40 protein-coding genes and 1 tRNA gene (2 of these 41 only partly in view) are annotated in these 57671 nt (G+C 55.4%); 20 read left to right on the top strand and 21 right to left on the bottom strand.

From position 1 onward, the window contains the following. The 3 genes from SH421x_RS16300 to SH421x_RS16290 form a co-directional block, all read left to right on the top strand. Window positions 1–839, top strand: partial view of a Gfo/Idh/MocA family protein gene (locus tag SH421x_RS16300; RefSeq protein ID WP_488850477.1) — the 3' portion only. The gene continues 145 nt to the left of window position 1, outside the view; the window shows 839 of its 984 coding nt (coding positions 146–984); its start codon lies off the left edge, out of view; the stop codon is at window positions 837–839. 71 nt (window positions 840–910) lie between these two features. Continuing rightward, a complete protein-coding gene (locus SH421x_RS16295) occupies window positions 911–2359 on the top strand; it encodes a Gfo/Idh/MocA family protein (RefSeq protein ID WP_488850474.1) in 1449 nt (482 codons plus the stop codon). Window positions 2360–2521: 162 nt separating this feature from the next. Next, window positions 2522–3559 (top strand): LacI family DNA-binding transcriptional regulator, encoded by a 1038-nt coding sequence (locus tag SH421x_RS16290; RefSeq protein WP_488850472.1) that lies wholly within the window; start codon window positions 2522–2524, stop codon window positions 3557–3559. A gap of 228 nt (window positions 3560–3787) precedes the next feature. On the opposite strand, the gene SH421x_RS16285 is transcribed toward SH421x_RS16290, so the two are convergent. Next, on the bottom strand, window positions 3788–4780 hold the full coding sequence (locus SH421x_RS16285; RefSeq protein WP_488850470.1) for an N-acetylglucosamine-6-phosphate deacetylase: 993 nt from the start codon (window positions 4778–4780) through the stop codon (window positions 3788–3790). A gap of 17 nt (window positions 4781–4797) precedes the next feature. Further along, complete coding sequence (locus SH421x_RS16280; RefSeq protein ID WP_488850468.1) at window positions 4798–5547, bottom strand: glucosamine-6-phosphate deaminase; 750 nt, start codon at window positions 5545–5547, stop codon at window positions 4798–4800. A gap of 810 nt (window positions 5548–6357) precedes the next feature. Between SH421x_RS16280 and SH421x_RS16275 the strand changes: the two genes are divergently transcribed. From SH421x_RS16275 to SH421x_RS16255, 5 genes are all read left to right on the top strand, one after another. Then, window positions 6358–7293 (top strand): DUF1559 family PulG-like putative transporter, encoded by a 936-nt coding sequence (locus SH421x_RS16275; RefSeq protein WP_488850466.1) that lies wholly within the window; start codon window positions 6358–6360, stop codon window positions 7291–7293. Between the two features lie 53 nt (window positions 7294–7346). Then, on the top strand, window positions 7347–7751 hold the full coding sequence (locus SH421x_RS16270) for a hypothetical protein (protein WP_488850464.1): 405 nt from the start codon (window positions 7347–7349) through the stop codon (window positions 7749–7751). Window positions 7752–7806: 55 nt separating this feature from the next. Continuing rightward, complete coding sequence (locus SH421x_RS16265) at window positions 7807–8751, top strand: DUF1559 family PulG-like putative transporter (protein WP_488850462.1); 945 nt, start codon at window positions 7807–7809, stop codon at window positions 8749–8751. Between the two features lie 90 nt (window positions 8752–8841). Continuing rightward, window positions 8842–9246 carry a hypothetical protein gene (locus SH421x_RS16260; RefSeq protein WP_488850460.1) on the top strand — a complete coding sequence of 135 codons (405 nt, stop codon included), beginning with the start codon at window positions 8842–8844 and terminating at the stop codon, window positions 9244–9246. A gap of 109 nt (window positions 9247–9355) precedes the next feature. Beyond that, entirely contained in the window at window positions 9356–10645 is a 1290-nt protein-coding gene (locus SH421x_RS16255; RefSeq protein WP_488850458.1) for an NRAMP family divalent metal transporter, read from the top strand. A 385-nt stretch (window positions 10646–11030) separates the two neighbouring features. On the opposite strand, the gene SH421x_RS16250 is transcribed toward SH421x_RS16255, so the two are convergent. After that, window positions 11031–11933, bottom strand: a complete 903-nt coding sequence (locus SH421x_RS16250) for a fructose bisphosphate aldolase (protein ID WP_488850456.1) — start codon at window positions 11931–11933, stop codon at window positions 11031–11033. A 185-nt stretch (window positions 11934–12118) separates the two neighbouring features. Continuing rightward, window positions 12119–12718 carry a DUF6940 family protein gene (locus SH421x_RS16245; RefSeq protein ID WP_488850454.1) on the bottom strand — a complete coding sequence of 200 codons (600 nt, stop codon included), beginning with the start codon at window positions 12716–12718 and terminating at the stop codon, window positions 12119–12121. Window positions 12719–13332: 614 nt separating this feature from the next. Between SH421x_RS16245 and SH421x_RS16240 the strand changes: the two genes are divergently transcribed. The 7 genes from SH421x_RS16240 (at window position 13333) to SH421x_RS16210 (ending at window position 24507) form a co-directional block, all read left to right on the top strand. After that, entirely contained in the window at window positions 13333–14703 is a 1371-nt protein-coding gene (locus tag SH421x_RS16240) for a Gfo/Idh/MocA family protein (protein WP_488850452.1), read from the top strand. A 248-nt stretch (window positions 14704–14951) separates the two neighbouring features. Further along, a complete protein-coding gene (locus SH421x_RS16235) occupies window positions 14952–16058 on the top strand; it encodes a choloylglycine hydrolase family protein (RefSeq protein WP_488850450.1) in 1107 nt (368 codons plus the stop codon). A 535-nt stretch (window positions 16059–16593) separates the two neighbouring features. Next, entirely contained in the window at window positions 16594–17610 is a 1017-nt protein-coding gene (locus SH421x_RS16230; protein ID WP_488850448.1) for a DUF1559 family PulG-like putative transporter, read from the top strand. A 77-nt stretch (window positions 17611–17687) separates the two neighbouring features. Continuing rightward, complete coding sequence (locus SH421x_RS16225; protein WP_488850446.1) at window positions 17688–18254, top strand: hypothetical protein; 567 nt, start codon at window positions 17688–17690, stop codon at window positions 18252–18254. A gap of 329 nt (window positions 18255–18583) precedes the next feature. Further along, entirely contained in the window at window positions 18584–19879 is a 1296-nt protein-coding gene (locus SH421x_RS16220; protein ID WP_488850444.1) for an aminopeptidase P family protein, read from the top strand. Between the two features lie 518 nt (window positions 19880–20397). Next, entirely contained in the window at window positions 20398–23034 is a 2637-nt protein-coding gene (locus SH421x_RS16215) for a PSD1 and planctomycete cytochrome C domain-containing protein (protein WP_488850442.1), read from the top strand. A gap of 15 nt (window positions 23035–23049) precedes the next feature. Next, on the top strand, window positions 23050–24507 hold the full coding sequence (locus SH421x_RS16210; protein ID WP_488850440.1) for a DUF1501 domain-containing protein: 1458 nt from the start codon (window positions 23050–23052) through the stop codon (window positions 24505–24507). Window positions 24508–24600: 93 nt separating this feature from the next. Here SH421x_RS16210 and SH421x_RS16205 read toward each other — a convergent pair whose 3' ends face one another. Then, window positions 24601–26181, bottom strand: a complete 1581-nt coding sequence (locus tag SH421x_RS16205; protein WP_488850438.1) for an AAA family ATPase — start codon at window positions 26179–26181, stop codon at window positions 24601–24603. Window positions 26182–26731: 550 nt separating this feature from the next. Between SH421x_RS16205 and SH421x_RS16200 the strand changes: the two genes are divergently transcribed. Continuing rightward, on the top strand, window positions 26732–27331 hold the full coding sequence (locus SH421x_RS16200; RefSeq protein WP_488850436.1) for an REP-associated tyrosine transposase: 600 nt from the start codon (window positions 26732–26734) through the stop codon (window positions 27329–27331). A gap of 346 nt (window positions 27332–27677) precedes the next feature. On the opposite strand, the gene SH421x_RS16195 is transcribed toward SH421x_RS16200, so the two are convergent. From SH421x_RS16195 to SH421x_RS16150, 10 genes are all read right to left on the bottom strand, one after another. Continuing rightward, complete coding sequence (locus SH421x_RS16195; protein ID WP_488850434.1) at window positions 27678–28400, bottom strand: YebC/PmpR family DNA-binding transcriptional regulator; 723 nt, start codon at window positions 28398–28400, stop codon at window positions 27678–27680. Window positions 28401–28596: 196 nt separating this feature from the next. Beyond that, window positions 28597–29397: a hypothetical protein gene (locus tag SH421x_RS16190; RefSeq protein ID WP_488850432.1), complete on the bottom strand. Its 801-nt coding sequence runs from the start codon at window positions 29395–29397 to the stop codon at window positions 28597–28599. 30 nt (window positions 29398–29427) lie between these two features. After that, window positions 29428–30492 (bottom strand): methyltransferase, encoded by a 1065-nt coding sequence (locus SH421x_RS16185; protein WP_488850430.1) that lies wholly within the window; start codon window positions 30490–30492, stop codon window positions 29428–29430. Window positions 30493–30539: 47 nt separating this feature from the next. Further along, window positions 30540–31448 (bottom strand): dihydrodipicolinate synthase family protein, encoded by a 909-nt coding sequence (locus SH421x_RS16180; RefSeq protein WP_488850428.1) that lies wholly within the window; start codon window positions 31446–31448, stop codon window positions 30540–30542. Between the two features lie 30 nt (window positions 31449–31478). Next, window positions 31479–33209, bottom strand: a complete 1731-nt coding sequence (gene araD, locus SH421x_RS16175; protein WP_488850426.1) for an L-arabinonate dehydratase — start codon at window positions 33207–33209, stop codon at window positions 31479–31481. 380 nt (window positions 33210–33589) lie between these two features. Further along, the gene (locus SH421x_RS16170) at window positions 33590–35278 is read right to left on the bottom strand and encodes a GntP family permease (protein WP_488850424.1); all 1689 of its coding nucleotides are present in this window, start codon (window positions 35276–35278) and stop codon (window positions 33590–33592) included. A 332-nt stretch (window positions 35279–35610) separates the two neighbouring features. Further along, the gene (locus tag SH421x_RS16165) at window positions 35611–36987 is read right to left on the bottom strand and encodes a DUF1552 domain-containing protein (RefSeq protein ID WP_488850422.1); all 1377 of its coding nucleotides are present in this window, start codon (window positions 36985–36987) and stop codon (window positions 35611–35613) included. A gap of 34 nt (window positions 36988–37021) precedes the next feature. Then, entirely contained in the window at window positions 37022–39307 is a 2286-nt protein-coding gene (locus SH421x_RS16160) for a DUF1592 domain-containing protein (protein ID WP_488850420.1), read from the bottom strand. A 214-nt stretch (window positions 39308–39521) separates the two neighbouring features. Beyond that, entirely contained in the window at window positions 39522–40562 is a 1041-nt protein-coding gene (locus tag SH421x_RS16155; protein ID WP_488850419.1) for a nucleoside hydrolase, read from the bottom strand. A gap of 249 nt (window positions 40563–40811) precedes the next feature. Beyond that, window positions 40812–42575: an MJ0042-type zinc finger domain-containing protein gene (locus tag SH421x_RS16150; RefSeq protein ID WP_488850418.1), complete on the bottom strand. Its 1764-nt coding sequence runs from the start codon at window positions 42573–42575 to the stop codon at window positions 40812–40814. A 253-nt stretch (window positions 42576–42828) separates the two neighbouring features. Between SH421x_RS16150 and SH421x_RS16145 the strand changes: the two genes are divergently transcribed. After that, on the top strand, window positions 42829–43269 hold the full coding sequence (locus SH421x_RS16145; protein WP_488850417.1) for a hypothetical protein: 441 nt from the start codon (window positions 42829–42831) through the stop codon (window positions 43267–43269). 14 nt (window positions 43270–43283) lie between these two features. On the opposite strand, the gene SH421x_RS16140 is transcribed toward SH421x_RS16145, so the two are convergent. Further along, on the bottom strand, window positions 43284–45581 hold the full coding sequence (locus SH421x_RS16140) for a prenyltransferase/squalene oxidase repeat-containing protein (RefSeq protein ID WP_488850415.1): 2298 nt from the start codon (window positions 45579–45581) through the stop codon (window positions 43284–43286). Window positions 45582–45941: 360 nt separating this feature from the next. On the opposite strand from SH421x_RS16140, the gene SH421x_RS16135 reads away from it, so the two are divergent. Further along, window positions 45942–46015 (top strand) — tRNA-Met (locus SH421x_RS16135). On the opposite strand, the gene SH421x_RS16130 is transcribed toward SH421x_RS16135, so the two are convergent. From SH421x_RS16130 to SH421x_RS16110, 5 genes are all read right to left on the bottom strand, one after another. Next, window positions 45997–46287: a hypothetical protein gene (locus SH421x_RS16130; RefSeq protein WP_488850414.1), complete on the bottom strand. Its 291-nt coding sequence runs from the start codon at window positions 46285–46287 to the stop codon at window positions 45997–45999. The two genes, SH421x_RS16135 and SH421x_RS16130, sit on opposite strands and share 19 nt — an antisense overlap. Before the next feature lie 117 nt (window positions 46288–46404). Continuing rightward, window positions 46405–49602, bottom strand: coding sequence for an efflux RND transporter permease subunit (locus SH421x_RS16125; RefSeq protein ID WP_488850413.1), 3198 nt, complete (start codon window positions 49600–49602; stop codon window positions 46405–46407). After that, the gene (locus SH421x_RS16120) at window positions 49599–50882 is read right to left on the bottom strand and encodes an efflux RND transporter periplasmic adaptor subunit (protein ID WP_488850412.1); all 1284 of its coding nucleotides are present in this window, start codon (window positions 50880–50882) and stop codon (window positions 49599–49601) included. Before SH421x_RS16120 ends, SH421x_RS16125 begins: the two co-directional genes overlap by 4 nt. 357 nt (window positions 50883–51239) lie before the next feature. Then, window positions 51240–54203 carry a protein kinase domain-containing protein gene (locus SH421x_RS16115; RefSeq protein ID WP_488850410.1) on the bottom strand — a complete coding sequence of 988 codons (2964 nt, stop codon included), beginning with the start codon at window positions 54201–54203 and terminating at the stop codon, window positions 51240–51242. Window positions 54204–54245: 42 nt separating this feature from the next. Then, window positions 54246–54875, bottom strand: a complete 630-nt coding sequence (locus SH421x_RS16110; RefSeq protein WP_488850409.1) for a sigma-70 family RNA polymerase sigma factor — start codon at window positions 54873–54875, stop codon at window positions 54246–54248. Window positions 54876–55198: 323 nt separating this feature from the next. Between SH421x_RS16110 and SH421x_RS16105 the strand changes: the two genes are divergently transcribed. Both SH421x_RS16105 and SH421x_RS16100 read left to right on the top strand, forming a co-directional pair. Continuing rightward, entirely contained in the window at window positions 55199–55759 is a 561-nt protein-coding gene (locus SH421x_RS16105; protein ID WP_488850408.1) for an ECF-type sigma factor, read from the top strand. A 126-nt stretch (window positions 55760–55885) separates the two neighbouring features. Continuing rightward, window positions 55886–57671, top strand: the 5' portion of a protein-coding gene (locus SH421x_RS16100) for a serine/threonine protein kinase (protein WP_488850407.1). The gene runs 617 nt beyond the window's last position; the window shows 1786 of its 2403 coding nt (coding positions 1–1786); its start codon is at window positions 55886–55888; its stop codon lies off the right edge, out of view.

Here is a 57671-nt window from a genome sequence, read left to right as displayed (position 1 = left end):
AGAACCCGCTGCCCGAGTTTGCCGATGCGAAGATCGTCGCCGCGTTTCCCGGGGGAAGTCCTGATCTGCCGACCAGCGCCGATCGGATCGAAGGGTTCACCAAACAAGTCTCGGAGATGGGAATCGAAATTGTTCCCTCGATTGATGTACTGCTGAAAAAAGTCGACGCCGTGATTATGAACAGTGTCGACGGACGCGTTCACTTGGCGCAAGCTAAGCCGGTGCTGGAAGCAGGCCTGCCGCTGTTTGTTGACAAGCCGATCACCGCTTCGCTGGCCGAAGCGCAAGAGTTGTTTGCGATTGCGAAAAAGACGGGGACTCCGGTCTTCTCTTGCTCGACGCTTCGCTATTGTGACGAAGTGCAAAAGCTAAGCAAAGAAAATGTCGCCGGCAACATCGTTGGCTGCGTTGCTTACAGCCCCTGCAAGCTAGATCCTACCCATCCCGACTTCTTTTGGTACGGCGTCCATGGAGTCGAAACGTTGTTTACCGTGATGGGGCCAGGCTGCGTCAGCGTTGAACGCACCCAAGCTGACGGAGTAGAAGTCGCGACCGGCGTTTGGAAAGATGGCCGCGTCGGCACATTCCGCGGAATTCGCGATGGCGCCGCTGGTTATGGTGTGCTGGTCTTTGGCAAGAAGAAGGTCGAGTTGGTTCCGATTCGTGCTGGTTACGACAAATTAGTAGCTGAAATCGTTCAATTCTTCCGCACCAAAAAGGCTCCGATTTCGCCGGAAGAAACGCTGGAAATTGTCGCATTCATGACCGCTGCGGATGTCAGCCGCGACTCAGATGGCAAAAGCGTTTCGCTAGAAAGCGTGATGCAGAGCAGCAAGTAACGTCGGCTTGAGACATACTATTTTATTCACACGCTTCCGCTCGTTGGAACTTCTTCCGCAAGGAACATCGCATGGTATCTGTCAATCGTCGCCAGTTTTTAGCCGCCGCATCGGCAACAGCCATCACCTCAATGACGTCGAGTGCTCGATCCGCCGAGGCGAATGATGAGCTTCGCATCGTTGTGATCGGCGTCAACAGCATTGGCAATACGCACCTGAACGGCTTTCCGCAGATACCCGGCGTAAAAGTAGTTGGCGCATGCGACGTTGACAGCGCCGTGTTAGGGAAGCGGACAGCAGAGTTTGATAAGAAGTTTGGTTATGGGCTGAAAAAGTACGACGACCTCCGCCGCGTCTACGATGATCCGAATGTCGACGCGGTGGTGTTGGGCGTGCCGAATCATTGGCACGGCTTGGGCACGGTCTGGGGATGTCAGGCCGGTAAGGATGTTTACACCGAGAAGCCTTGCTCGCACAACATTTGGGAAGCAGGCCAAATGGAGAAGGCGGCCGAAAAATATGACCGGATTGTGCAGATCGGTATCCAACGCCGCAGCTTTAAGCACCTGCAAGACTTCTTTAAAGAAGTCCATGAAGGGGCCCTCGGCAAGATTAAAAACGTCAAGGGTTTGTACCTGTCGCGTCGCGAGTCGATCGGCCGACCAACCTCGGCTCCGAAGCCGCCGTCCACGGTCAATCATGACCTGTGGTGCGGACCTGGATCGACCAAGCTAGACCGCGCCAAATATCACTACGATTGGCACTGGTTCTGGGATTATGGTAATGCCGAATTGGGCAACAATGGTCCCCACATCCTGGATCTTTGTCGCTGGGCCATTGGCGCCGAAGAATTTCCGACTAGCGTGACCAGCGTCGGTGGACGTTACGCCTGGGACGACAATGGACAGACGCCCAACACCCATTTGTTGCGTTACGAATACGCTACAGCGCCAATCACCTTCGAGATTCGCGATCTGCCGAGCGCGACCGGCAAAAAGGATACTTGCCAGTATAAAGGGCTCAGCTATGGCATCGTCATCGAAGGTGAGGAGGCGACTTATCTGGGATTTGATACCGGTAAGGTAGTCGATCCCGACGGAAAAACGATTCGCGAGATCAAGGGAACCACCGGACCAGATGGCGGACGTCAACTGCATCGCGAGAACTTTGTCAAAGCGGTTCGCTCGCGGAAAACCAGCGATTTGAACTGTGCCGTGCGAGCCGGGCATCTTTCGAGCGCCCTCTGTCATCTGGGGAACATTTCGCACCAGACCGGCGAGTCACTTCCGCTGGCTTCTCTGGCCGAACGGGTCCAGGATCAGCCGCTTTTGGCCGACGCTGCGACGCGAATGACCGAGCATTTAGCGGCCAACGGTATTGATCTCGCCTCGGCAGGGGTGCAAATGGGGCAAACCTTGGCGATTGATCCGAAAACGGAGAAATTCCCCAAGAATGAGGCCGCAAACCAACTGCTGCGACGCGAGTATCGAGCGCCATTCATCGTTCCCGAGCAGGTTTAATCGGCTCGATTAACGTCCACGGCCCGTCGTAATTCTTCGGCGGGCTTGCTGGAAGTGCTGTCTATTCCGTATTCTGGAGGGCTTGCGAAAATGACTCGCGGCCCGAAAACGGCGGACGACGGTGTCTGCGTTGGCTGGCCAGCCTTGGCAAGTTAGAAGTGCATGGCCGAAGAAGAACGAAAAGTTCGACTCGTCGATATCGCCAACCAGGCGGGCGTTTCCCGCGCGGCGGTTGGACATATTCTGAATAACTCAGGCCTTGATAGCGTCCGAGTCTCCGAGGCGACACGGCAGAAAGTGCTGAAGATCGCCGAGGATCTCGATTATCGGCCCAATCGCGCCGCCCAGCGGTTGCGTGGAATGCCGACAAAGATCATCGGTGTCGTGCTGGATACCGTGAACCTGGCGGTCTTTTCGGCCCGGTTGTCGGCGATCGAAGCCGAAGCGCATACCCGGGGTTACCGGTTGATGATCGGCCAAGCGCATCACGATCCGGCCGAAATCAAAACATACTTGGACGATTTCGCCGATCACGGCATGGACGCGATCCTGTGCATGTTTGACGTGATGCAGGATATTCGGCCCAAATTAAAGAAGGTCTTCCGCGAGCGGAGTCACATCATTCTCCACTCGTCGCCGATTTTGAAGTCGCAGTCCTGCGTACGAGTTGAGACCTCGTCGGCGATTGAGCAACTGGTCGATCATCTGGCTGATCGCGGTCGCAAACGGGTTGCAATTCAATTGTGGTCTCCGTCCGATCAACTGATGTCGATTCGGTGCGACGCTTGGAAAGCGAATGTTAAGCGGCGCAAACTAGCGACCAGCGACTCGCTGATTTGGACCAATCCCGAAGCGACGCAAAAACCCTCGCGCGATGCGATCGACGATTGTATTCAGAAGTTGGTCGTCAAAAACAAAGCAGATGCGATCATCGCCTCGAACGACGAATGGGCAGTGCGTATCATGCAAGGCTTGCACCGTCATGGTTACTCAGTTCCAGGCGACTTGGCCGTGACCGGCTATGACAATCTGGATATCGCCGACGTCATTGAGCCGGGATTAACCACCATTGACCAATGTCACGCCGCCTACGCCAAAGCGGCGCTCGACCTAGTCGAAGAATCGCTGCAAGGCGAGATCCCCGCAGCAAAGCGAGTCCGCGTGATCCGGCCCGAGTTGATCATCCGCGAGTCGACCTAGCGATCGGCTGGGTTGCCCACGGGAAAGATGGGAAACGAAGGCTGAAAATTATTGGGCGCCAAGTTCTTACCACCTTTTCGCGGAATGAGCCGGTCTGAAGACATTCGACAATCCCCGTTTGACGAATACACTAGCCCGCAGCGAAAGCAAGGGAATGCGTTTGATGCAGTCATGAATGACGAGGTCGTTTCGTCATTTTGGTTTCGACATTCGTCATTCAAATCCCAACTACGGCGCCGTCGCCGGATGAGCGCCATTCTTCACGCCGTTGCTATTGACCGCCAATCGCGGGGGAGCGGGGATTGTCATCCCAAGCAGACGCCGTGGATTTAAGCGGGTCAGGCGATCGATTTCGACGGCAGTCAGGCCGACATCGCGCCGCAAATTGTCAGCCATGCGCTGCATCGTGGTGGCCGAACCGACCAAGTGGCTGTCATCTTCTGCGCGGGGAACACCATCTTCGCCGACCAACACCTGCTGGTCGCCCAGCGGATACAAGCCGGGCCCACAACCAGCGGCTGAGATCGCATCAGAGACGATAAAAGCTCGATCGATGCCGATGATCTGCAGGTAATTTTTCAGCGCGAAGAACGGCACGTGCGCTCCGTCGGCAATCAAGCCAAAATAGAGCTGATCGGCACGACTCAGAGCGCGTTGGATGATATTGTCATGGCGATCCATCAGCCGCGGACAACCGTTGCCCAAATGGGTAAACATCGAAAGCCCGGCGTCAATACAGGCGTCCAACTGGTCCAGCGATGCATTCGTATGTCCGGCCGAGACGATGAGCCCTTGCTTGGCCAGACGCCGCGTGACGTCTTGGTCGGGATCTTGTTCCGGCGCCAGCGTGACGATGCGCGTAAGTCCGTCGGCTGCGTCCAGCAACAGCGCCATCTCTTCCCAGGTTGCCTCTTTGGCATGTTCCAGCGGATGAGCGCCGACATAGCCGATCTCGGTGCTGATAAACGGCCCTTCGATATGAAAGCCGGCAATCATGCGGTTGATGAGCGGATCGGCCAATCGCAAGTGGACGATTTGCGTTAGCCGAGCGGCCATGCGCGCGATGTCATCGGTGATGATCGTCACCAGCACGCCGCCGACGTTGTCACGCTCTAACGCGGCGCAGGCGCTGTGGAGATCCTCGGCGGACATGTCGTCTTGGTTAAAGTCGATGCCGTAATAGCCGTTGATTTGCAGGTCGAAGAACTTGGAGTCAGGCATGCGGTGTTCCAGGCGTTCTAGAGGGTCGATGAGGCGGCCAATTCAGCAGCGGAAGCTTTGTCGAGAAACAACGAGATTTCTGCATGCGATTGGAGGATGGAGGCAGGAACCGTAGGAGTAATGGGGCCTTCCACGGTATTGCGAACCGCGATTGCTTTTCGCTCGTCAGGGACGCTGCAAATAATCGATTTGGTGCGCAGGATTTGCTGGCAAGACATGCTAATCGCTTCCTTCGGCACATCGTCTAGTGTAGCGAACCAACCTTCGCCGGCCTGCTGCTTTCGACAAGCTTCGTCCAACTCGACCACCAAATAGGGTGAATCGGTGTCAAAGTCAGCCGGTGGATCGTTGAAAGCCAAGTGCCCATTCTCGCCGATCCCGACAAATGCGACATCGATCGGATATTGGGCGATCAGCTGACCCAATCGCTCACAAACCTGCTGCGGATTGGGATCCGAGCCGTCCACGTAGTGGAATGCTTGCAGCGGCACTTGTTCGACAAAGCGTTCTCGCAGGTAACGCCGGAACGAGGCGGGGTGCTGATCGCTCAGCCCTAAGTATTCATCCAGATGAAAGCCGGTAACGCAGCTCCAGTCGATATCTGGCTCGGCGATCAGCGCGGCTAACGTAGCGAACTGGGAGGCTCCGGTGGCGACAATGATATTGGCGCAACCTTTGTCGGCAATCGCGCTGCGGATCTGACTAGCGCCCTGGCGAGCCGCTGCGACACCCAACTGCGAAGCGTCGTCAAAGATGTGGATATTCATGCAAGTAGGTGGAGTTTTCTGAGGAAATCGAGAGGTCTGGCGTAAAGCATTGCTTCGCCTTGTGATGTCACGCGATATCATTTTTGACATAATTTGTATCGAAGTCAACCGAATTTCTTGGTGATGTCACCAGAAGAAGTTGCTGGAAATAGTCATTATGGGGATCGCTTTGCGCAATGCCAAGCATCGGGCCAAATATTGCGCAAACTTAGGAAAAATGAGGACTAAATCCAAGAAATTGTTTGCCGCTGTGATATCACCTGATATCATTTTGGGTGTCAAACAGACAAAAAATCAACGTCGGATTCCCCCGCGGACGCCGGCGCCTTTTCAAAAATGCGGACATCTCCTCCAGTCAGCCGCCATCATGTACTGCCCAATTTTCGAGCGATCTCAAAACGCGAACGACGAAGGCGTGAGCAGTTTTTGCCCAGCGGGAATCCGCTGTCGCAAGATATTTTCAACGCTGAAGCAGGAGAAACGGGAATTCAAACCGTGACCATCGACACGATTTAAATCAGCGCAAGCGAAACGGCGCATGGTTTGCTTCATTAGTTTGCTTGATATTTTTCAGTCGGTTGCATTGTGAACTGTAGCTACTGCGTCAAATGAATCGTTTTAGTTTGACGCGGCGCCTAAAAAATCAGAGTCACCGCTTTTAGGTGGTCTCCAGTCACCGATGCGAGCGATTTTTTTAGCCCAGTAAGATATCACCTGACATCATCCTCGTCTCGCGACCACAAAGCGACGAGCACGGCAGCATGCAACGGCGTGTAGATCCATTCATTCAATCGTTTTTGGAGTTGGCTAATGAAAAGATCTCAAGGCTTCACCCTGGTTGAACTGCTGGTGGTCATTGCGATCATCGGCGTGTTGATTGCGTTGCTGCTGCCGGCGGTGCAACAAGCCCGCGAAGCGGCTCGGCGGATGCAGTGCAGCAACAATCTGAAGCAGTTGGGACTTGCGTTCCACAACTATCACGACACCTACGGCCAATTCATGCAGGGCGGTTTTGCCGCAGGCGGGATTGTTAGCTATCCCATGGGCTGGGTTCCTCGTCTGTTTCCCTTCATCGAGCAAGGGACGCGGCTGGATGCGATGAACGCGCTGAATCCGAACTACCTGGTGACAAAAACGCCGTATCGTCTGCACAACCAAGACAATCCGATCTTTGGTCCGGTTCCAGGGATTTGGTGCCCCTCGTCGGCGCTCGGTGAAACGGCGTCGGATCATCCGGTGAACAGTTACACCCCCTACGCCGACATCCAAGGCGCGTTGCACTATCGGGCCAACGGCGGCTCGGTCGACGTTGATTTTCATGCCGCGACCACCTCTGGCCGCGATGGCTATACCTCGTCCGGAATTTTGTACCCGAAGAGCAATACGCGGTTTGGCGATATTGTCGACGGGACCAGCAATACGATGCTGCTAGGAGAAACGTCGAGCCGTGAGAATTGTCCGAAAGCACCCTACGACAGTTTTGGCGGGATTCAGCCTTGGACGTGGGGATTCTTTTATTACAGCGATCAAGAGTGGTTGATGATCGATCACAAGATGGTCCAGTTTCCGATCAACTACACCGGCACGATCACTTATAACAACACGCCCTATTCCAGCTATCACCCCGGCGGCGCCATGTTCGCTAATTGTGACGGCAGCGTCCGGTTTTTGGCGGAAACGATGAGTCTCAACACGCTCAAGGCGCTGGCGACACGAAAGAATGGCGAGGTCATCTCCGAATTGTAAACGCAGCAGACTTTTCCAACTCTTCGTTTCTCTTATCTGACGGCTTTAGATTTATGAATCGAAAAACAATTCTCCAATGCGTGCTACTCGCCGCCCTGTCGGGATTGATCGGCTGCGGGCATGACGGGCCAGAGATGGGACAAGTTTCCGGCGTGGTCACCTACAAGGGAAAACCGGTGCCGGTGGGGACCATTACTTTTATCCCCGAGGTGGAGTCGTTGCCGGTTGCGTATGCCGAAATTCAATCGGACGGCGCCTATCGAGCGGCGACCAAGGAGTACGGCGACGGTGTTCCCGTCGGAAAGCATCGCGTGATGATCATGGCCGTCGAGCATCCCGGCCCGGAGATTCCCTTTATCGCGCACCTGCCGATGAAATTCAGCAGCGATCAGACATCAGGCTTATCGGCCGATGTCCAAACCGGCGAAAACAAAATCGATTTCGCTATCGAGAAATAAAACGTTCTTATCAAAGCAGTTACTCATCAATTTTATTTTCATTTGAGGTTCAGATATGAAACGCAATCAAGGATTTACTCTGGTTGAATTGCTGGTCGTCATCGCGATCATCGGCGTCTTGATCGCGTTGCTGTTGCCGGCCGTGCAACAGGCGCGCGAAGCGGCTCGCCGCATGCAATGCAGCAACAACCTAAAGCAGTTGGGTTTGGCGTTCCATAACTATCACGATACCTATGGCCGCTTCATGACGGGCTGCTGGGACATTGCGACACTTCCGACCTATCCGATGGGATGGGTTCCGCGGCTCTTTCCGTTTATGGAGCAAGGGACGCGGTTAGATGCGATGAATGCTCTTAATCCCAACTATCTAGTGACGAGGTCTCCCTACCGTAGTCATAACCAAAATAACCCGATTTTCGGCGCTGTTCCGAACATCACTTGTCCCTCTTCGCCGGTGGGTGAATTGGCGGCTGATCAACCGCCGTCTTCGAACTTTCCGTATCAGAACATTCAGGGAACGCTCCACTATCGGGTCAACGGCGGTTCGTACGACGTTGACTATAACGCTCCGAACAACTCATCATACCCTGGGTTTTCGACGTCGGGGATTCTGTATCCTAATAGTAAAACAAGGTTTGGCGACATCGTCGACGGCACGACCAACACGATGTTAGCCGGTGAAACTTCCAGCACCAAAGGCTGGCCGATATCTCCGTCGAACATGATTACCGGATTCGGCGGCCATAAGCCGTGGGTTTGGGGTTTCTACCGTTACAGCGGTCCCGATTGGTTGATGATTGATCATAAGATGGTGCAGTATCCCATTAATTACAGCGGATCCTTTGGCACCAATTCCACTCCCTTTTCCAGCTATCATCCTGGCGGAGCGCTATTCGTGATGTGTGACGGCAGCGTTGCCTTCTTGCCGGAAACGCTGAGCCTCGATTTATTGAAAGCCTATGCAACGCGCAAGAATGGTGAAGTTAGTTCGGGGCTATAGATCAAGCTCGTGCCGTCAGTGGGTTGCGGCGTTGCCGTAACCCAGTCGTTATTTCTAATCACGGCTTATTTTTCCTAGTGATGAACGAATATGATGAACTCAAAATATTTGCTTACCGGATTGGTCGCGGCGATTGCGATCTTCGGACTGGGCTGCAGCCGGCGCGGTCCAGAAATGGGCGAAGTAACCGGAACGGTGACCTATCAAGGAAGCCTGTTGCCCACCGGCACGATTTTGTTCATTCCCGAACAATCCGATTTGCCTACTGGCTACGCTCAAATCCGCGAAGATGGTACTTATGAAGCAGCGACGCAAGAGTATGGAGTTGGTATTCCCGTTGGTAAGCACCGCGTGATGATCACGGCGGTAAAGGATCAAGGCCCCAATGCGCCAGTCAAAGAACTGTTACCCTCCAAGTACAGCAGCGATCGGCAGTCTGGCCTTACCGCCGAGGTGGCGGCCGGAGAGAATAAGGTCGACTTTACATTGAAGTAAAGCGACGTTAGACAGAGTAGCAGTAAATACCCCACTCAGAATCACACCTCTCTATCGACCGATGGCCAGCAGGCATCGGTCGATCACTTCGTTTAAAGGCAAGTACGGAATGTCGGAAGCGACTGTAGAAAAACAAAGCGGATTTTCTTTGCTTCGGATCCTCAAAGCGATTGGACCAGCGATCATTGTCGCGTCGGTTGTGTTAGGGCCTGGCAGCATCTTGTCAAACTCGAAAGTCGGCGCGGCTTACGGGTATGACATGATCTGGGTCTTGGCGATCGCGTCCATCTTTATGGCGCTGACGGTCTTCTTGGCCGCAGTTTTGGGGATCAGTTACAAAGAGACGCCGTTTACCGAGATCTCGACTCGCTTGGGGCGCCCGGTGGCGATCGTGACCGGAGTCGTCTTCTTTTTAATCACCAGTTGTTTTCAATTCACCAATAACTTAGCGATTATTGATGTGGTGAATATCGCGACGGATTCGGCAGGAGCATCGGCCCCCACTTGGCTGTCTCAGTATGGTTCGCTGGTCGCGATCGTCTTGGTAAATCTCGGGTTGATTTGGGCGTTGTATGGCAGTAGCACGCCATATCGATTTATTGAAAAGCTGATGATGCTGATGGTTGGTCTGATGCTGTTGGGGTTTGTCGTCAACTTAATTGTTGTGCAACCTTCCGTGACCGGCATCTTGGGAGGCTTAATTCCTAAACTGCCTGACGGCGAGGTCTCGCCCGAGAACATCGTCATGCTGGTGGGGATGTTTGGCACCACGTTTTCAATCGCCGGCGCCTTTTATCAGATCTACGCGGTTCGCGAAAAAAATTGGACCCATGAAAATTTGGCCAACGGCATTGTTGACTCCATCGCCGGCATCGCCGTTCTGGGCGGCATCAGCTTTATCATCATGGTGACCTCGGCCGCGGTCTTGCAGGGCGCCCAACTCACGAACATTACGGATGTGGCGAAACAGCTTGAACCGCTGATTGGTCCACAAGCAAAGGTAATGTTTTGTATCGGACTCTCCGCGGGCGCATTTAGTTCGCTGCTGGTCAACGCATTGATCGGCGGAACCGCGTTGAGCGATAGTCTGGGTATGTCGGCCAATGTCAAAGATGCGCCGGTCAAAGCGTTGACCGTCGCCGGACTAATGATTGGGATGTTGGTCGCCGTAGCGATTAACTGGCTAGAAATGTCGAACGTCCAGTTGATCGTCTTCGCCCAAGCGCTGACGGTAATCGGCGTGCCGCTATTAGCATTCGCCATGCTCTATCTGGCAATGCATCTCAAGCGGTCAAATCTGAAAACCGGGGCGTGCTGGATCGCCTCGGCGGCGTTAGTTTTAGCAGTCATCCTGTCGGGACGCATGCTGCTGTCGTTGGTGCAGAAGATGATGGGGTAATGAATGGCCCATCATTGCCAGAAGCGGATTTCATTCAAATAACGAACGTCTAAGGCAAGAGCCTCGTTGCAGCCTTTTGAAGTTGCGATATTTCGAACCGATGGAACACTAGCCCGCAGCGCCAGCGAGGGAATTCGCTTGGTGATTCTAACCCGGCATGAAGTAGAGGCCGTATTCCCTCGCTGGCGCTGCGGGCTAGTGTGAACGTTTTTGGCTTAATTCCTACCCCGTTTTTCGTTCTTCATCCGTGGTATCGGCGTTCCATTCTGACTTTGTCCTCAAACAGTGGAACTTCAAAATTGGGGGTTGGGGTCCGCATTAGACATTAGGATTTAGACATTCGTCATTTTCTAGCGATCGTATTCCCTCGCCGGGCTCTGACCGCTTACGTGATCGACGCTTCAAAAATACTCTGTATCGACGCATCCAACGTCGCGTCAAACTCGGCTTCCGATTGTTGGGCCGAGAGTCCCTCGGCGAGTGCCCGCGAAAAACTGGCGGTCACACCGTGATTACGGGCCAAAATTTGATTGGCTTCGTCGCGTGAGTAGCCGCCAGAGAGGGCGACCACTTTCAGGACGCGGGGATGTTGGACGAAGTCGGCGTAAAAATCATCTTGATTCGGCAGCGTTAATTTCAGCATCACAAATTGCCCCTCCGGCAGTTTGTCGAGCTCTGCTGTCAACGCGGTTTTCAGCAATGCTTCGGCTGCCGATTTCTCGGGGCAATGAATGTCAATTTCGGGCTCGACAATCGGGACTAAGCCGGCGGCGATAATTTGACGAGCGACTTCGAATTGTTGCGTGACCACTTCGTTGATCCCGGCTTTGTCGGCGTGCAGAATGACCGATCGCATTTTGGTGCCGAAGATATGTTTCGCAACGGCCCGTTCTAGCAACGAGTCGAGCTGCGGCATTGGTTTCATCAGCCGCACGCCGTTCTGTTCTGCCGCCAGCCCTTTGTCGATCTTCAAAAACGGCACGACATTTTTTTGGTTCCAAAGGTAGTCGGCAGTTGGCTGGCCTTCGATTTCGCGATCCATGGTGTTTTCAAATAGGATCGCGCCCAGAATTCGCTTGCCGGTAAAACTAGGACTGGTGATCACTCGGGATCGCATTTGGTGAACGAGGGCAAACATTTCTTCGTCGCTAGACCACGCGTCCTCTTCGATTCCATACGCATGCAAAGCGGTCGGCGTGCTGCCGCCGCTTTGATCAAGCGCCGCGATGAACCCCGGTTCTGTTTTGATCTTTTGGAATTGCGCTGCATTACCGACGAACTTACTCATCTCGCTACCCTGTGGGTTGAGGCTCTCGATGGATTGACCTAAGCCGCTAGATTCAAGTTACAAGGGGTGGGGGGAACAAGCCGAATCCCGGCAACTACCTTCAAGCAACATCCCTTGGCTTGCGTAACCCACCGGCTTCCGTGGTTCACTCTCTATAATTTAGACGTCGGGAAGGATTTTGTCTTCTACGTGCAAACCGCCAACCATTTGCGATACGGCTGATAGCCGTAATACTTCGGCCGATCATCTAGCCGGACATGCAACCAAGAGACGCCGGCGCCGGCCGTGCTAAGCCAGACCGGGCGATCTCCCAGCCGACGGTTCATTGCTTCGCCCACTGCTTTCCACAAGGCCAAGCGTTGTAGCTGCGGCGCTTGACGGACGAATGCGGCTAGATGGCCATAGACCGATTGATCGGCGATCTGCGTCGGAGCAACCAGCGTCGCATTGCGACCAAGATTGGGAAATGTTGCAATCTGATCGTCGGTATTATCGAGATGCTCAGCAAACAGATGCGGCTCTGAAGGACGCGCCAGGTTGGGACTGTCGAGCAGCACAAATTCCCAAGGTTGCTCGCTCGTCGCTTGATCAATGGGAGGAGTTTCCCAACGAAACGCGGTGAAGGGAGCTTCCGCCAACTCGTTGTTGAGCCACTCTGAGAACTCTGCGTCACTACGCCAGGCTTCAATCGCAGCGGCGTAGCTGAGCGGCTGAGAGTCGCAATGGACAAAATATCGCCGCCCACGCAGCCCCGGCAGATCTTCTGTTTCGGCATTTAAACGCATGGGAAAAGTTTCCTTCCGGCAAGGAGAAAGCAACTTCCAACGGCGATTCAGGTCGCACCCTCATGATATCGCGATGCCGCAGCGACACGCAGTAAGATTCTGCAAAAATCGAAGAAACGCGCCACTGGTTTACTGTCGAGCCTGGGGAGTTCAGCGGACTTTTCTGATTATTCAAGCGGTTTGGCGCTCCCTTCAATCTCCCCATCCGCAAGGCGAGAGTCCAGAGTTTTAGATGTGCAACACAGCTCGGATCAAGTATTTGGCGGATTCACGGGATTGCCTAGTTGAACGACGGTATTGGGCCCAAGGGCAAGGTTTTCTCGTTTTTGTCGCCAGGCCTGAAAAGAAACGCTAGAAGGGTGAGTTTCCCATACGAGTGTTCGGGTTGAGACTCAGCCGAGAGAAGTTTGGCGCCAACGGCAGATATCTTGCCCCAGCTCCTCTCTCTTTTCTGGAAGCGAAAGCGTGCAAATTGCCCACGAATTCGGTAATATTTGCAGGATCGACTACGATGGATTACTAAGGTTGTGGCGGTCTACGGTTCTCTAGCTGACACGCGCCAACATCCATCATCATGCACTTCCCACCGTTTCACGCCGAAGGAAAACCATTCTATGTATCAACCCGGTCAAGCGACTCGTCGACAATTTCTTGAAGGTATGGCCGCCGCTGGCGCCGCCACCGCGCTGTTATCGCCGGCGTCGCTGGTGTTTGGCGCCGAGTCCCCCAACGAACGTCCGGTGTTCGCCACCATCGGCCTTCGCAATCAAGGCTGGGGCATCACCAGCAAGTCGTTAGGCCTCGCCGATTTTGTCGCATTAGCGGACGTCGACGCCAATGTGCTCGGAACCAACGTTCAGCGCGTCAAAGAACGCCAAGGCAAAGCCCCGGACGCTTACAAAGATTATCGCAAGATTCTAGATCGCGATGACATTGACGCGGTCATGATTGCGACGCCTGACCATTGGCACACCAAGATCGCGGTCGAAGCGATGCTGGCCGGCAAAGACGTTTACTGCGAAAAACCGTTGACGTTGACCATCGACGAAGGAAAGCTGATCGAGAAGATGGTCAAACAGACTGGACGCGTCTTCCAGGTCGGTACGATGCAGCGTACCGAGTGCAACCAATATTTCTTGCAGGCCATCGCATTGATCCGCGCCGGTCGCATTGGCAAAGTGCAAAAGATCACCTGCGGAATCGGCGGAACGACCGGTTCTCCCGAGATTCCAGTCGCTTCGGTTCCGGCCGAACTGGATTGGGATTTGTGGCTAGGCCCGGCCCCGAAGGTCGATTACCGCGCTCTGCCGCAAATGCGCGAAGGCTATGGCGGCGGAGTTCCGTTGTATAGCAACTGCCATTACTCGTTCCGTGAATGGCACGAATATGCCGGCGGCAAACTAACCGACTGGGGCGCTCACCACGTCGACATTGCTTGTTGGGCATTGGGCGAAGAGAACAACGGACCCAGCAAGATCACGCCGGTCTCGTACAGCTTGCCGGTCGAGTACAAAGATGGCTACCCGGTGGTTCACGATCGCTACAACGTCGCGACCGAGTTCAACCTGTTGGTCGACATGCCGAACGATGTGAAGATGACGATCACCAACGCAGGGGACAACGGCATCCTGTTTGAAGGATCCGATGGCCGCTTCTTTGTGAATCGTGGCAAAATTGCCGGGGCTCCGGTCGAAGCGCTGAAAGAAAACCCGTTGCCAGAAAACGCGATCGAAGAAGTCTATGGTGGTAAAGTGAGCTCGAATCACACCGCCAACATGATCGAAGCGATGCATTCGCGCAAGCAGCCGATCTCGGATGTCTGGTCGCACAATCGCATGCTCGAGATTTGTCATCTCTCGAACATCTCGATGCGCCTAGGACGAGAACTAAACTGGGACGCCAGCAAACGAGAAATCGTGGGCGACGATCAAGCCAACGCGTTCCTCAAGCGAGAAAGTCGCAAGGGCTACGAGATCAACATGTAACCGATCACAGGTGACATGTTCGATCGATTCTTTTTTTAAAGGGACCGCCGGCGAATTCGCTGGCGGTCTTTTTTTGGGATATGCAAAGCGTTCTGGCGATTTCTTTGCCATAACCGGCATGATCGGACGCTGCCGGTTGGACCGCTTTCTTGGGAGATCCGCTGATAGTGACCTAGGCTTTTGGGCAACATCTCCTTCCACTTATGTTTCCCGGGTTTACGGCGCGCTGGCGTCAGGTTAGGCACAAAATGAAAAATTCAATTCGTTCCTTGTCACGCGTCGGTTTGATTGCGGCGTTATTGATTGCCCTGATTGCTCAACCGGCGCTGGCCTGCACCGGACTACGACTGATCTCGGCCGATGGCGGCGTGGTGGTCGGACGGACGCTGGAGTTTGGTTTTGATCTGCAATCGAAAGTGATCGTCGTTCCGGCGGGACTTCAACTCTCCAATACGCTTGTTGATCCTAGTCAGGGACTTTCGTACGAGTCCAAATATGGGCTGGTCGGCGCGAGTCTGTTGGGGCTGACGATGATCGTGGACGGCGTGAACGAAAAAGGATTGTACGTCGGCTCGTTTTATTTCCCCGGCTATGCAGGCTACGCAACGCCTGGCCCCGACAACAAAGATCGCGCCTTGGCGCCACAAGATTACGGCATGTGGCTGTTGGCCACGTGCGCCACTGTCGAAGAAGTGAAGCAACGCTATAACGAGGTGGTGCTGGTTCCTCGCCCGCTCGAACAATTGGGGGGAGAATCGTTTCCTGCTCACTTCGTCGTGCATGACAGCACCGGCGCAAGCGTGGTGATTGAGCCGATCGACGGCGGATTTCGTATTTATGATAATCCGCTGGGCGTGTTCACAAACTCGCCGACCTTTGACTGGCACCTGACCAATTTGCGAAACTACATCAATCTGACCGTCTCGAATGTGCCTGCAATCCAACTCGACGGAGCCCACTTGGCCGGTTTTGGTCAAGGCTCTGGAATGCACGGACTGCCTGGTGATTCAACTCCCCCGTCGCGATTTATCCGCGCCGTCGCATTTTCGCAAGCGGCCAACCAACTGAACACTGCTGCGGAGACGGTCAAGCAGGTCTTTCATCTGATGAACGCGTTCGACATTCCGGTTGGCTCGGTCCGTGATCGCGATGGAAACAAGGTGAGCGAAGACTCAACCTTATGGACGTCGGTCTCTGACCTAGAAAACCTGTGCTGGATGTTTCGGACGTATGAAGACCAATCGATTCGGAGCGTGAATGTGCGTGAAGCGCTAGACGCGGCCCAAGGTAAACTGCAATCGATCGAAATGAAATCGAAGCAGCCGATCTCGGATGTCTCGACCGACTTCAGCTAACGGTCAGATCCAGTACGAATCGCAAACTACCAGGGGGCGACGGTTAAACCGTCGCCCCCCTTTTTTATGGGGTGGTCCCAGCTAGGGCGTCGCGACATCGACATCGGCTTGGGCGCCGGTAGCGTTGCTATCGCCCGGCTGTAAATGTTGGAGGGATTCAATCAAGTTGGATCTTGATAGGTTCTTATCGTCCCCCCTCGTTCTAACCAATCTGCCGTTGAGGGGCGCCAAACGCCTCCCCCGAAGTGGATACGATGCTGAATTGCGCGACACGCATGTCCCAAATAGTGGGCAGTTTTTGGAGGTCCTAAAAAAGAAAAGAATAACGGGAGATATCACGTTACATCGAAAACCCTAAAGGCGGGGCCGAGATAAATATGTCGACTCGTAAAAAAGCCTGCGGTTGGCATGCAACGTGCTTTGCTCGAAGACACCTCTCCTCTTCGCTGTGCCCAAAAGTCTGGTGAACGATGTTTGCTGAAAATCCACGTTCGCTGGCAATCCATTCATCTTTTGTAGAGGGCTTCACCGGCTTATGTCGCAAACGAATCGTAAACCGCAAGGTTTCACCCTGGTAGAACTGTTGGTGGTGATCGCCATCATCGGAGTCCTGATTGCACTTCTATTGCCGGCGGTGCAACAAGCGCGCGAAGCGGCGCGGCGGATGCATTGCAGCAATAACATGAAGCAGTTGGGGCTGGCGCTGCACAACTATGTTGACTCGCATGGCAAGTTGCCGGCTTCCAGTCGCAATTTTGGAGGCTGTGTGGGCAACGCCGTCGACGGTGAGATCAAAAACGCCAACGGCCTCGTCTCGCTGCTCCCCTATCTCGAGCAGCTAAATCTTTATGATCAGTTCAACCATCGCGAGGCGTACGCGATCTCTAGTAGCCACCAAAAAGCAACCGGTACCGTGGTTGGCGATCCCATTACCAATGGAAACGCCGCACTCGCCGGCACAGAAGTGCAAGCGTTCGTTTGTCCCTCTGACAACAATCCAATCAAAGGGAGACTGACCGGAGGAGCATACGGCCCCGGAGGGTCTTTTTCTGGGGCAGCGACCAACTATGAATTTGTCGTCTACTGCGCTCCTGAGTATTCCGTCTGTAACGGCTATGTTTCACAATCCAGCACCACCAAGCGGATGTTTGGCGCCGACCACAATACCAGTTTAGCGGATGTTGTGGATGGTCTCTCGAACACGTTTATGTTGGGGGAAACGACCAAGTATCACGTCAATGGCGCTGCGTTCGCTTGGTCGTATCGCAGTTGGGTGATGACCGGGGTAGATCCCTATTACAACGGAACAAACGGCGGAATCAATATTTGGCATCAGCCCCAGGTTGAGAACGCCGCCTGGCAAAGCCCGCCGTTTGTGCCGATTCGTGGTCGCGCTCGAAGCTGGTGGTGTGCGACCGCCAGTCTGCACCCAGGCGGGTGCCAACTGGTGATGGGAGATGGATCGGTTCATTTCATCCCAGAAACCATCGACAAAAATACGTTGTTCAATTTGACCGCGATGGCGGACGGAAATGTAGTCACGCTCCCTTAGTTTGCGTTTAACGTGTCAAGAATTCCCAGTTCAGGTCGCATCATCATTCACGTTCTTTATCCTGGTAGGTGATTTCGATGATTCATCGATGGAAATTTTGCTTCCCGCTAGTCGCTGTCACACTGCTCGTCAGCGCTATCGTGGGGTGCAGCGATCCCGGTCCGTTTCGACATCCGGCCAAAGGAACGCTCTTGCTCGACGGAGAACCGCTCCCCTTTAAGAGTCTTTACTTTTGGCCGATTGACGGGACGACCGGCCAAGGCGCTGGCGGCTATACCGATGCAGAGGGCAAGTTCAACCTTCAGGCTGTCGTGCCGGGCGCGCTGCGTGATTACCGTGGTTGTCAGCCTGGGCGATATTGCGTGGTCATCGGCGAACCACTGATTCCGCCTGAAGCAGCAACCTTATCCGAAGCGAATATTCAAGGTGAGGTCATCGACGGCGAGGGACCTGCGGCCGCCATTGCAATCGCCACGGCGCCGCGCAGGAAAAAAGGGAAAACTAGCATTCCAGCAATCTATACCTCTCCCCAGACCACCCCTTTGATCGTCGAAATCAGCGAAGGGATCGAAGCCTACGAATTGGCGATGGACTCGAAGCCCAAGGCCTTGCTGACGTCGGTGCAATACCAACGGAGCAACTAAGGCGTCTGGCTCGTAAGACGGGGCGCGTGCTCCTGAATATCCAATTTTGAACTTTCAAACGGGGCGGCTTCCTAAATGGACGCCGCCCCGCTTTCTTTGGCTCGGCGCCCACTCTTGGAACCGGGCGGCCAGGACGTTAGTCTGGCCGTTATCTGTCAGCGGTGGATAAAAACGCGTTCGACAACGGGGCTGTTGGTTCCGACGCCGCTTTTGAGTATTATTGTGTGCAAAGTATGGATAGGGCGGCAGCAGCGGTCTTGGCTTGGTTTAGCAACTGTCAGCGCAGGAACCCAAGATCCGCTTCGGATTCACTTTCAGGGAAACTTTGAATGCGTCATCTACCTCTCGACTCGGGCCTATTTGTCGAAAACCGAGCCAATCTGACGAAGCTGCTGCCAGCCAATTCGTTGGCGATCGTGCATGCGAACGACGTGTTGCCAACCAACGCCGATGGTTCGTTGAAAAATTTCCCCAACACCGATTTGTTCTATCTCTCTGGCGTCGAGCAGGAAGAGTCGATTCTGCTTCTCTTTCCCGATTCGCCAGAGCCGACGCAGCGTGAGATTTTGTTCGTTCGTGAGCCGATTGAAATTCTGGAAATCTGGGAAGGTCACAAACTAAACAAAGCCGAAGCGACCGCCGCTTCCGGCATTGTGACGATCAAATGGCTCAGCGAATTTCCGAACATTCTGCGCAACTGCATGCTGAGCGCCGAGCAGGTGTTTCTAAACCAAAACGAACATCGCCGCGCCGCTGCGACGGTGCAAACGCGCGACGATCGGTTTGTGCAAGATTGCAAAAGCCAATTTCCGCTGCACACCTATCGCCGGTTGGCCCCGCTGTTGCATCAGTTGCGCGCGGTGAAGTCGGCAGCCGAAATCGAATTGATTCGTCACGCCTGCAGCATTACCAAGGGTGGATTTGAGCGGTTGCTGAAGTTCGTACAGCCCGGCGTGACGGAATACGAAGTTGAAGCGGAGCTCTGGCATGAGTTTATTCGCAATCGCGGCGCGTTCGCTTATACGCCGATTATCGCCTCGGGCAAAAATGCGTGCGGCTTGCACTATGTGCAGAATGATCAGGTTTGCAAGGACGGCGATCTGCTGCTGTTGGACGTCGCATCCAACTACGCCAACTATAACTCGGACCTGACGCGTACGATCCCAGTCAGTGGCCGCTTTACTCCGCGGCAACGTGATGTCTACGATGCCGTGCTCCGCGTCATGCGAGCTTCGATCGCCGGCGCCGTGGTCGGCAAAATGCATCGCGATTGGCACCACGAAGCTCAGCTAATGATGAACGACGAACTGGTCAAGCTGGGACTGTTGACCCAGGAAGATGCCGCGAAGCACACGCGGGACGAACCTGCCTGCAAGAAGTATTTCATGCACGGTCTCGGACATTCGATCGGGCTCGACGTGCATGATGTCGCGCCGACCAACGTGCCGTTCGCCGCCGGCTGGGTAATTACGGTCGAACCCGGGATTTATATTCCCGAAGAAGGCTTCGCTGTTCGTCTAGAAAACGACATCCTGATTACCGAGGATGGCCCGATCGATCTAATGGGGGACATCCCGGTCGAGGCGGAGGAGATTGAAGCTTTGATGGCGACGGGGAAGAAATAGGTAGTGAAACGAAGCCGCCAACTGGGACTCCCTTGTCAGGTCGTAGCAGAGGAGACCTCGCCGGTTTTTTAGAATTCTGAGCGGTAGGTCGAACAAGCTGCGGCGACTGTACTGACTGCCGCACCTACCGCTCATCTCGGCGATTGAGGTCGAAGCGTTCCCTGGTAAGAGGGCGGTAATCGATAGAGCGTGATCAATAATCGCTGAGAAGAAGCAACGGGATGATCAGAATTAGCCAGTGCTTGGTAGGCAGGGCAAAATAAGTGAATTGCTGACAAATTCCTTCAGCAATAGCGAACTACCGTACCCGCTTGCGGATCGAGACAAGATCGCCATATTCCCTTCTACTCCCTAGCGCTGGCGATCCCGGCGACTTGATCTCTACAACGTCAGAAGCCAATTTTTGGGGTGACTGTTGCGGCGCTCGGCACTATACTCAGGTTCTCGCCTATTTCCCGCCCCGCTTTCGCTTTGCCGCTTCCCCACCAAATTCCGCTCTTGGCCAACATTGGTGCAACATGATGTCACGTGGAATCGCAGCCGCCTGGATCTTAGGTCTGTTCGGGATCAGCTTCATTCTGGTCGACGCCAATTTGGCTGTTGCCGAGACGCATTTTGAAACGGACGTTCGCGGCATCTTCAAAAAGCATTGCTTTCAATGTCACGGTGAAGAAGAGCAAGTCGAGGGCGGTCTCGACTTGCGTTTGGTGCGCTGGATGATCAAAGGGGGCGATTCGGGAACTGCCGTGATCGCTGGCAAGCCGGCGGAGAGTCTCCTCTATCAACGGTTACAGTTGCACGAGATGCCGCCGGATGAGAGCAAGCAGCTTTCTTCCGATGAGTTGCTGGTGGTGAACCAATGGATCGCCGCCGGCGCAAAAACAGCGCGACCTGAGCCCGAGGAACTTGGCGACGAGTACTTGATCACCGAAGAAGAGCGCGCTCACTGGTCGTTCCAGCCGATCAAGCGTCCGACTGTTCCGGTGGTTCAACACGCCGAAGAAGTCTCCAATCCGATTGACGCATTTTTGTTGGCCAAGCTAGAAGAGCATGGGCAACACTTCAGCCCGCAAGCGACGCCTGGCAAGCTGGTGCGGCGTTTGTCGCTGGATTTGCTGGGATTACCACCCGAACCGGAGCAGGTTGCCGAATTTCTTACAAACGCCCATGACGCCGAGTGGAGCAAGCTAGTCGACAAGCAGCTTGCCTCGCCGCACTACGGCGAACGTTGGGCTCGTCATTGGTTAGATGTCGCAGGCTACGCAGACAGCGAAGGGTATAGCGACATCGACGCCGAACGCCAGCACGCATGGCGATATCGCGACTATGTGATTCGCGCGTTGAACAGCGGGAAACCGTTGGATCGATTCATCCGAGAGCAGTTGGCTGGCGATGAACTGATTAAGTCGCCGCTCAAAAATCTATCGCCTGAGGATGCCGAGATTCTGTCGGCAACTGGCTTTCTACGGATGGCCCCGGACGGAACCGGCGGCGCTGTCGATGATGTAATGCTGGCCCGCAATGATACGATAGCCGATACCATTCACATTGTATCTTCGGCATTGATGGCGACAACGTTGTCGTGCGCGCAGTGCCATGATCATCGCTACGATCCGATCTCGCAGGCTGACTATTTTCGCTTTCGCGCGATCTTTGAACCAGCGCTCGATTGGCAAAAATGGCGTCGCCCCAACGAGCGATTGGTTTCGTTGAATACGCAAGAAGATCGGGATGCTGCCGCCGAGATTGAAAAAGAAGCGAAGGTGCTGGACGCCGCCTACGTCGAAAAACGGACCGAATTTATTCAATCCACGTTCGAGGAACAACTAGAGAAGGTTCCTGCCGAGCTGCATGACCTAGCCAGAGCCGCCCATGCCGCCGTGGCTGACAAGCGAACGGAAGAGCAGAAAGAGATCTTCAAAAAGTATCCCCATCTCAACGTCACGCCGGGCTCTCTGTATCTGTATAACTCAAAAGCGGCGGCTGAACTGAAAAAGATGACGGACGAAGCGGCCAAAGTCCGCGCCAAGAAACCGAAACAGCAATACATTCGCGCCCTGACCGAAGTCCCTGGCCAAACGCCGACGACGCGGCTCTTTTTTCGCGGCGATTATGCTCAGCCGAAACAAGTGTTGAAGCCGGCCGGTTTGACCGTGGTGCGTGAAGCGACGGGGCTGCCTGAAATCCCAGAGCATTCGTCCAGTTTGCCGACCACCGGTCGACGACTTGCGTTGGCCGACTATCTGACCGATCCCCGGCATCCGCTGACTGCCAGAGCGATTGTGAATCGAGTTTGGTTGCATCACTTTGGGATCGGACTGGTGACAACGCCCAATGATTTTGGCATCTTGGGGGAACCGCCGACGCATCCTCAGCTCTTGGATTGGCTCGCTGCTGAGTTGATCGAAAGCGGGTGGGACATGAAGCATCTGCATCGGCTAATCCTAAATTCCCAAGCTTGGCGACAACAGGTCCGCGACAATCCAAAGCTGCAAGAGCTCGACCCTGACAATCATTGGTACGGCGGCGCCCGCCTGCGAAGATTAGAAGCCGAGGTGATCCGCGATAGTCTGTTGGCGATCTCCGGTGAATTGAATCCCAAACAGTTCGGTCCGCCGGTCCCGATCATGGCCGACACGGTCGGTCGAATTGTCGTCGGAAAGGAAAATACCAACGCTGGTCGCCCCGGCGATGTGATCGATATGAAGGGCGAAGAGCTCCGCCGCAGTATCTATATCCAGGTTCGCCGCAGTCGTCCCTTGAGCTTGATGGAGACCTTTGATCAGCCGGCGATGAGCCCCAATTGCGATCAGCGACGTCCTGCTACCAACGCGACCCAGTCACTACTGATGTTGAATAGCGATCAGCTTATTCTGCGTTCCCGCAAAATTGCCGCTTTGCTTGGGAAGCAGCATCCAGACGATCTGAAGCAGCAGTTGGAGTCGGCATGGCGACTGATTTATTCTCGGCCAGTAGAAGAACAGGAGCTTGTCAGTGCAGAGGCGTTTGTCAGGCAACAAACCGAGGAGCTATTGACTCAGGCCGCCTACCAGGCCAAGGGAGACAAACCGCCGGCAATCTCGGCCGAAGCGGATGCGTTGGCCGTGTTGTGCCAGGTGCTGTTAAGCTCCAACGAATTTCTGTACGTGCAGTAACGGGAAAGGTTAGCTATGAGTTCTCGACACGAGCTTGCGATGGGAAGTCGTCGGCATTTTCTCGCGACCAGCGCCATGAGCGTCAGTTCGTTGGCCTTTGCTTGGATGCAGCAACAGACGGCGCTCGCGGCCGAGCAGTCCAAGCCGCCAACAGAGCCGCTGGTATTTGACGCGACTCCCAAGATGCCTGCGAAGCCTCCCCGAGCGACGGCGATGATTTCGCTATGGATGCAAGGAGGGCCGAGTCATCATGACCTGTTTGATCCCAAGCCCGAAATGGCCAAGTACGATGGCCAATCCTTCCCCGGCGAGTTGAAGCAAGACAACGCCGCTCAGGCAAGCTCCAAGGTGTTCGCCTCTCCTTGGAAGTTTACTCCTAGCGGTCAGTGCGGCATGGAGCTTTCAGAACTGCTGCCGAATTTGCAAAAAGTAGCGGACGATATTTGCTTGATTCGCTCGATGAAAACCGGCGTCAACAACCATGGCCAGTCGATCCGCGCCTTGCAGAGCGGTCGCATCACAGCCGGACGACCAACGCTAGGAAGCTGGTTGACCTACGCGCTCGGCAGCATGGCCGACAATCTGCCGGCGTTTGTCGCGTTGATTGATCCTGGTCAGTTGCCGGTGCTAGGAGTCGAAAACTGGTCGAATGGTTGGCTGCCGTCTATCTATCAAGGGACGGTGGTGCGCCCGACCGAGCCCCGGATTCTTGATCTGACGCCGCCAGCGCACTTGAAAGGCAAGGCGCAGACGCAAGCGATCGAGTTTCTGCAGAAGCTAAACCAAAAGCACCTTGAGCAGTTCTCGGACGTATCAGACCTCCAAGCACGGATGGCCAGTTATGAGCTAGCCGCCAAGATGCAGATGGCGGCGACCGATGCGCTCGATCTGTCTCAAGAGACCGAAGCGACCAAAAAGATGTACGGGCTCGATCAAAAAGAGACGGCCGAGTATGGCAGTCGCTGTTTAATCGCGCGGCGCTTGGTCGAGCGGGGCGTGCGCTTTGTCCAGGTCTATACCGCCAATCAGTTGTGGGACAGCCACGGCAGCATTATTTCGCGACTGCCGGTTGCATGTCAAAAAGTGGATAAGCCTTCGGCGGCGCTGGTCGCCGACCTCAAGCAGCGTGGGCTGCTCGATTCGACCGTGGTTCACTGGGGAGGCGAAATGGGACGCCTACCAGTGGTTCAGAACGACGCCGGGCCTGCCAAGGCGGGGCGTGACCACAACACGCATGGGTTCAGCATGTGGGTCGCTGGCGGCGGTTTTCGCCAAGGCCATGTTCACGGCAAGACCGATGAGTGGGGACACAAAGCAGTCGAAGGAGTAGTCAATCATTTTGACTACCACGCGACGTTGCTGCATCTGTTAGGACTCGATCACGAGACGATGAGCTTCCGCCGCGGAGATCGAGAGCAAACCATCACCGATGGCCAGCCGGCTCAGGTGATTCATGAGCTGCTGGCGGTATAGCCCCCTAGGGTTAGACGCTAAGCGCTAACGAAGACCTAAACCGGGTCGTTTTCGAAGGAGAGGCCGGGTGGACTGGACCCGCGGCGTTTTTTTCTAAGCGACTGTGTGGTTCGCGTAGCTGGTGGTGGATTCTTGGTCCGCGCTGCGGATCTTTTGCCTTTGCATGGTTGGGGAGAGGACTGCTGTTTCAATTGTGGTTTCGACTACTGTTGTCGATGGGACAGGACGGTTTGCTGTTTCTGCTGTTTCTCCTTCTCTTGTTACTGGATGGGCTGCTGTTGCTGGATGAGTTAAGTGGTAGCGCGAAAGTTCTCCTGTCTCTGTTTTTGTGTTGTTTTTGCTCCGCTCGATTTCGCCCTGGTCGATCATTTGATCCCAGGCCGCATCAAATTTTGTGCTGCTGAGCCCGGTTTGGGCGCGGATCTTTGACTTGATTGCTTGTTGGGGATCGACGCTTTTGAATGCGACGCGAATTTTGGCGCGGCAGCGCTGTTGCAGCGCTTGGGCTTCTAACGCTGGCGCTTCTTCTTGCAGCGACTCGGGGTCGTGCAGCGTGACTTTCCACTGTCGACCGTCTGTGTTTGCGTTTGTGACGCGACCTTCGTCGATATCTACGCCCCATGCTCCGCCGTGGCCGGCGTTGCCGCCAACGGTCAGCCATAGGCGATGCTGTCCGCTGCCTGACTCGTACGCTTGACGACGGTTCACCAGCAGCCATTGTTGGGCGAAATCATGCTCGGCGGCGTTGGTGATGTCGGCGATATTCAGAGCGTGCGGCAAGTTCGATTTGCGCGTAGCGCAGCAGACAATCGGCGTTGCCCCAGCTTCCAAACAACAGCGGACCAGCGCTCGCAACTGCTTCGCTTGCGCCGCCCCGCGCGGCGCGGTTAGTTTTAGCGGATCGATCAAAACCACTTCTAAATGCTGACGCTCAATCCAATCACGCAACTCGGCCAAGCTGGCCGCATCGCTGGCGTGGGACATGGTTAACGCCCAGTTCAGATTGGAAAGCTGGTCGGGATCTACACCGGAGGCTTTGCTCCAGCACCGTGCCCGATCATGCAGCAAGTACTGCTCGGTTTCGCCACCGATAAATCCCACACGAAACGGACGATCCGCGGCGAACTGCCCCAAGAACTTCCCCCCGCTGGCCAAAGCGGCGCACAAATCGACCGCCAACGATGACTTCATACTTTTGCTAGGCCCCAAAATCACCGCCGCTTCGCCCCGCGCCAGTAAGCCGGGGACTAACCACTCACGCGGCGGTTGCTCACGCAACAGCTGGGCCGTACTCAACTCACGAAACGAGCGGCTTTTCTGCGAGGCAATTTGTGTGGATTGGCCTGCTTCTGGTAAGTCGGTTTCAATTTCAGTTTCAGTCGAGAGAGTCGATTCCTCCTCTGGGTCGATGATTTGGTGAAGCAATTCAGTCGTCTGCCCCGCCGGATAACCAAGCAGAGCAGTCAGCTGCGGATCTGGAAAACCTAGTGAATCAGGCGAATCCGGTAAAAAGAAAGGGGGCGCCATCCAATCAGCGCCCAATTCGGGGGAATGGACTGTTTTTGCCTGAGCTGGATTGCACGCCATCGAATTATCGCGTGCCGCCGCACGGGCACGGGCCGCTTTGGCCCTTCTGCCCCGCGTCTTCCGCTGCTGACGCTGCTTGGTTGTCATGAGATTTGCCCCCTAAAAAGAGAAGAGAAGTCCATGCAAGAAGCCCCCCGGCGGCACGGACCAACTGGCGAAACAGCAGGAAAGAAGGTTTCTTTACTGACTAACGTATGAATAGATTATTACTAAGTACTTAGACATTGTCAAGAGTAAAAAATCGGCGAGGAGAGGCTCACCTAGCAAAGATTTGCGTGCTAAGCAAATGGCTCGGGTGCCATGCTCTTACAGTGTCTTCACTGAAAGAGCATGTCTTCAATGCGGCTGATCCACTCGATCACCGTCGCAACGCCCTTAAGACATGCTCTTCTCGCGAAGACGCGATAAGAACATGGCACCGGCCAGACTGTGGCACACCTTTGGGGCTCGGGGACTTTCGGTTTTTTGAGCGGCCAGGCGGCATTGGTGGGTTGCGCAAGCGGGGATGCTGTTTGAAATTGGTTGTCGCTAATCGCTTGCTCCATCCACCCTACAATCTTGAATTCTTCGTCGCACCGCCGAACCTCTCAGAAATTTAGTTGGCGAGTCGCTCCGGTAATCGCAATACTATTGGGCTATGGAAACGCACCGAAAAAAACTAAAGAGATATGACATCACTGGCGACGCCAGATTTCTGACCTTCTCTTGTTTCCGTCGTCTCCCGCTCCTCTCCAAGGATCGATCGCGGGAATTTTTGATCAAAGCAATTCAGGCGAGCCAGGCGTCGCACCCCTTTGACCTTTGGGGCTACGTGATCATGCCCGAGCATGTACATTTACTGATTCTGCCTCATGCCAAGATTCGTGTTGCAGATATACTCAAAGGGATCAAATTGTCGTCGTCGCGACAAGCAATCACTTGGCTGCGAAAAAACTCAACCCACTTTTTGTCCAGACTAGAGGATGTGCAGCCCAATGGTTCGCGCTCGTATCGGTTCTGGCAGCGCGGCGGGGGATATGATCGCAACCTGTCGTCCGCACGGGAAGTCCATCGCAAACTTCGATACATTCACGAGAATCCCGTGCGCCGAGGACTCGCCGATCGAACAATCGATTGGCTTTGGTCGAGCGCCCGCGCTTGGGAAACGGGTCTCGACGAACCGTTGCGACTGGATCGCCACAGCTTTCCACCGCTGACGTTTCTGGATGAAGACATCTCTTCTGATTTACTGCAGTGATCGAGCAGGAAGACATGCTCTTCTCGCGAAGACGCGATAAGAACATGGCACCAGTGCACGAGTGCCAGACAGATTCGCTCATTTACGCAATTGGAGGTTGCGCTAAATGGTCAAAAAGGGATGGAACCCGGCAAAGCCACTGATAAAGAGCGGAAAAACTAAGTCGAAAACGTTCACACGAGTTCGCAGCGCCAGCGAGGGAATACGCATTGGTAATGCTAAACCGGCATGAAGTAGAAGCCGCATTCCCTCGCTGGCGCTGCGGGCTAGTGTCCAAGTGGTGCGACATAGCGCAACCTCAAAACTGGCGCAGCGGGCTAAGAAGGAGACTTGTCCGCTTCTCTTCCTACTCCGGCAGTTTCGCGTTGTGATAGACGTTTTGTACGTCTTCGCAGTCGTGCAGCAGGTCCATGAACTTCTCGAACGTTTTGGCGTCGTCTTCGTCTAGTTCGATGCTGGACTGCGGGACGAACGCGACTTCTTGCACTTCGAACTCGACGTCGGGCAGTAGTTCTTGCAGCGCTTGCTTGGTTTTGAAATAGTCGCTTGCCGCGGCGAAGACGGTGAGGTGGCCGTTCTCTTCTTCGACGTCGTCGACGTTGACATCCGCTTCTAGCATCGCTTCGAGCACTTGGTCCTGCTCTCCTCCTTTGAACGAGAAGATCGCCAGATGATCAAACAGGTGGCCGACCGAGCCAGAAGTCCCCAGTTTCGAACCGGTCTTGGTAAAGCAGTTGCGGACGTCGGTAATCGTACGGTTTGCGTTGTCCGACAGACAATCAACAATCACCGAGCAACCGCCGGGGCCGTACCCTTCGTACCGCGACTCGGTGTAGTCCTCGCCGCCGGCGCCTTTGGCTTTTTCGACCGCCTTTTCGATCACGTGCGCCGGAACCTGCTCGCGCTTCGCTTTTTCCATCATGTGCTTCAGCGTCGCGTTCAGCTCTGGGTCAGGCACGCCGGTTTTGGCGGCGACGTAGATCATTTTGCCGTACTTCGAGTACAGCTTCGTCTTTTGAGAAGCTGTCTTGGCGATCGCGTGCTTCCGGTTCTCGAAACTTCTTCCCATAGGAGTAATCTACTGAATGCTTGCAGGTTTAGATGAAGAAACTGTCGCACTAGAAAGATTAGACAAGTTCGCAGTTTCAGGCAATTACGAGGTAAAAAACGCCGTAAGCTATTATCTTAAAGTGGTTTGCGTCAATTCGCAAGGTGGCCGCAGATCGGAACTAATCTGGAAAACGCCGTGATCGCCGTTACCGCCGCTACACGCAAGCAGAACGAGGTCGCAATCCCCGAAAACCGACCCAACCCAAAGCACATTGGCCAGCGCCCAGCCAAGCAAACAGCAGGGTAATTCCCCATACCGCCAGGTGTACCCAGCCGATGACTTTTTGCTTTTCGACCTCTACAGCAGCGTCGATTTGAACCAGACGCTGTTCGATGGCCGCGATTCGCTGATCGACAATGGCCAGCGTCGCGATCACCCGGGCCACCAATTGGGCGATCTGTTCGGCTCGTTCGGCCAGCAGTTTCTCGTCACTGGCTTCGGCGGCGCGTTGGCTGATGTTTTGGGCGATGTCGATTCCCTCGTGGAGTTTGGTTTGCATCGTCGTGATATCGGTGAGCAGTTCTTTCACGGTTACGGTGTCGAAGGGGATACCAAGCGGCTGTCCCGATCCCATGGCCTGGTCGATCAGTTGCACCGTCGATTCGGTTAGTTGCAGCCATTGTTCGGCGCGGTCCAGCTCGCTCTGTAGCGACGTGGCTTTTTGCTGCAGATCCAGACGCGCGCGAAGCTGCTCGTTGGCCTCCGATTTGATCCAAGTTGCCGCGCTTGCCTGGATCTCGGCGGTGGTCAACTTGAGAGCTTGGACGCGGTCTTCGATTTGGGCGACACCCTTGCTTGCGCCCTGCAGCGCCGTATCGGCGACGCCAAAGACTCGGTCGGTCGCTTGCGTGACCCGTGCGCTGATCATCCAAATGGCGATCATCATGCTGACGCAGCCAATTACACCCAACGCTCCCAGCACGACAGACAAGGTACAGAGAATTCGTTGGATCATATTCGTGATCTTTCGCCGCGCAGGCCGGCCTTACTTTACGCCAGTTAACACGCCGCAATGAACCAGCGTCGGTACAATCGGCTCAGGCGTCAAACCAGCCGACAGCAAGAGCTGGCGATACTCGCCGCCGCTATAGGCTCGTCCTTCGGTAAACGAGAAGAGCGAAGCCGAATAAAGCGCGATCGGCAGCGGGCCATCAAGTGCGTCGTTCAGAAACACATCGTGGATCAGCAGTCGCCCCCCGGCCGGCAAGATCTGGGCGCAGCGGTCAACCAACTGTTGGCACTGCGGCAGATCCCAATCGTGCAGGATGTTCGACAGCAGAATCGTATCGGCCCCGGTCGGCAGCTGGTCGGCGAACATATCGCCGCTGATCAGTTCGCAGCGGTCGGTGACGCCATACTGCTGACTCATCTGCGCCGCGACCTTCAAGACTTGAGGGCGATCAAAGACGATGGCCCGCAGGTGCGGATTCTTTTGCAGCAGCGCGTGGGAATAAATGCCGGTACCGCCGCCGATGTCAAGCAGTAATTTGGCTTGGCTCAGCGAGACCGCTTCCGCCAAAGCTGGAGCGACATTTTTTGCGCGACCCGACAGCGCCAGGGTAAAGTGCCGCGCCGAGTCTTCGGCTTCCATCGCCGACTTCATTCCGTCGCGATAGATAAATGCGGCGCCGCCTGTCTCATCGTCGCCGCTGCCGAGCGGGCGATTGGTCTTCAGCAAATGGACCATCGTCAGCACGCCGGGGCTTTGCGCGGCAAGTCCAAGATAGTCGCCGCAGTCAAACGCGCCGCCGGGAACCAAATGCTCGGCTGCTAACGGCGTCAGCGTCAGTAGACCATCGATTTCGCATAGCAGACCCATGGCCTTCAATGCCGTCAACAACACGATCGCCGGACGCTCCTCTAGCTGCAGCGTTTGTCGCAACGTCTCAAAGTCCATCGGACGTTCACTGAGCGGCCCGAATAAATTGAAGTGCGCGACGGCGGCCGTCAGCAACTCCGAACCATGCATCCCTCGAAAATGCTCGAAAATGGGAGTCGGATCGGTGGTCGGACGGTTGATCGTGGATCGGCCGGTTTCGCTGGTTGGCATGCGGTGAAGTCCAAACGCTGAAAATTGGCGATGATAATGGGCCGCTGCTACGACGCGCGGATCTGTTGAATCGCTGCGGTGATCTGTTGTTGGACCGACGCATCTGGTTCGGACAGCAGCGGGATAATGGGACCGGTTTGGGCGATGCCTGCAAGTTCGGTCGCGCGATGCAGAATGCTGATCGGGCCTAGTCCGTCGCGCAGTTGTTCGAGCGGTAGAAATCGCTCGCGAATCGCTTCGGCTTGCTCCCAGTTTTTGGCTTGGATCGCTTGCAGCAGCGCGACGGAGAGCTCGGGAAAGACGCAGCCGCAGCCGGTGGTGAACCCGCCGAGGTTGTAGTCGCGCATGTGTACGATCGCAGGTTGATCACCGAGCCCGCTGAGGATCAGACTGGTGTCGACATGCTCGGTCAGTCCACGCAAGTATTCGTCTTGCGTGTAGTCTTTGCGGACCACGGCATATTTGATTGCCGAGATCAGCCCGTCGTTGACCAACGAGGTGGTGTCATCCACCGAGACCGTGCCGTCATATTTCAGATAGAGCACGATCGGTTTGCCGAGTCGTTCGACAATAGTGCGAATCCCTTTCGCGATTCCGGCCGACGAGACGACATCTCGCTGCGGCAGCACCATCGCCGTCGGAAACTTGAAATCACGCAAGATCTCGACTTGGTCGAGCATCGTGCCATAGGCGGGCCCAATCGCAGGAATGACCAGCGAGTCCTCGGCGGCCAGCTCACTGATCAACTCTAATGCAGTTCGATATTCGGAGAGCGTTAGATGATAGAAAATGGCGTTGCCGCCGTAGAGGAGGGTCGAAATGCCTCCCTGTTCGATATGGCGGATGATCTTTGCATTTTCCTGCCGATCAAGTTCGCCTGCGGCGGTGCGCGCCATTGAGGGGACGGCCCAGACAGAACGAGCAATGGTAGCAGCGGTAATGGGTTGGGTGTTCATGGCCAATGAAGGTCCTTGGTGGGAGCTGTCTCAGTAAATTTCGGGTTCCGGCGTCGCGTCGCCGTGATGCAGAAAATCAAAGTCGCAGCCGAGATCGGCTTGGGTCACGTGCTTCAGAAACATCGCGCCATAGCCGCGCGTGTAGCGGGGCTGGGGCGGCTTCCACTGCGTGCGGCGCCTGGTTAGTTCGGCTTCATCAACCAGCAGATTCAAAGTTCGCTGTTCGACGTTCAGTTGGATGAGATCTCCGCTGTGCACCAGCGCCAGCGGTCCGCCAACTGCCGCTTCGGGCGCGACATGCAGCACGCAGGTTCCATAGCTGGTCCCGCTCATCCGCGCGTCGGAGATGCGGACCAGATCGCGAACGCCTTGCTTGAGCAAGTGATCGGGGATCGGCAGCATGCCCCATTCTGGAAAACCGGGGCCGCCCTGGGGGCCTGCATTGCGCAAGATCAACACCGAATCGGCTGTAATGCCGGCCGCTGGATCGTTGAGTTGAGCTTTCAGTTGGGCATAGTTGTCAAACACGACCGCAGGGCCGATGTGATCCAACAATCGCGGCGAGGCGGCCGTCGGTTTGATGACGCAGCCTGAGGGGGCAAGGTTTCCGCGGAGGACAAACGTACCGCCGGTCGGAGAAATAGGATTGTCCAGCGAGCGAATGATGTCGGCGTCAATCACTTCGGCGCCGGCGATGTTTTGGGCGAGGTTGCAGCCGTTGACCGTGCGGCAGGAGCCGTCGATGTGCGAACCCAATTCCTTCAACAGCGCCGGCAATCCACCGCTATCAAAGAAGTCTTCCATCAAAAATTTGCCGGCAGGGCGAATATTGGCCAGCACCGGAGTGGTGCGCGAAAGCTCGTCAAAACGCTCGAGCGTCAATTCGATCCCAGCTCGACGAGCCATTGCGATGATGTGCACGATCGCATTGGTCGAGCCACCGATCGCCATGCTGGTGACGATCGAGTTATCAAACGAGGCCGGCGTTAAAAAAGAGGAGGGGCGCAGGTTTTGCAAGGCCATTTCGACCGCTCTACGTCCGGTAGCGACCGCCAGACGTGAGTGTTCGGCAATCACGGCCGGAACCGACGATGCGCCCGGCAGTGTGAAACCCATCGATTCGGCAATCGCTGACATGGTCGAAGCGGTTCCCATGGTCATGCAGGTACCGGCCGACCGCGCGATGCAGTTTTCGATTTGGCCCCACGATTCATCGCACAGATTGCCAGCGCGACGCTCATCCCAATACTTCCACGCGTCGCTGCCGCTGCCGAGCGTCTGGTCTTTCCAGCGAGCTTTTAGCATCGGTCCGGCAGGCAGAAAGATCGAGGGCCGATCGGATGAGATGGCGCCCATGATCATCGCCGGCACGGTCTTGTCGCAGCCGCCCATCAGCACCGCGGCGTCGATCGGGTGACAGCGGAGGACCTCTTCGGTCTCCATCGCTAAGAGATTGCGATAGAGCATGGTCGTCGGCTTCATCATCATCTCGCCAAGCGACATCACCGGAATTTCAACCGGAAAGCCCCCCATCTGCCAGATGCCGCGTTTGACCTCTTTTACCCGCTCGGGGAAATGCGAATGGCAAGTGTTCAGATCGCTCCACGTGTTGAGAATCGCGACGACCGGCTTTCCCTTAAAGTCTTGGTCGTCGTAGCCCATCCCTTTTAGACGTGAGCGATGCCCAAAGCCGCGGAGACTGTCAGGAGCAAACCAGCGACTGCTATTTAATTCGGGGTTTTCAGAGGATTCTGTAGGCATCGCAGGATCAATTTAACGGAGAGTCAGGTAATACATCGGGGAGTGAATCGCTAACTGAATCGGCGCCATTTTAGCCTAAACAGGTGTTCTCGAAACAGACGCCTAACCGGGTGCGGAAGTGCGGAAGTTGCGCTATTGGAGGGCAAAGAAAGAATGGAACGCGGATACCACGGATGAATCACGGAATTACACGGTAAGAGGGGAGAATTGCATTTCCCATCACGTCAAATCGGTTTACTAACCAAGCCAATTTGAAAATGCCAGCTTCCTGCACAAACAACAATTTCTGACCGTGAAACGCCGTTATTTATCCGTGGTATCCGTGTTCCATTCTTCCCTTCTCGTCGAGTAGTGCAACTTCAAATGGCAAAAGCTGGCTCTTAAACAAACGGAAAGCAGATTGCACCGACCAGCGTCGCTAGAAACGAGACGAAGCCCATGATGGTAAGCAGGACCGAAAAGGTTTTCAGCGTTTCTTGCTCGGTGAAACCGCTCATGCGGCTGATAACCCAGAAGCCGCTGTCGTTCATCCAGGGGAGCGGTTTCGATCCGCAGCCGATCGCCAGCGCCAAGTAGACGGGGTGAAACGGAAGTCCGATCTGCGTCGCGACCGGCACGACAATGCCGATTGCGGCAATCATAGCCACCGTCGCCGAGCCTTGAATCACGCGAATGATCAAGGTGACGAGAAAGGCTGTGATCAGCAGACCGGTTCCACCCACTGATGCAGGCAATGAATCAGCGATCGTCGCACCCACATTGGTTTGACGAATCATCTCACCAAAGGCGCCGCCAGCACAGGTGATCAACACTACCACGCCCCCTTCGCTGAGCGCCTGTTGAACTGATTTGCCTAAGCTGGTCCAAGTGGTATGGGGCTTTGCGATCAAGGTTAGCATCGCCAGGATCGCGCCCAACGATAGTGCGATGTTCTTGTCTCCCAAAAAGGAGATCGTCGTATTCCAGATCGGCAGCCAAGGAGCGTCAAAAGTAGGCATCCAGGTCTGATTGATCGTTTTCAATGCTAAGAGAAAGATGGGAACCACGACCGGCAAGATCGAAAACCCGAAACTTGGTAATTGGGCGCCGCTGACAGGCAGCGAATCAGGCAGCGAATTGGGTAGTGCATCACCATCAGTGGGCGTTTCGTTCGCAGCCAAGCGTAACGGAATGACCCAGCGGCGATTGGCCCAGATCATATACACATAGCCAGCGGCGACTCCCCAAATGCCGACGCAGATTCCGCCGATCGCCATCGCGCCGATACTGACATTCAGTTCGGTCGCGACAAACAACGGACCCGGCGTGGGCGGCACCAGCGAATGGGCCAGCGATCCGCCGACAATGATCGACATGACATACTTCAAGTAGTCGCGCCCAGTGCGGCGAGCCATCGCTTGCGCCAGGGGCAACATTAGGAAGAAGACCGTGTCAAAGAAGACCGGAATCGCCAGCACAAAGCTGCTGATCACAAACGCCAGCGCGGTCCATCTTTCGCCCAGCGCTTGACGAATCCCCAAGACAATTCGCTCCGCCGCGCCGCTCGATAACAAGCACTGGCCGATGATCGAGGCCATCGCGATCAGTACACCGATTTTGCCAAAGGTGTCACCCAACGCGTTGGCGACGCGGTTCATCGGGCTGGTCTGAGCTAATAGGGTTGCCTGATCGTAGATGTCTTGGGGGACGAGCAAGCGAGGGTTGAAGTTCTGCGAATCATCGGGAAGTTCCTCTTGCAGATAGGCCGACGTCGTTTCGCCTGCGTTGGTAAATCGATCGACCCAAACCAAATCCGCGGTCGACTTGGTCGGACTACTGCCTGCGCTGGTCAGGTAGTAAGCCCCTGACTGTTGCTGAAGTTGATCGCCTATGCCAGTCAGCGAGAGCTGCTTGCCGGAGACTGCGGCGACTTGCGCCGTGTGCTCGTGGTAGACGCTGCCGGTGATGGCCAGCGAAGTTGTCGCCGCCGAAACGACTAAAGCTCCAAAAAAAAGCGCCAAGAATGCGTGCAAACGTAAGAACAACACGCCGCAAACGACGATCAACATTCCTAAAACAATCGCCCACATTTTAGGAACGCCCTGTTCTATTAATACCAGCGGAAAGCGGGGATTTGCGCAGCAAGGATGGAGTCAAGGAAGGTCCGTGTTACGGAGAGACTTTATTGGCAAATCCTCATTTTTTTCGGCTACCGAAAAGTAAACAGAGCGTAGCAGAAGAGTGGAGCGCAAGCAAACAGGGGCAAAGCGAGAATGCTTGGCCGCGATCCGACCACTTTCGTTTAAGGTCGACGACGATTTTATGGCAGATAAATCGAACCGCCGCAGTGTGGCGTCGTTCAGGTTGGGGCGCAGGCAGGGTTGCTTCAGGCTGCTCGGCGGTTTGAGCGTTGGATTTGCGGTTAGCTCCAGCCTTCTAAGGGACCGGTGCTGTCGCCGAAACTTTCTGCTTCGACCCCCATGTGCCGTAGGAGCGAGACATACAGGTTGCAGAGCGGCGTCTTCTTTGCGGCCGTGATGCGGCGGTTCGTTTGGAAGGCGCCCCCTCCTTGGCCGGCCATTAGCAGCGGCAGGTCTTCTTCCTGATGCGTGTTGCCGTCTTTGATGGTTGAGCCGTACATGATCAGGCTGTTGTCGAGCAGCGAGCGGCCCCCTTCATCGAGACTGCGCATCCGATCGATCAGATAAGCGTATTGCGAGATATGCCACAGCACAATCTTTTCGTACTGAGCGCGCTCTTTTTCTTCGTTACGATGATGCGAGAGTCCATGGAAAGAGCCGTTCACGCCGTCGATGAAGCCAAAGTTACGTCCGGTCTGCGCGTTGCCCAGCATGAACGTGGAGATGCGCGTGGTATCGGTCCAAAAGGCAAGGACCATGATGTCCAGCATCAAGCGGACATGCTCTTCGTGACTTTGAGGAATGCCGGGGCCGGGACGCGGCAGGTCGAAGCGGCCTGAATTGATCCAGCGTTTTTGTGGTTTGAGCGCGGTCTCAATGCGCTTCTCGACACTGCGAACCGATTCGAGATACTCGTCCAGCTTAGCGCGATCGCCTTCGCCGACTTTGGTTCGTAACGATTTAGCGTCTTTTAAAACCAAGTCGAGCACGCTGGCGTCATCTCGCGCTAACGAATCGGCGACTGCTTTTTGATTAGGGTTAAATCCCGATACCACCGGTCCAGCCGAAGTGGTGCGAAACAAGCGATCGAACGCAAGTCGCGGGACGATTTCTTTGGGGACCGGCGTATGCGGATCTCTCCACGCGATGTGCGAACCATAAATTCGCGTGAAGCCGCCGCCGACATTGTCGACGCCGGTGTATGCGGCATCGACACCCAGTTCTAGCGAAGGGAGCGGCGTACGATCGCCGATCTTGCTGGCCAGCACCTGATCGATCGAGACGCCGCCGGTGTTGATGTCTCGACCTGACGTCCGTTCGACATAACCACCCGAGAGCCAAGCCGGCACCTTGGGCCAGTGCCCATTGCGTCCGACGGTCTGCTTGTTCCATAGGTTTTCTAGGACGGTGATTTCTTCTTTCACATCCTTCAGCGGTTGCAGCATCGGCGAGAGCTCGAAACTGCCATCCTCGGTCTTGGCCGGGTTCCACTGATCAGAGCGTACGCCGTTGGGGACAAACAGAAACGCGACCCGCTTGGGCGGATCGCTTAGCGTTTCCGAACCCCAACTGCGATGGCTCATCGACTCGAGCCAAGGCAAAGCGAGCGCCGCGCCGGTTCCCTGAAGCAGCGTCCTGCGTGAGATAGGTTGAGGCATCGCGAATCTCCTGATTGGGGGAACGGCGGAAAGCTTAGTGGGCGGCGGGCTGAGCGCTAGTCGTCAGTTGTTGATATTGAAACGGAGTACTGAGGACGATCTGCTCGATCAGCGTCTGCATCTGGTAGTCGTTTTCTTCTAGAGCAGTTACCAGCGTTTCGATGGTGCAACTGTCAGGATCTTCGAGGCTGCGACCTAATGCATAGCCTAGAACTTTTCGGCTTAAATGACGAGTGAATTCCTGTTTTCTGGCGAGCAGTATCGTTTTTAGTTCGGCCGGCCCGGTAAATTTTTCGCCCGAAGGCAAAACGCCGGTCGCGTCGACGTCTTTGCCGTTTTCGGTCTGATCGCGCCAGCGTCCGAGCATGTCGTAATTATCAAGCCCAAAACCAATCGGATCGATCAGATCATGACAGGCTGCGCACGAAGGATTGTCGCGATGCTTTTCTAGTTGCTGACGGAACGTCAGCTTGTTTTTTTCGCTCACCTTTTTCGGTAATGCTGGAATGTCTGCTGGGGGGCTGGGGACCGGCGTTCCGAGCAGTGTTTCTAGGACCCACGCACCTCGCAAGACAGGGCTAGAACGTTGCGGGTACGAGGTCACCATGTGGACGCCGCCGAGCCCCAAAAGGCCGCCGCGTTGACCGTTGCTCACGTCGACTTTACGCAGCTTACTTCCTTTGACTTGCGGCAGGGCATAATGCTTGGCCAGGCGGTCATTTAAAAAACAGTAGTCCGCGTCAAGAAACTCCAGGATCGAGCGGTTTTCTCTTGTGACATAGGTCGTGAGCTGAATTGCTTCGGCACGAAAGTCCTCCGCGAGTTCGCTAGAGTAAATCCCTTTGTACTCGCCGTTGATCGGCGACACGCTACCGCCAACTTCTTTGGTGCCGAGCCACTGACCGGTGAACGTCTCAAAAAAAGCATCCGCTTTTTCGTCTTGCAGCATCCGCTTGATTTCTGCCGTCAGCACCGGCGTCTGGTGCAGCTTTTGTTCCCGAGCTAGGTCAAACAACCGCTCATCCGGCATGCTTGACCATAAGAAGTAGGACAGCCGGGTCGCCAGCTCAAAGTCGTTGATCCGTTCCAGGTTAGCGGACGTGGGAGTCGCTTCGATGCGAAACAAAAATGCAGGCGAGACTAGCGCCCCTTTTAAAGCCAGCTTGACGCATTCTTCATAGGGATCGTCTCGATGGGCTGCCCGGTCATACAAGGCTAGCAGCGGCGCCAGATCCGAGTCATCGACCGGACGACGAAAGGCGCGCGTGGCGAACTGTCGCAGGATTACTTCGGCTGCGGCTCGGTTCTTTTCGTACTTGCCTGCTTTCGCCTGAAAGATGCGATCGTGAAACTTGGGGGCATCGGAGGGACGCTTGATGCCTTTTTCGTGCACCTTTAAACGCAGCAGTTCGACGCTCGGTTGATCGGCGGGATTGTAAAGAGCGATCGCATGAAAACCGCGACTCAGGCGAACCGTCGTCGTCAGCGATTGTTCCTTCTCCTGGGAACTAAGCGTAAAACGATCCGCAGGCAACCCATCGAGTTTGAGGATGAGTTTCAAATCCTGTTTCGCGGGATTACGCACCACCGCGGTCAACTCGTAATCACCGGCGACATAGATGACGGCGCCTGCCGCAAGCTCTTGGGCGGATTCGAGCGTGCGGACTTCGCTGCCTGGCGATTTGCCAGCCGGCAGCAGTTGGTCTCCGCTGAATTCGGCTTTTAGCGCCGGGGTAAGAATCGCGGCGTCCAAAATCTCCTGGGCCGCTTCGACATACCGTTCCATCAGCATCGGCGGCAGGAAGAGGGTTTCGCCGTTGTTGTTAAATCCTTCGCCGCCGCCGCCGTCAGTCGGAAACGTTTCGTGATATCCCAGCTGCGGGCCGACCAGATCGCGAATCGTGTTCTCGTATTCCAAACGATTCAAACGCCGCGTCGTCACCTTGCCGGCATAGGGACCAAGCTCACAGGCGGTTGCGCGTAAATGATCGTCAATCCAGTTCGCCAATTCTAATCGCTGTTGCTCACTCGGCTGTTCTTCATCCGGCGGCGGCATTGTCCGATTACGCAGCTGCGCCGCTGTACTGGCCCAGATCCCGCGCAATTGCTGCAGGTCAGACGTCGTGTTGGCTTTCAGAAACAAAATATGGTTACTGGGATCTTCCGGGTCATGGCAAGCCGCGCAGTATTTTGTGAGCGCCGGGCGGACGATCGCCTCAAAATGATCTGCTGACTCTGGTTCTAAGGCGACAGCCGAAACGATCCAGCACTGTACCAACAGCGCTGCGAGCAGAAATCTTCCGGTGTTGTGGAATGACATGGAAGCGCAGAGGGGGAATTTGCAGGGCGGGAAGGAGCGGCGTGGTGATAATTCTCATCTTAACTGTGAATCCTGCCTGAGAACACCCTCAATAATGGTGCGACAACCGTGCACATGTTCCATCGAAGGGAAAAAGGGGGCCCGCTGAGAATCCAATTTTTGCTTGATACCGCCGCAACTGCTCCGATGCGGCGGCATTTTTATCGCCTGAATGTTACTTTGGCGGTTGGCTTGATAGCAGCGTCAGCGCTTCTAGCGTCTTGCCGTGTTGCGCGTCTTGGAGGATCAAATAGCGATCACGGCCTGTGGGCGAGGGGGCAAAGACCGTGTGTCCTTGTTCGTTGATCGTTACATCGCCGGGGGGAGAGAGATCAAAGTAGCCGCGGTCCGGTCGGATCGGTTGCAGCACCGATGTCAGATCCCAGGTCGGTCGATTGTGGGGCGGTTCGACGTACAGGTTGTACGACTCGACCAGGGGGTGATGCGGGACATAGTTGTAGTCCTCGACAATACTGCGATAAGGGTACTCTAGCGCGATGCCGATCTCGTAGCCGCTCCAGAGGATTGGCGTCGGCCACTGATCCGCAAGTTTGCGTGCGGCGGCAAGATCTTTGATCACGTTGTACTCGCCGTATCGCTTACGCTCGCCGGTTTTCGCATCGGTATTGACGACGAAAGAACCTCCCATCACCGAGAGGAGGCGAACTTTTTGCCTCACCAATGCGGCTCCATCTAGCGGGCTGAGGTCATCTGCGGAAGAAGCGAGCAGATTGGCTAGATTGGTGAAAAAACCAACTTGGCAGATGACGACCGAGTGGTCATCGGCTGCGGCGAGCGTTTGTCGCAACAGGGTAACCGCATCAGGCGCTGCTTTGCCTGACATCAAATCATGTGGATAACGCAACTTGCCGTCGTCGGTCACATCGGCGAGCGAGTTGAACTTGCCCAGCTCCGGTGTCACTCCGCTGTGGCAAACGCCAATGGGGATTTCGCCGCGCCCATAGAAGGTATTGACGCTGTCGACAAACGCCGCCGCTGCTGGATTGTCTTTGGTGATGGTCACGGCCAGCAGTTGGCATTCGCCGCGAGACTGTAGTGCGTGAATCATCCCGAGCGCCAAGACGTCATCGCAGTCGTTACCGATATCGGTATCGAAGATCAGCGGAACCGGTCGCGGCGGTGATTGAGCAATCGCGGTGGAAACGAGCGCTATTAACAGCACGAACGATAAAGTGACGCCAGCAAAAAATTTCACGGTGGGAGATCCCTTCGCGCAAGCGGATCGAATTGTGGAGGAGAACGTGGATATCCTATTTTACACGGCGAGACGCGCTTTGCAGCCTTAACGCCTTATTATCGAGAACGGCATCAATCTGTCTGAATCAAACAGAAACGTTTACCCAGCCCCAGACGCGAGTTCAGAAGGGGAGAGAATACGGATTTCACAGAGATAGATGGCCTGAAAAAAGAGTTCGATTTACGGATGCGACGGGCTGCGGAGATTCTATTCGGCGATCGTAATCGACTTCAACCGAATACGACGCTCATTGACCACGACTTCCGCGACCTCTGCGAAATCGATCTGTTGGGCAAGTTGTGCGATGTCGCCGCTGTAATGGAGCTCTAAGATGGCGTACTTCATGTTGCTGCCTGAACGACTTGCGTAGCCTTGAGTTTCGAGCTGACTTTCCAGTCGACTGACGATTTCCTCGACTTGGGTAGAGCTAAACTTGGGAGCTTCGAATGTCACCATGTTGTCGGCGCCGACCCGATCGCGAAACGAAGAGCGCTGCGGGGGACCTCCAAAGCCGGGGCCACCCATTCCGTTTGGACCCGAAGGAAAAGAGTTTCCGGCCTGGTGCGAGTTGACGACAGGCCCTTCGCTGGTATCGCCACGAGGCCGGGTGGGGCCGTTTTGTAGTTGCTGCGTGATTTGGTCGCGAGCATGTGCGTTGGCTCCCCGAGCGAAACGTGCAGCCTGGCTATTCAAGGACGGGTCATTCAGTTTAGCGGCCAGATCGTTCGCTTCGCGGCGATCCCAAACTTCGGCGTAGCGAGTCTGAAACTCGTTGTCCAGTTCTTTCTGTATCTCTGCCGGAAGAGAGTAGGTCGCTTTCAGTCGTTCGTCCAACGTCCGTAAACGCTGAGTGAGTCGATCCAACCCCTCGATGTATCGTTCGACGTCACCCGTCTGCGCGACCGAAATTTCAAGCTCCAGCTGCGCTTCGTTGATGATTAAGAATTCTGTTTGCAGTTCTCGTTGTTTGATCAGATCGCCGGCAGTGGATCCGCTACTGACCTTAGCCGGCGGAGTAGTCGGTTGGGCAGACGCAGTCGATTGTGTAGGCGCGGTCGGTTGCACAGGCGCGGTCGGTTGCACAGGCGTAGACGTTACGGTAGCCGATGCCGGAGCGGAAGGTGAAACAGGCGCAGGATCAGAAGTAGATGCTGGCGCAGGCTTTGGCAACGCGACCGTTTTGCGCGGCTTGGCCGCCATGGCCGCCGCACCGATTTCGGCGTTCGCTTCCATTAAATCCAGCACTGCATCGGACAATGCCGCCGATTTATAGATGCCGAGATCTTTGAAGGCTGCTCGCATGCGAGGCTCCATCGGTCTTGTGCGACTCTTTGCTTCAATATCCAAGCGAGCGAGCTGTTCCTCTGTGAGCTGATATAGACGACCAGTCCGTTTCGCTAGACTGCGCGTCCGAGTCGTCAGCGATTTGACCTTTTGGACCAAAGCGGGAATATCGCTCTCTTGCTTCACCGCTTCGGCAGCTTCGATCAGCTCGACCCCCAGGTCGTACTGCTCATTAATGATCTGCTGATGGGCGGCGTAGTCGGCTTCGGCCAGACGTTTCGCCGCTTCTACGGGATCCCGGTTCCCCAGAAAGGAAACGACGACGATTCCTAGCACGACCAACATTGTCACCGCCCCACCGCCGATCGCGATGATCAGCCATGGAACGGACGACTTGGAAGCTTTCTTGCGCGGGATTGCCGCCAGGGGAGATGCACCGAAGGATGAGCCGCCTAGCGGATCCGAGCTCGCCGCCGAGCTGATCAAATCACCAAACGGATCATCGTCCGCTACCGGAGGCGATGCTGTTTGCGCAGCGACTGGCGCCGCTTTGGGTTTTGCCTGCATGACTTTGGCGGCAAATTTTTGACCGCACTTTTTGCAGGCGACCGTCTTCCCTTGCACGTCAGCGCTGGCTACCTGGTACTTGGCTTGGCAATGAGGGCAAATAATCAGGAGAGCGTTCATGTGGATTGGGATGGGGGAGAGAGGTGACCTTCCGGCAAAAGTATAGCCGCTCGGCCGGGGGGATGCGAGAAGCGTTTGAATACGACGCTGACAGGGGGGAAAAACTGTCGGACCAAGGTGGTGGACCGTCGCGATGTTACTGCGTCACGCGCAATTTCGGTTGGGTGCTACAGACCAACAGGCGCCGCGTTCGCTCAAAGGGAAGCGGCGGTTGGACTGAATCACTTTTGCTCTGCGCTTCAAGGCTTGCCTCATGCAACGATTGCTACCATTGCGACCCAAGCCGCTAGGTTATCTGGGGTTGTTGCTACTGGGGGGCAGTCTGGCGCTGCCGGCGGTGCGTCATGGAGAAGTTATGTATGGAGTTGTCTGTTTTGCGATGTCGCTTGTGCTTGCGTTTGCAGATGCCGATCACGGCGGCGCGGCGGCCGAGTTGCCTTGGATGTGCCGGATTTCGCTGTTCGCCAACTTGGCCGCCGTCTGTGCATTTGCGCTGGGCAACTATTGCCAAACCGCAAGCCGATTTTGCGCTTTGCCGCTGTTTGTCGGCGTAGCGTGCGCCCTGTTTTATTTGATCGCGTTTCCCTACTCGCAATTAGAAAGCATCTATCCCGGTTATTACTTATGGCTGATCAGTCTGCTGATGATCGCTGCGGCGGGAGATTGGGGCGCGGCGCAGGAGAGCAGTGCGTGAGGCGGAGGCCAGACCTACTGTAGCGAGAGGACTTCGGCTTTGGAGTAGATCGGCAGATGCCGGTAATAGACTTCGAGCATGTAAACGCACAAGCATGTCATGAAAAGGCGACCGCCGATGACGCCGTGCTTGTCGCCATCGGGAGACCAGCTGCCTTTATTGCTGCCGAGCTGCTCTTGGCGCTGGGGAATAGCCTGACGCATCACTTTGTTCCACTCTTGCCAGGCCGAGCTTTCATAGTGATGTGCGACTTGGGTGCCATAGTACCAGTAGTAAACGTCCGGTTCTTTCCAGTCGATTGGATTGTCGATCAAAAAGTTGACCCCATCGGTCAATCGCGGGTCTTCTTGCTTCCAGCCCAGATATTGCCGACAGAGCAAACCCTCGGCCGTCATCGATAAGGTCGCCGGTTGATTGCGGGTTGGTTGGTAAGTATAGCGAGCGCCATTTTCTTTCGAGACGCTATCGAGAAACCCGCCGACCCGCTGGAGCGTATCTTCGGGAACGGTCAGTCCGCACATTTTGGCGCTGGCGAACGCGATCACAAACCAGCCGGTGACCGAAGTATCGGCGCCATCGCCGGGCGTATATCGCCAACCACCTTCAGGTGATTGAATTCGGACGGCATAGTCGATCGCGCGCTGGGCCGGCTGTTTGTACTGTTCGTCATGTGTCATACCGTACAACTCGCACAAGGCGATCGTCGCTTGGGCCTGGGTGTACAGCCGATGCTGATTGGCCAGCGGTCCGCTGATGAACGTGCCGTCGTTATCCATCTGCGACAGCAGAAAGTCCCAGCCGCGGCGGACTTCTTGGACGTACTCGCCTGCGATTGTCGTGTGACCTGCGCCTTGAAACGCCAACAGCGCCATCGCGGTCGCGGCGACATGATTTTCGATCCCGGCGCCATCGTTGTAAGGGCCCTTGAGACTCCACGAACCGTCGCGGCGCTGATTGCGTTTCAGCCACTCGAGCGCCGCTTTGACCGCTTGCTCGGTGGTTGCGTTGCCGCCGTACGCTTTCAGCATCGCCTGCTTACCGCCGCCATCGCTGCGAAAGTTGTACTCGACGCCGGGGTTTTCTAGCTCGCTTAGTTTGGCTTTGGTTCCGGTTGCGGCTAGCGTGGTCAGCGACTCTGGCGGAGGTTGCTCTGACTCAAACAACGTGATGTCAAAGCCGGTAACGTCGTCCTCCATCAGGTCGGCTTCGTCCAGCACAAACGGCTGATCAAGCTGCTCGCCAAGTTTTTCGGCATAGGTCGCAGTTACGGTAACTACTTGGTTCTGCCGCGGAGTGTATACGAACATCGCCAGCGCCAGAACCAAGAGAAAGTGAATGATCGTGCTGACCATCCAGGGAGGCATCAACTTGGTCGACTTGGCGGTCAAATCTGCGGCCGGTGCTGCATGCTCGGCAACTTTCAGATCGGGATTTACGATCTTAGGTTGGGTTCGCTTGGGCGCTGCTTGTGGCAAACCATGGCGATCGGTAGGCACGCTTTCGACTGACGCCGATTTGTCGACAGGCGTTAACTTGTCCCCAGGCGCCGCTTCTTTCGCAGGAGCCTGGCGGCGTGCAGGCTTTTCCGATGCTGTTGGTTGGGCTGGCGCTGGTTGGGGCGTAACGGCCTTGGAGGAATCGGATTTCTGGGCGCTGGGCAGTTTTGGGGGTCGTGGATTCGGCGGAGGCGGATTCTTGGCCGGAGTAGGACGAGAATTTTCTCCTCGCCAGCGCGGCTGCTCGCCTTGTTCGTCGGCATTGCGCGGCGGCGCCTTCTTGTTTGCCGCAGGACCAGGGGACTGCGGCTGTTTCGGCGCAGCACGCGGGCTTGGTTGAATTGGCTCAGCTTGAATTGGCTCGACCGGCGTCGCGTCATTTACCGGCGGAGTTGCAGCAGGCGGCTGCGTCGGCTCGGCTGGCGTGGTTGGCTCGGCTGGCGGGGTTGGAGGCTCCGCAGGCGCAACCGGCGGGCTGGGCCACTGATTGGGATTGCTAGGCGGTTGATAAGGACCGCTGGGAAACGGTGGATACTGGCCCGGCGGCGGATACTGGGACGGCGTAAATTGGGACGGGGGATAGGGAGGAGGAGAGTAGGGGGGCGGCGGATATTGCTGCGGTGGACCAAACTGACCCGGCTGTGGGTAGTTGTGGGGGGGGAAATAATTGGGGTTCGGTTGCGGTGTCGATTGGCCAAACGAGATAGGCGCTTTGCCCTGGTCACCGGCTGGTGGTGGAGTTGCAGGCTGCGAAATCGGCGCTGGTCGCTTTTCGGGCGACTTAATGCGGTCTTTCGGATGTTCCTCGCTCGACATCCACAGCTCCAAGACCGCTATCACAACAGACGGCCAAAATACCAGCGAAAAAAGGGGTTACGTCACTCTACCAGTCCCTTTTTCAAGCGGCAAGGAACCGGCATTGTACTCACCGGGTCGGCGCGCAGAATTCGCGCCGATTTTGTCGATTTTGACGCGCCAGCAGGGCATGATCAGCGTCGCGGGACGCCGTGATAGAAAGGAAATCGCGTAATTCTTCCCCGGCTTTCGTCGCAATTTTACCGACCGAAAAAGAGTAGCCGCCAATTTTTTCGGCCGGTCCCCTGGACACTCCCCCGGGTTGCTTTACAATTCACCACTTCCAACAGCGGCTTTGATGTCGCTAGTAGGATTTAATGTCGCGGGGTGGAGCAGCTAGGTAGCTCGCGAGGCTCATAACCTCGAGGTCGTCGGTTCAAATCCGGCCCCCGCCACTTTCTATCGAAATAAGCCCTTTGGCCAACAGGTCAAAGGGCTTTTTCATTGTGACGTAAAGAGTTACGTCATCGAACTTGCAGTTCAAACAGGTGATTTCGAGGATTCGACGTTTCGCAGCGTAATCCGCCGTAACCCACTTCTCTCTCAAGCTTTGCGAAAGTTCAAACGCTTTTACCGCAACGTCGATGATTTCGGTCCGATCACGACTGCAACGTTCCATCCGAAGTCGTAGCTCTGCTTCTTCGTCTCGTAGGTCTTGAGCCTTCATACGAAGCAGGAAATCTTATTCTTAATCGGCTTCTTGCGAATCGTCGCTTTGCATACCACCTTCACCCGCGTAGTTTGCTACTTGCTGACGACCGAATAACGTCCATTGATCGACAAATCAACTTCCCCGTTCGCACGAATCAGGCGAGCGAAAAACATGTTCACACAAGTCGTGATAGATCGAGTAGAAAACGGGGACCATATATAGGACCAACAACGTGCTGACCATCAGCCCGCAGGCGATGCTGGTGGCCATCGGGATCAGCATTTGCGCTTGACGAGAGGTTTCAAACATCAGCGGCATCAGGCCGCCGATGGTGGTGACGGAGGTTAGCAGCACGGGACGAAGTCGACGTGTCCCAGCTTCCTGAAGCGCCTGGTCGAGGGGAATTCCTTCCTTGACGCGGTGGTTGATAAAGTCGACCAACACAATCGAGTCGTTGACGACGATCCCGCACAATCCGACCAGTCCGAGCAAGCTAAATAATTCTAGTGGTCGTCCCAAGGCCCAATGCCCGAGCACGGCGCCGACCATTGCAAAGGGGATGATCGCCATGATTAGAAAGGGCTGGAAGTACGATTTGAACTCGATCGCTAACAGGACCAAAATTGCGAGCAGAGCAATTCCAAACCCCATCATCAAGCTGCTCACCGACTCTTGCGTCTGCTCTTGCTGTCCTTCCCAGCGAACGGTGACATAGGGAAACTGTTCCATCAATTCTGGAACAAAGTCGGTTTGCAACGATTTCACAATGTCATATGCGTTCCCTTGGCTTTCGTTGACGTCGGCAGAGATCGTGACGGTTCGCTTTTGATCTAAGCGATTGATCTCGGAGTAACCTCGGATGATCTCGACGTCGGCAAGTTCCGACAGCGGGCGTTCTACTCCATCTTCGGTTCGAACCCAAACATCTTGAAAATTCGAGAGGTTTTGGCGATCGCTACGAGGATAGCGAACCATAATCTTCACTTCATGACGTCCCCGTTGGATGCGCATCACTTCGGCGCCGTAATAGGCGTTGCGTAACGTGTTGGCCAAGTCGGACGACGTAACGCCGAGCGGCATCGCGTCCTCCTTCACGCGAACTCGGTATTCCCATTTGCCGGGGATCGCGTCGTCGGCAATGTCAAAGACGCCGGGGAATTTAGAGAGTTTTTCCATGTAGGCTGCGACGGCGTCACTCAGTTGTTCGGCATGAACGCTACTGGCCATCAATTTGAATTGAATGGGGGTTCCGCCCGGCCCGCTGAACATCGTATCGAAAGAAAGACTATCGACGCCCGGAATTTCGCCTACCGCTTTTCGCCAAAGCGAGAGAATTTCGGCGCTGGACAGCGAACGGTCCTTGCTGTTCACTAGTTCGACTTCGACACTTCCCTTGTGGCTTGCACCGCTGGTAGTCGCCTGCTCTCCTGGCGGGCCAGTTGAGACCTGCGATCCGACGACGCGACAATAGGTTTGTGCGAGCGGCATTCCCTGAGCGGCGTATTCGGAGTCGATCTTCTCAAACGCTTCCGTAATTCGCTTGGTCCAGCGATCGGTCTCACTGACCGGCGTACCGTCGGGAAAGGTTATGGAACAGACCAGATTTTTGCTGTCGATCTTACCAAGAAACACGAACGGAACGATTCCTGATCGGATCAAACCACCGGAGGCGATGAGGAGTCCGATGATGGTTGCAACCGAAATCAACTTGTTCGCCAAAACCAATCGCAACGTCGGCAAATAAAAACTTGCAATGAATGCGTCGAGGGCTTGTGAAGTGAGTCTATTCATCCAGCCGATTACATGGACAAGCCAAATAAAGGGAAAAAATATCACTCGTAGCGCGCGAAAGACGAGGCTATCGTGATGGCTCAAATGGGAAGGTAAGATCAAGAAAGCCTCTAACATGGAAACCAGCAGCATCGACAGAAGCGCGACAGGCATGACGCTTAGCATTTTTCCCATCTGGCCGGTCACGAACAGCAGCGGCACGAACGCCGCGATTGTCGTCAGTACCGCGGTGATCACCGAGGGAACGACTTCAATCGTGCCGTCATAGGCTGCTTGCATCGGCGACTTACCCATCTGTTGATGGGCGTGGATGTTCTCGCAAACGACAATCGCGTCATCAACGACGATGCCGAGCGCCATAATGAACGCAAACATCGAAAGCATGTTGAGCGAATTGCCAGAGAAGTAGAGATACGATCCGGTCACAAAGACGCAGAACGGAATTCCAATCGCCACCCAAAACGCGGCTCGCAGGTCCAGAAAGAGCGCCAATAGAAATCCGACTAGCGCCAAACCTTGGAGACCGTTGACAATCAGCAGTTGAACACGTTCACGGACGTCAACGGATTGGTCGCTCCAAGTGACCAGATGATAGCCGGCTGGCAAATCGGCTTTTTTTACGTAGTCGTAGACGGAGTCGACGACTGCCAGCAGGTCGTCGGTCTTGTTGCGAACGACCGACAGCGCCAGGCCAGGTTCGCCGTTGATTTCGCAGATCGCGGCCGTATCAGTAAACTCGTCGCGAACGACTCCGATCTCTCCGATCGTAAGGACCGTGCCGCTATTTCCCGAGAGGAGAGGCAATTCAGCGATTTCCTGACCGTAGAGTCGCCGATTATGACCGCGCAACAAGATCTCCTGTGAGTCGTCCCGAATGGTTCCGCCGGGCAACTCATGGTTTTCCTTCGCGACGATTGACGCCACTTTCGAAAGAGCTAGGCCATAGGAGCGCAGCCGTTCTTCTGGGATTTCGATGTCGATCTGATAGTCCTTGGCGCCGGAGATCTCAATATCGGTCACGCCGGGCAGGGCAAGCAAATCTTCCCGCACCTGTTCCGCAACTTCGCGCAAATTTATCGCAGCATCGACGCTGGTCGGCGGCGGCCCAATTAAGCCGACTCGGATCGCGGTTTCCTGACGAGTCTGGCGGCGGACTTCGGGATCTTCCGCCATGTCCGGAAAGCTGGTGATGCGGTCAACTTCGGACCGAATTTCGTTGAGCACGCGGTCAGGATCGGAAACGCCGGAGCGCAGTTCAATCGCAACCGACGCGGAACCTTCCGAGGAAGATGAAGTTACTTTACGGATGCCGTTGACCGAGCGGACCGCTTCCTCGATCTTCTGGCAAATCCCTTGCTCGACTTCGTCCGGCGACGCGCCGGGATAGGAAACCGAAACTTGGATCGTTTCCATCTCGAACTCAGGAAACATCTCACGATTCAGCTTGCTCGTAAAGTAAAGACCACCGACGATCGCCGCAATCATCAAGATGTTCATTGCCGGCTGATTCTGCATGGCCCAGCGGACTAACGACTTCATTGGGCTGGCTCCGTGATGGCGACTTCACTGTTTTCCACCGGGGCTATCAATGGCGATGTAACAACCAGATCGTCGGCGACGATTCCATCCTTGTCTTGATAGGCGATTACTTCCGCTACGCCTGAATTGGCGACGCTGATTGGTAATTGATGCAGTCTCTGATCGCGAACGACCCAAACGTATCCATTCGGTTTGACAGCCGCTTTTGGCAGTCGTAAAAGCGGTATTTTGGGATCAGCATGGATGACCACTTTGACGAACATGCCGCTCATGAGCGTCGGTGGAATCATCAACGGACGTTTCGCGATCACTTTCGGCTTCGCGTCGCCATCGACCGTGACGCGACACGGAATCAGACGCGTGATTTCGCTCAACTTGCCGCCATCAAAGAAGCGAAGCGTGGCCGGCCATTCGTAGCGAGCCGATTCGGACTCATAAACGACGGTCGCAGGAGTCTCGGGAAACTGATACGAAGCGCTCAACTGCGTAGAATTTAAGTCAGTCCCAGTCGTCTGCCAGAGCCACTCCATCTCATTCATGCGAATGCTGCAGCGGACTTCCATTTGGCTAGAATCTTGGATGACGACGACGACCGCTCCACGATTGACGAAGCTATCTTGAACAACCGGGTCCTTGGTGATCACGCCGGCGATGGGAGCTCGAATCTCGGTACGCGACAAATCGAGACGAGCCTGTTCGCATTCCAGCGACGCCAGTTTACATGCGTTTTCCAAGCGGACCCTCTGGGCAAGCAGCAATTGCATTGAATCGCGTTTCGATTGCAGTTCGGTATTCGCGTTGTGCTCGCTAAGCTTGGCGGTATCGACTTCCGCCTTCGAAATCACGCCGTTCGCTTTGATCGCTTCGAATCGACGAATCTCACGACTCTTGATTTCGACGTTCACCTCCGCCAACGTAATTTGCCCCTTGGCAGCTTCGATTTGTATCGTCAGCTCTTGCAGATTCGCTTCGGCCTGATGGAGCTGTTGATCGAGCTGCTGGACCCGAAGTTGATAATCGGTGTTGGCGATCTTCAGCAGGAGGTCTCCCTGTTTGACGTACTGGCCAATTCGGCACTGCGGCGCGCGATAGGCGATGCGGCCATCGACTTCTGGAGAAAGGGCAACCTCTTGAAACGGCACGACGACGCCGTCCGCTTCAAAGTCGATTCCCGAGTGATGCTCGGCGACGGTCGCCGTATCGACAATCGGGATCACCCCAATCGTTTCCCCCTTTTCCGAATGCTTCTTGGATTGCCCTAATGCGAGGAAAACTGCCACGCTCCCTCCGAGAATAGCGAGCGAAATAGCGACCTGAACGGTATTCCCCAAGAGCGAACGCCAGGCGGTTTTCTGTGGGCTAGACGGTCTGGGCATTTCGCGGGACGATTCTGGTTCGTCGGCTTTCGCGACTTCACTTTGGACCGTTTTACGATAGTTTTTTGTTAGATCGCCAGGCACGAAATTCTCGCAAGAAAAGACATAAACCCGCTTGAAATAAGCGATTGCGATGGGCCTGCGACGCATGAAATGCATCTGCCCCTGTACCTTAATTGGAGAAACGAGAATCAGCGTCCACAGAGATTTTCCCAAGAGGTGAGAATTTCCCGGGGAGAGATGAGCCCTAAGATCGGGGGGCTAGGGATTGGCCAACGGCGTTTCGCCTTTTGCAGACCGATCTAACCGCCATGGATCGTCAATCAGCGTCATTGGCGGTAAGGAAACTTGCATTTGCGCTAGTTGCTGCTGAAGAATCGCTTCCTCACGAGCTGCTTTCTCCGCTCGCTGCTTGTTACCCAACGTTGTATGGATGGATTTCAGTCCGCGCTGCGCCTGGGCGGCCATGTGCATCAGGAACGAGGGATTTTTGCCGATGCTATCCAAATCGCAATTTGCAATACATTCTTCCAGATCGCCACTGGCCTGGTTCAGATCGCCGCGCTCGTAGGCGACGATCGCCTGCAGATAGAAACTGCGGGCCAAGCCGAACTGATACCGTCTCGTATAGGGAAAATCTTCGGCGAGTTTGGCGATCGCTTGGCGGCTTTCTGTCAGCAATTTGTCGACGTCATCCAGTTGATGAGCATCTAGCTTCCGTTCTGCAAGTTGCTGCGAGATGCGGGCTGTAATCTCGCGAGTTTCTGGTTGTTCCGAAAATTTCAGCGGCAAATCGACCAGCAATTCGCGAGCGTTTTGCAACAATTCGAGTGGAGCTCGATCGAGATCCTGCGCTGAGAACTCGGCGGCGTGGGCATAGGTCCAAGCCAAAGCACGCCGATATTCCGCCTTTTGCGGAAACTCTGCGACTAGTTCTTCCAGCAATTGAACCGCCTGTTTCGTGCTAGAGGAGGAAGGCTCGCCGCCAGCGGCAAAATTCATCATTCCCCCCAGATCCTCCCAGCATCTGGCAAGCTCCAATCGATAGTCTCCCGACTTCGGAAACTGGTGCGCCAGTTGCTCAAGAATCTCGATCGATTGCGCAAGCAGTTGTCGGGCGTGCTCCGAATTGACCGGCGCACCGGTCGTGGAGCGAGGAATGACCTGGCCAAAGATGTTCGCTTTGGCCATCGCACTGAAGTCCTGGGCAAGCTGAAGCTGCGCCTCGGGCGTTCGTTTCCAATCGCCAACGCCGTTTACAATAATTTCACTCGCCTCCTGAAAACGCTGATAGGCGACGTCAAATTGATCGGCGGCCATCGCCAAATCGCCCAGTTGCTGATAAATCAACGCCATCTCCAGTTGCGGCGGAGTTTGCGATGAGACCACTAGCGACGGCACTTGCTTCAGCAACTCAATCGCTCGTTCAAAAGCGGCTTGCGCCTGATGCGCTCGACCAAGTCGCTGTTGAATTTCTCCCACTTTTCGGTAGGCCAGTGCGCTTTCGTACTGCCAACGCTCGCTATTTCCATTGGCTGCAGCAAAACGGTCGTAGAACGACAACAGGCCTTCGAGGATTTGTACGTCGTTGTTAGAAAGACGCGACATCGGCAACTCGCCCAGTTCAGAAACATTGGCCGAATCGGCCAGCGATCGGGCGGGCGCCTGGACGCTGATGCGGCGAAAGATCGTATCAAACGCCTCTGCCGCGAGGACCAGATTGGCCTCTGCTCGGCTGCTTTCCGTCTCGGCAGCAGCTCGCAATTGCGACTCCCGCAGGTACCCAAAGACCGCGGCGAAACAACTTAGGACTAAGAGGAGCAGTGTCGACGTAGTCAGCGCGGCCAACGCTGGATTGCGACGGCACCAACGACGCGCGTGCTCCCAAGGACTCGTGCGCCGCGCTCGAATCGGGATGTCATCCAGGTAACGCTGTAAATCCTCTTCGAGTTCATGCGCCGTGGCGTAGCGGTGATCTGGATCGGGCGCCATCGCCTTCAACACGATCGTTTGCAAGTCCGCTGGAATTTGCGGATTGATCGAACGCGGCTTGGGGGGCGTAGCACTCGTCTTCAGCTTTAACAATGCGGCATAGTGCTCGGCGCGGTCAAACGCCGGGCGAAGGGTCAACAGTTCGTACAAGGTCAGCCCAAGACTATAGATGTCGGTTTGCGTCGTTGCGCGTCCTTCCAATTGCTCCGGCGCCATGTACCGAAGCGTGCCGACGACATCGCCAGGCGTCGTCAGATCGGCCTCATCAAGCAACTTCGCGAGACCGAAGTCCATTAGCCAAGCTCGTCCGGCGTCGTCAAGCATCAGGTTTCCGGGCTTGATGTCGCGGTGGAGTACTCCTTGTTGATGCGCATAATCCAGGGCATTGGCCGCCTGTGCGCCGATGCCGGCAACGCTCCGCCAATAGTCGCGACTTAGGCGAACGGATGCGAATTGTCGATTGTCGCTGGGCGTTGGGCCGCTAACTATTGTCACCGCGCCGTTTGGCGCACCTATCGCTGACGACGTTGGCGATAAAACGGAATCGGAAGTTGGAGCGGCCACTTTCTTCGCCAGCAGCGATGGTTCGAAGCAACCTTTTTTCAAGGCGACGGCGATCTCCGCAGCCAGTTCGTCATCGACGTTCGTCGCTGAACCTGAATCCTCGGCGACATTGTTTTTCGAATCTGGTTCTTGAAGCGCGTTTAGTTCGGCCAGAATGCGGTCCAGGCTGCGACCTGCGATGAACTGCATCGCGTAGTAATGCTTCCGTTCCCATTGGCCGACCCCGAACACGGCGACGATATTGGGATGTTGCAGTCGGGCGGCGGCCTGTGCTTCACGGCGAAAACGCCGGACTGCTTGTGGGGAATCGGAAAAGTGATCGATCAACACTTTGATAGCAACCGTACGATCGAGTGATTCCTGTTCCGCTTCATAGACAACCCCCATGCCTCCGCGACCAATTATATTCATGATGCGAAAGTCGCCGATTGTTTCCGGGATTGGCTCCGATGTTGCTCTAGATGATGCTTGCCAGCGGTCTTCGTCGTGATGCGACTTCAGGTTTTCTAGCGCCATCAGCGTGCCGAACAGAGAGCGAATTTCGTCTGCATGGTCAGAATTGGCGGCGACATATTCGCTGATCGAAGGCTTCTCGCCGCTGCGCAATCGCTGGACGAATTCTTCTCCCAGCCTTTCGACCGGATCTCGGAACTCGTCGGAATCGTCCATGGTGTCGTAGCTTGTTAAAAGAATGTTTGTTGAGCGAAGTGACTAAGGATCAGGAAGCCAAGATACGCTTGAGAGTAACTTGTTCAACCGCTGCAATGCGCGGATGTATCGATTGCTTGCGGCTGTTTTGCTGATCCCCAACTCTACGGCGACTTCCGCATTTGTAAGTTCGTCAAAGTGACGCAGAGCGATGATTTCGCGATCCATAGGATCCATTTTCTCTAGTGTTGCTCTTAGGCGCTCACGAAACTCTCGTTTTGCGGCATCCCGACTAGGGCTGAGCATTCCATCCGCAAGAAACTGGGAAAGAGATTCCGGGTTCGCATACGAGGGAGCGTTTCCTCCCAACGAAACTTCCAGCTTCGCGTCCCGCTTCTGGACGCCCAGGTGGTGGCGATGTGCGGCGGTGATCTGCTGCCGAGTGATCAGGCGAAGCCACAATTTAGGGGTCAGATTTCGTGTTTCTAAATATGCGGGAAGCTGCCGAACCGCTTCCAAATAGGCTTCCTGGAGAATATCAGAAGGATCAACCCTGCCAGTGACCCGGGCGTCAAGCCGGATGTCGATCATTCGTCGCAGACGCACCCGGTGCGTGGCGAAGAGATTCGCCAACCCATTGTCCCCCATCTGCAGGGAAGTGAAGTCGGATTCGTCATTCGGTTCTTCTGTCATGCCATAATTATAGGTTAGACGCTGCGACGACGAATTGTGGGAAAATTTCGCCCCCCTCGGTATCGAACGTCGACACTATTTCAAGATTTCAGGAATGGGACCGAGGTAATCAAGATGGAAATGACTCCGATAGAAGTCAAATATGGCCATCCTACAATTGGAATCCGCGGACTTCTTATTGGCCGATCCGTCGAAGATTGTCACGCTTCATTTGCTAACTTCCCTGTAGTTGGACTATTCTACGACAGGTGGTCGGTGACAACGGCTTGCGATAATACGATCCACGGATCTCGCTTCATCAGATTCATACAGGTACCTTCGGTTTGACGCAGAGCGACACATCTCGGATTCTTCACTGCCTCAATCGTGGGGAGCAAATCGCCGCCGAGCAACTTTTGCCGCTGGTGTATGAAGAACTGCGCAAGCTGGCCAGTATCAAGATGGCGCAAGAGGTAATCGATCACACGCTGCAGCCGACGGCGCTGGTGCACGAAGCCTATTTGCGGCTCGTTGGAAATGGCGGAAGCTGGGAAAATCGGGGACACTTTTTCGCTGCAGCCGCCGAAGCGATGCGGCGAATTCTGATTGAAGAGGCGCGGCGGCGTGCGAGCATCAAACGAGGTGGTGACCTTGCGATTGTTGAATTGCCCGACAATCTGATTGGGCCCGGGCAGAATGACAGCGAATCGATTCTTGCTTTGGACGAAGCGTTAAAAAAGTTAGAAGTCGCTGATCCCGACTCATACAAGCTGGTGATGTTGCGCTATTTTGGCGGACTGACCGTCGATGAGGCGGCCGCTGCTTTGGGCGTTTCTCCGCGAACCGCAAAACGCCACTGGAGCTTTGCTCGGGCTTGGTTACAGCGGGAAATCGAGCGAAATTAAAGAGTTCGCCACAATCTTTGGCACTTTTTGTTGGCCGTTTTCGCATTATCAATAGGATGGATAAAGGTGCGCGCCGCGCCCAGCTTTCCCCTTTTCCTGCGCCCAGGCTGAACCAGTCCCCTTTCGATGACCATCGAACGCGAAAAGTCGATCTTCCTCGCCGCGCTGGACTATGTCCAAGATGACGCAAGGGCCGCGTTCCTGGCCGAGCAATGTCAAGACGATGCCGAAATGCTGGCGTCGATCCAACAGTTGGTCGCGGCTCATGATCGATCAGTGAACGTGCTCGACCAGGAAACGGATGGCCAGCTCTATCTCCAGGGTCAAATCAAATCGGCCGCCGAGGCGATCGCTTTGAATTCGACCTGGGGGCAAAGCGGAGATGTTGACGTCAACATCCCGGATGCCGCCGGACGCGAGTTTCTTGGCAAATATCTGCTGCTGGAAAAGTTGGGAGAAGGGGGCTTCGGGCAGGTTTATGTCGCCCAGCAGAACGAACCGGTTCGCCGACGGGTCGCAATCAAACTGCTGAAGTCGGGGCTCCTGTCGCGTGATTCCGTCGCACGGTTCGAAGCCGAACGCCAGGCGTTAGCGATGATGGATCACCCCAATATCGCTCGCATCTTCGACGCCGGGACCACCGACTCTGATCGGCCTTACTTTGTGATGGAACTCGTTCGCGGCGTCCATATCACCACCTTTTGCCGCCAACGCAATTTACCCATCGCCGGTCGATTGCAATTGTTCGTCGATGTTTGTCATGCCGTCCAGCATGCCCATCAAAAAGGGATCATTCATCGCGATCTGAAGCCCTCGAACGTGCTGGTCACGCTGCATGACATCGATCCGGTCGCCAAGGTGATCGACTTCGGCGTCGCCAAAGCGTTGAACGAACCGCTGACCGAGAAAACGATCTATACTCGCTTTGCGCAAATGATCGGGACTCCGATGTACATGAGTCCTGAGCAGGCCGAGATGAATGCGTTGGATGTCGATACCCGCAGCGATATCTATTCACTAGGTGTGCTGCTTTACGAGCTATTGACCGAAACGACACCCTTTGATCAACGGCGAATTCAGACGGCGACATTTGATGAGATGCGCCGGATGATCCGCGAGGAAGATCCACCACGGCCGAGTGCTCGTCTCACCGCTAACTGCCTTGACGCCGACACCAAATCGGACGTTTCTGCGATTGGATCGCGCGCTCGCGCCCACGAGTTACGGGGAGATCTCGATTGGATTGTGATGAAGGCGCTGGAGAAAGACCGTCGGCGGCGCTATGAGACGGCCTCGGATTTGGCGAAAGATGTGCAGCGTTATCTTGATCAACAGCCGGTTGTGGCGCGTCCCCCGAGCCACTGGTATCGACTTTCACGATTCGCAAAGCGCAACAGAGTCGCCTTCGTTTCGACACTTCTGATACTGCTGTCGTTGATCGGCGGCATGGTGATCAGTACTTGTCTTGCGATTGTTGCGACGAGAGCGCAACACGAAGCGAACTTGCTTCGTCTTGAAGCTGTAAAATCCGTGGAGCATTTGAAAGAAGCGAATGTCTTGCTGGACAGTGCACGCGCCAATGCCGACGAACAGCGTTGGTCTGTGGCGCACGCGGAGTATTCGCGCGCAACCGAACTGCAGCCGGATCACTATCTAACTTGGTCGGGCCGAGGCGCGTTGTACGCGCGAGTAGGCGCATACGACGATGCTGCGTCGAATTACGCTCATGCATTGTCACTGGGGGCTCCAGCCAATAATCCGGCTTGGTGGGGAGTTCCTCAACTTTTCCTACATGTGCAAAACGATGCTGCGTATGAACAGATCTGCGCAGCGTTCTGGAGTCAGTTGAGGACGATCGATGATCCAATGCAAGTCGCCAACGACGTGCGGGGACTTTGTCTGCGGCCGTTGA

Source organism: Blastopirellula sp. SH421, assembly GCF_057808535.1.
This window is presented reverse-complemented; position numbering and strand designations above follow the sequence as displayed.

Excerpts from the sequence above, each read along its gene's own strand:
- SH421x_RS16215 (WP_488850442.1), top strand. The coding sequence starts at position 20,398 with ATGATGTCACGTGGAATCGCAGCCGCCTGGATCTTAGGTCTGTTCGGG.
- SH421x_RS16115 (WP_488850410.1), bottom strand. The coding sequence starts at position 54,203 with ATGGACGATTCCGACGAGTTCCGAGATCCGGTCGAAAGGCTGGGAGAA.
- SH421x_RS16220 (WP_488850444.1), top strand. The coding sequence starts at position 18,584 with ATGCGTCATCTACCTCTCGACTCGGGCCTATTTGTCGAAAACCGAGCC.
- SH421x_RS16165 (WP_488850422.1), bottom strand. The coding sequence starts at position 36,987 with ATGCCTCAACCTATCTCACGCAGGACGCTGCTTCAGGGAACCGGCGCG.
- SH421x_RS16270 (WP_488850464.1), top strand. The coding sequence starts at position 7,347 with ATGAATCGAAAAACAATTCTCCAATGCGTGCTACTCGCCGCCCTGTCG.
- SH421x_RS16265 (WP_488850462.1), top strand. The coding sequence starts at position 7,807 with ATGAAACGCAATCAAGGATTTACTCTGGTTGAATTGCTGGTCGTCATC.
- SH421x_RS16180 (WP_488850428.1), bottom strand. The coding sequence starts at position 31,448 with ATGAACACCCAACCCATTACCGCTGCTACCATTGCTCGTTCTGTCTGG.
- SH421x_RS16160 (WP_488850420.1), bottom strand. The coding sequence starts at position 39,307 with ATGTCATTCCACAACACCGGAAGATTTCTGCTCGCAGCGCTGTTGGTA.
- SH421x_RS16285 (WP_488850470.1), bottom strand. The coding sequence starts at position 4,780 with ATGCCTGACTCCAAGTTCTTCGACCTGCAAATCAACGGCTATTACGGC.
- SH421x_RS16205 (WP_488850438.1), bottom strand. The coding sequence starts at position 26,181 with ATGACAACCAAGCAGCGTCAGCAGCGGAAGACGCGGGGCAGAAGGGCC.
- SH421x_RS16140 (WP_488850415.1), bottom strand. The coding sequence starts at position 45,581 with ATGTCGAGCGAGGAACATCCGAAAGACCGCATTAAGTCGCCCGAAAAG.
- SH421x_RS16145 (WP_488850417.1), top strand. The coding sequence starts at position 42,829 with ATGCAACGATTGCTACCATTGCGACCCAAGCCGCTAGGTTATCTGGGG.
- SH421x_RS16250 (WP_488850456.1), bottom strand. The coding sequence starts at position 11,933 with ATGAGTAAGTTCGTCGGTAATGCAGCGCAATTCCAAAAGATCAAAACA.
- SH421x_RS16130 (WP_488850414.1), bottom strand. The coding sequence starts at position 46,287 with ATGAAGGCTCAAGACCTACGAGACGAAGAAGCAGAGCTACGACTTCGG.
- SH421x_RS16185 (WP_488850430.1), bottom strand. The coding sequence starts at position 30,492 with ATGCCAACCAGCGAAACCGGCCGATCCACGATCAACCGTCCGACCACC.
- SH421x_RS16125 (WP_488850413.1), bottom strand. The coding sequence starts at position 49,602 with ATGAAGTCGTTAGTCCGCTGGGCCATGCAGAATCAGCCGGCAATGAAC.
- SH421x_RS16150 (WP_488850418.1), bottom strand. The coding sequence starts at position 42,575 with ATGAACGCTCTCCTGATTATTTGCCCTCATTGCCAAGCCAAGTACCAG.
- SH421x_RS16200 (WP_488850436.1), top strand. The coding sequence starts at position 26,732 with ATGGAAACGCACCGAAAAAAACTAAAGAGATATGACATCACTGGCGAC.
- SH421x_RS16290 (WP_488850472.1), top strand. The coding sequence starts at position 2,522 with ATGGCCGAAGAAGAACGAAAAGTTCGACTCGTCGATATCGCCAACCAG.
- SH421x_RS16275 (WP_488850466.1), top strand. The coding sequence starts at position 6,358 with ATGAAAAGATCTCAAGGCTTCACCCTGGTTGAACTGCTGGTGGTCATT.
- SH421x_RS16195 (WP_488850434.1), bottom strand. The coding sequence starts at position 28,400 with ATGGGAAGAAGTTTCGAGAACCGGAAGCACGCGATCGCCAAGACAGCT.
- SH421x_RS16280 (WP_488850468.1), bottom strand. The coding sequence starts at position 5,547 with ATGAATATCCACATCTTTGACGACGCTTCGCAGTTGGGTGTCGCAGCG.
- SH421x_RS16255 (WP_488850458.1), top strand. The coding sequence starts at position 9,356 with ATGTCGGAAGCGACTGTAGAAAAACAAAGCGGATTTTCTTTGCTTCGG.
- SH421x_RS16260 (WP_488850460.1), top strand. The coding sequence starts at position 8,842 with ATGATGAACTCAAAATATTTGCTTACCGGATTGGTCGCGGCGATTGCG.
- SH421x_RS16225 (WP_488850446.1), top strand. The coding sequence starts at position 17,688 with ATGATTCATCGATGGAAATTTTGCTTCCCGCTAGTCGCTGTCACACTG.
- SH421x_RS16110 (WP_488850409.1), bottom strand. The coding sequence starts at position 54,875 with ATGACAGAAGAACCGAATGACGAATCCGACTTCACTTCCCTGCAGATG.
- SH421x_RS16245 (WP_488850454.1), bottom strand. The coding sequence starts at position 12,718 with ATGCGTTTAAATGCCGAAACAGAAGATCTGCCGGGGCTGCGTGGGCGG.
- SH421x_RS16210 (WP_488850440.1), top strand. The coding sequence starts at position 23,050 with ATGAGTTCTCGACACGAGCTTGCGATGGGAAGTCGTCGGCATTTTCTC.
- SH421x_RS16240 (WP_488850452.1), top strand. The coding sequence starts at position 13,333 with ATGTATCAACCCGGTCAAGCGACTCGTCGACAATTTCTTGAAGGTATG.
- araD (WP_488850426.1), bottom strand. The coding sequence starts at position 33,209 with ATGCCTACAGAATCCTCTGAAAACCCCGAATTAAATAGCAGTCGCTGG.
- SH421x_RS16190 (WP_488850432.1), bottom strand. The coding sequence starts at position 29,397 with ATGATCCAACGAATTCTCTGTACCTTGTCTGTCGTGCTGGGAGCGTTG.
- SH421x_RS16170 (WP_488850424.1), bottom strand. The coding sequence starts at position 35,278 with ATGTGGGCGATTGTTTTAGGAATGTTGATCGTCGTTTGCGGCGTGTTG.
- SH421x_RS16235 (WP_488850450.1), top strand. The coding sequence starts at position 14,952 with ATGAAAAATTCAATTCGTTCCTTGTCACGCGTCGGTTTGATTGCGGCG.
- SH421x_RS16295 (WP_488850474.1), top strand. The coding sequence starts at position 911 with ATGGTATCTGTCAATCGTCGCCAGTTTTTAGCCGCCGCATCGGCAACA.
- SH421x_RS16230 (WP_488850448.1), top strand. The coding sequence starts at position 16,594 with ATGTCGCAAACGAATCGTAAACCGCAAGGTTTCACCCTGGTAGAACTG.